Annotated in this window: 50 protein-coding genes and 1 pseudogene (2 of these 51 only partly in view); 26 read left to right on the top strand and 25 right to left on the bottom strand. The window is 58.1% G+C overall.

Features of this window, described 5'->3' with window-relative positions; all coding sequences use genetic code 11:
* On the top strand, positions 1-1,058 hold the 3' portion of the coding sequence (gene pqqE, locus CLM58_RS01860; protein WP_095594207.1) for a pyrroloquinoline quinone biosynthesis protein PqqE. The gene continues 34 nt to the left of window position 1, outside the view; only the last 1,058 of its 1,092 coding nucleotides appear in the window; the start codon falls outside the window, past its left edge; its stop codon occupies positions 1,056-1,058.
* Here pqqE and CLM58_RS01855 read toward each other — a convergent pair.
* From CLM58_RS01855 to CLM58_RS01840, 4 genes are all read right to left on the bottom strand, one after another.
* Positions 1,055-3,274: a hybrid sensor histidine kinase/response regulator gene (locus CLM58_RS01855; protein WP_095594206.1), complete on the bottom strand. Its 2,220-nt coding sequence runs from the start codon at positions 3,272-3,274 to the stop codon at positions 1,055-1,057. The genes pqqE and CLM58_RS01855 overlap by 4 nt on opposite strands.
* Positions 3,275-3,276: 2 nt before the next feature.
* The gene (locus CLM58_RS01850) at positions 3,277-4,443 is read right to left on the bottom strand and encodes an FIST N-terminal domain-containing protein (protein ID WP_095594788.1); all 1,167 of its coding nucleotides are present in this window, start codon (positions 4,441-4,443) and stop codon (positions 3,277-3,279) included.
* Between the two features lie 29 nt (positions 4,444-4,472).
* Positions 4,473-5,183: a LuxR C-terminal-related transcriptional regulator gene (locus tag CLM58_RS01845; protein WP_188720499.1), complete on the bottom strand. Its 711-nt coding sequence runs from the start codon at positions 5,181-5,183 to the stop codon at positions 4,473-4,475.
* 136 nt (positions 5,184-5,319) lie between these two features.
* Complete coding sequence (locus CLM58_RS01840; protein ID WP_095594204.1) at positions 5,320-7,083, bottom strand: PQQ-dependent methanol/ethanol family dehydrogenase; 1,764 nt, start codon at positions 7,081-7,083, stop codon at positions 5,320-5,322.
* A gap of 314 nt (positions 7,084-7,397) precedes the next feature.
* Between CLM58_RS01840 and CLM58_RS01835 the strand changes: the two genes are divergently transcribed.
* Positions 7,398-7,820: a hypothetical protein gene (locus tag CLM58_RS01835; protein ID WP_143226496.1), complete on the top strand. Its 423-nt coding sequence runs from the start codon at positions 7,398-7,400 to the stop codon at positions 7,818-7,820.
* Positions 7,821-7,827: 7 nt separating this feature from the next.
* On the opposite strand, the gene CLM58_RS01830 is transcribed toward CLM58_RS01835, so the two are convergent.
* From CLM58_RS01830 to pncA, 3 genes are all read right to left on the bottom strand, one after another.
* Complete coding sequence (locus CLM58_RS01830; RefSeq protein WP_095594202.1) at positions 7,828-9,228, bottom strand: calcium-binding protein; 1,401 nt, start codon at positions 9,226-9,228, stop codon at positions 7,828-7,830.
* A 235-nt stretch (positions 9,229-9,463) separates the two neighbouring features.
* Positions 9,464-10,756 (bottom strand): nicotinate phosphoribosyltransferase, encoded by a 1,293-nt coding sequence (pncB, locus tag CLM58_RS01825; RefSeq protein ID WP_095594201.1) that lies wholly within the window; start codon positions 10,754-10,756, stop codon positions 9,464-9,466.
* Between the two features lie 60 nt (positions 10,757-10,816).
* Entirely contained in the window at positions 10,817-11,422 is a 606-nt protein-coding gene (gene pncA, locus CLM58_RS01820) for a bifunctional nicotinamidase/pyrazinamidase (protein WP_095594200.1), read from the bottom strand.
* Between the two features lie 101 nt (positions 11,423-11,523).
* Here pncA and trhO point away from each other — a divergent pair, with 101 nt between their 5' ends.
* From trhO to CLM58_RS17315, 5 genes and pseudogenes are all read left to right on the top strand, one after another.
* Positions 11,524-12,432: an oxygen-dependent tRNA uridine(34) hydroxylase TrhO gene (gene trhO / locus CLM58_RS01815; protein WP_095594199.1), complete on the top strand. Its 909-nt coding sequence runs from the start codon at positions 11,524-11,526 to the stop codon at positions 12,430-12,432.
* Positions 12,433-12,521: 89 nt separating this feature from the next.
* Positions 12,522-14,294, top strand: a complete 1,773-nt coding sequence (locus CLM58_RS01810) for an autotransporter assembly complex protein TamA (RefSeq protein ID WP_095594198.1) — start codon at positions 12,522-12,524, stop codon at positions 14,292-14,294.
* Positions 14,294-17,476 (top strand): translocation/assembly module TamB domain-containing protein, encoded by a 3,183-nt coding sequence (locus CLM58_RS01805; protein WP_095594197.1) that lies wholly within the window; start codon positions 14,294-14,296, stop codon positions 17,474-17,476. The genes CLM58_RS01810 and CLM58_RS01805 overlap by 1 nt, the downstream gene beginning before the upstream one ends.
* 68 nt (positions 17,477-17,544) lie before the next feature.
* Positions 17,545-18,393: an NAD-dependent epimerase/dehydratase family protein gene (locus CLM58_RS01800; RefSeq protein WP_158221832.1), complete on the top strand. Its 849-nt coding sequence runs from the start codon at positions 17,545-17,547 to the stop codon at positions 18,391-18,393.
* A 2-nt stretch (positions 18,394-18,395) separates the two neighbouring features.
* Positions 18,396-18,917: pseudogene (locus CLM58_RS17315) on the top strand (sugar transferase); the annotation flags it as partial.
* Positions 18,918-18,975: 58 nt separating this feature from the next.
* On the opposite strand, the gene CLM58_RS01790 reads toward CLM58_RS17315, so the two are convergent.
* Positions 18,976-19,953: a DUF2793 domain-containing protein gene (locus CLM58_RS01790; RefSeq protein ID WP_095594194.1), complete on the bottom strand. Its 978-nt coding sequence runs from the start codon at positions 19,951-19,953 to the stop codon at positions 18,976-18,978.
* Between the two features lie 83 nt (positions 19,954-20,036).
* On the bottom strand, positions 20,037-21,155 hold the full coding sequence (locus CLM58_RS01785) for a polysaccharide biosynthesis protein (RefSeq protein ID WP_158221831.1): 1,119 nt from the start codon (positions 21,153-21,155) through the stop codon (positions 20,037-20,039).
* A gap of 197 nt (positions 21,156-21,352) precedes the next feature.
* Here CLM58_RS01785 and CLM58_RS01780 point away from each other — a divergent pair, with 197 nt between their 5' ends.
* The gene (locus CLM58_RS01780; RefSeq protein WP_229666174.1) at positions 21,353-22,378 is read left to right on the top strand and encodes an NAD-dependent epimerase/dehydratase family protein; all 1,026 of its coding nucleotides are present in this window, start codon (positions 21,353-21,355) and stop codon (positions 22,376-22,378) included.
* 3 nt (positions 22,379-22,381) lie between these two features.
* Here CLM58_RS01780 and CLM58_RS01775 read toward each other — a convergent pair whose 3' ends face one another.
* The 3 genes from CLM58_RS01775 to ubiE form a co-directional block, all read right to left on the bottom strand.
* A complete protein-coding gene (locus tag CLM58_RS01775) occupies positions 22,382-23,707 on the bottom strand; it encodes a UDP-glucose dehydrogenase family protein (protein ID WP_095594191.1) in 1,326 nt (441 codons plus the stop codon).
* 79 nt (positions 23,708-23,786) lie between these two features.
* Positions 23,787-25,316, bottom strand: coding sequence for a 2-polyprenylphenol 6-hydroxylase (ubiB, locus tag CLM58_RS01770; RefSeq protein ID WP_095594190.1), 1,530 nt, complete (start codon positions 25,314-25,316; stop codon positions 23,787-23,789).
* A 1-nt stretch (position 25,317) separates the two neighbouring features.
* A complete protein-coding gene (ubiE, locus tag CLM58_RS01765; RefSeq protein WP_095594787.1) occupies positions 25,318-26,073 on the bottom strand; it encodes a bifunctional demethylmenaquinone methyltransferase/2-methoxy-6-polyprenyl-1,4-benzoquinol methylase UbiE in 756 nt (251 codons plus the stop codon).
* Between the two features lie 120 nt (positions 26,074-26,193).
* Between ubiE and CLM58_RS01760 the strand changes: the two genes are divergently transcribed.
* The 9 genes from CLM58_RS01760 to CLM58_RS01720 all read left to right on the top strand — a co-directional run bounded on the left by CLM58_RS01760 (position 26,194) and on the right by CLM58_RS01720 (position 34,339).
* Entirely contained in the window at positions 26,194-26,844 is a 651-nt protein-coding gene (locus CLM58_RS01760) for a hypothetical protein (protein WP_095594189.1), read from the top strand.
* Positions 26,837-27,688, top strand: a complete 852-nt coding sequence (gene mutM, locus CLM58_RS01755; protein ID WP_095594188.1) for a bifunctional DNA-formamidopyrimidine glycosylase/DNA-(apurinic or apyrimidinic site) lyase — start codon at positions 26,837-26,839, stop codon at positions 27,686-27,688. The genes CLM58_RS01760 and mutM overlap by 8 nt, the downstream gene beginning before the upstream one ends.
* A gap of 62 nt (positions 27,689-27,750) precedes the next feature.
* Complete coding sequence (locus CLM58_RS01750; protein WP_095594187.1) at positions 27,751-28,527, top strand: enoyl-CoA hydratase; 777 nt, start codon at positions 27,751-27,753, stop codon at positions 28,525-28,527.
* A gap of 203 nt (positions 28,528-28,730) precedes the next feature.
* Positions 28,731-28,994, top strand: coding sequence for a 30S ribosomal protein S20 (rpsT, locus tag CLM58_RS01745; protein ID WP_095594186.1), 264 nt, complete (start codon positions 28,731-28,733; stop codon positions 28,992-28,994).
* Positions 28,995-29,573: 579 nt separating this feature from the next.
* Positions 29,574-30,947, top strand: coding sequence for a chromosomal replication initiator protein DnaA (gene dnaA, locus CLM58_RS01740; RefSeq protein WP_095594185.1), 1,374 nt, complete (start codon positions 29,574-29,576; stop codon positions 30,945-30,947).
* A 119-nt stretch (positions 30,948-31,066) separates the two neighbouring features.
* Positions 31,067-32,185 carry a DNA polymerase III subunit beta gene (dnaN, locus tag CLM58_RS01735; protein WP_095594184.1) on the top strand — a complete coding sequence of 373 codons (1,119 nt, stop codon included), beginning with the start codon at positions 31,067-31,069 and terminating at the stop codon, positions 32,183-32,185.
* A gap of 8 nt (positions 32,186-32,193) precedes the next feature.
* The gene (recF, locus tag CLM58_RS01730) at positions 32,194-33,306 is read left to right on the top strand and encodes a DNA replication/repair protein RecF (RefSeq protein WP_095594183.1); all 1,113 of its coding nucleotides are present in this window, start codon (positions 32,194-32,196) and stop codon (positions 33,304-33,306) included.
* Positions 33,303-33,722: a VOC family protein gene (locus CLM58_RS01725; RefSeq protein ID WP_095594182.1), complete on the top strand. Its 420-nt coding sequence runs from the start codon at positions 33,303-33,305 to the stop codon at positions 33,720-33,722. Before recF ends, CLM58_RS01725 begins: the two co-directional genes overlap by 4 nt.
* On the top strand, positions 33,719-34,339 hold the full coding sequence (locus CLM58_RS01720) for a LysE family translocator (RefSeq protein WP_095594181.1): 621 nt from the start codon (positions 33,719-33,721) through the stop codon (positions 34,337-34,339). Before CLM58_RS01725 ends, CLM58_RS01720 begins: the two co-directional genes overlap by 4 nt.
* Here the strand turns inward: CLM58_RS01720 and CLM58_RS01715 are convergent.
* On the bottom strand, positions 34,332-34,919 hold the full coding sequence (locus tag CLM58_RS01715) for a TetR/AcrR family transcriptional regulator (protein ID WP_095594180.1): 588 nt from the start codon (positions 34,917-34,919) through the stop codon (positions 34,332-34,334). The genes CLM58_RS01720 and CLM58_RS01715 overlap by 8 nt on opposite strands.
* Before the next feature lie 99 nt (positions 34,920-35,018).
* Between CLM58_RS01715 and CLM58_RS01710 the strand changes: the two genes are divergently transcribed.
* Together CLM58_RS01710 and gyrB are read left to right on the top strand one after the other, a co-directional pair.
* Positions 35,019-35,612 (top strand): NAD(P)H-dependent oxidoreductase, encoded by a 594-nt coding sequence (locus CLM58_RS01710; protein WP_095594179.1) that lies wholly within the window; start codon positions 35,019-35,021, stop codon positions 35,610-35,612.
* Positions 35,613-35,696: 84 nt separating this feature from the next.
* Positions 35,697-38,114 carry a DNA topoisomerase (ATP-hydrolyzing) subunit B gene (gyrB, locus tag CLM58_RS01705; RefSeq protein ID WP_095594178.1) on the top strand — a complete coding sequence of 806 codons (2,418 nt, stop codon included), beginning with the start codon at positions 35,697-35,699 and terminating at the stop codon, positions 38,112-38,114.
* Positions 38,115-38,317: 203 nt separating this feature from the next.
* Here the strand turns inward: gyrB and CLM58_RS01700 are convergent, their stop codons facing one another.
* The 3 genes from CLM58_RS01700 to CLM58_RS01690 form a co-directional block, all read right to left on the bottom strand.
* Positions 38,318-39,538 carry a dipeptidase gene (locus CLM58_RS01700; RefSeq protein WP_158221830.1) on the bottom strand — a complete coding sequence of 407 codons (1,221 nt, stop codon included), beginning with the start codon at positions 39,536-39,538 and terminating at the stop codon, positions 38,318-38,320.
* A gap of 147 nt (positions 39,539-39,685) precedes the next feature.
* On the bottom strand, positions 39,686-41,380 hold the full coding sequence (locus CLM58_RS01695) for a hypothetical protein (protein ID WP_143226494.1): 1,695 nt from the start codon (positions 41,378-41,380) through the stop codon (positions 39,686-39,688).
* Between the two features lie 140 nt (positions 41,381-41,520).
* Positions 41,521-41,931, bottom strand: coding sequence for a fatty acid desaturase family protein (locus CLM58_RS01690; protein ID WP_095594175.1), 411 nt, complete (start codon positions 41,929-41,931; stop codon positions 41,521-41,523).
* Between the two features lie 249 nt (positions 41,932-42,180).
* Between CLM58_RS01690 and CLM58_RS01685 the strand changes: the two genes are divergently transcribed.
* Positions 42,181-42,768, top strand: a complete 588-nt coding sequence (locus CLM58_RS01685; protein ID WP_095594174.1) for a TetR/AcrR family transcriptional regulator — start codon at positions 42,181-42,183, stop codon at positions 42,766-42,768.
* Positions 42,769-43,151: 383 nt separating this feature from the next.
* On the opposite strand, the gene CLM58_RS01680 is transcribed toward CLM58_RS01685, so the two are convergent.
* The 4 genes from CLM58_RS01680 to CLM58_RS01665 all read right to left on the bottom strand — a co-directional run bounded on the left by CLM58_RS01680 (position 43,152) and on the right by CLM58_RS01665 (position 46,760).
* Positions 43,152-43,781 (bottom strand): nucleoside/nucleotide kinase family protein, encoded by a 630-nt coding sequence (locus tag CLM58_RS01680; protein WP_229666173.1) that lies wholly within the window; start codon positions 43,779-43,781, stop codon positions 43,152-43,154.
* Positions 43,778-44,578, bottom strand: a complete 801-nt coding sequence (locus CLM58_RS01675) for an ATP-binding cassette domain-containing protein (protein WP_095594173.1) — start codon at positions 44,576-44,578, stop codon at positions 43,778-43,780. Before CLM58_RS01675 ends, CLM58_RS01680 begins: the two co-directional genes overlap by 4 nt.
* A complete protein-coding gene (locus CLM58_RS01670) occupies positions 44,554-45,636 on the bottom strand; it encodes an ABC transporter permease (protein ID WP_095594172.1) in 1,083 nt (360 codons plus the stop codon). Before CLM58_RS01670 ends, CLM58_RS01675 begins: the two co-directional genes overlap by 25 nt.
* A gap of 113 nt (positions 45,637-45,749) precedes the next feature.
* The gene (locus CLM58_RS01665; protein ID WP_095594785.1) at positions 45,750-46,760 is read right to left on the bottom strand and encodes a sugar ABC transporter substrate-binding protein; all 1,011 of its coding nucleotides are present in this window, start codon (positions 46,758-46,760) and stop codon (positions 45,750-45,752) included.
* Between the two features lie 194 nt (positions 46,761-46,954).
* Between CLM58_RS01665 and CLM58_RS01660 the strand changes: the two genes are divergently transcribed.
* Entirely contained in the window at positions 46,955-48,154 is a 1,200-nt protein-coding gene (locus CLM58_RS01660; RefSeq protein ID WP_095594784.1) for an ROK family transcriptional regulator, read from the top strand.
* Between the two features lie 71 nt (positions 48,155-48,225).
* Positions 48,226-49,050 carry a citryl-CoA lyase gene (locus CLM58_RS01655; RefSeq protein WP_095594171.1) on the top strand — a complete coding sequence of 275 codons (825 nt, stop codon included), beginning with the start codon at positions 48,226-48,228 and terminating at the stop codon, positions 49,048-49,050.
* Positions 49,051-49,169: 119 nt separating this feature from the next.
* Here CLM58_RS01655 and CLM58_RS01650 read toward each other — a convergent pair whose 3' ends face one another.
* The 5 genes from CLM58_RS01650 to CLM58_RS01630 all read right to left on the bottom strand — a co-directional run bounded on the left by CLM58_RS01650 (position 49,170) and on the right by CLM58_RS01630 (position 53,940).
* Positions 49,170-49,472, bottom strand: a complete 303-nt coding sequence (locus tag CLM58_RS01650) for a DUF4387 family protein (RefSeq protein WP_095594170.1) — start codon at positions 49,470-49,472, stop codon at positions 49,170-49,172.
* Complete coding sequence (locus tag CLM58_RS01645) at positions 49,469-50,833, bottom strand: acyclic terpene utilization AtuA family protein (protein ID WP_095594169.1); 1,365 nt, start codon at positions 50,831-50,833, stop codon at positions 49,469-49,471. The genes CLM58_RS01650 and CLM58_RS01645 overlap by 4 nt, the downstream gene beginning before the upstream one ends.
* 82 nt (positions 50,834-50,915) lie before the next feature.
* Complete coding sequence (locus CLM58_RS01640; RefSeq protein WP_095594168.1) at positions 50,916-51,932, bottom strand: ABC transporter substrate-binding protein; 1,017 nt, start codon at positions 51,930-51,932, stop codon at positions 50,916-50,918.
* On the bottom strand, positions 51,902-53,278 hold the full coding sequence (locus CLM58_RS01635; RefSeq protein ID WP_095594167.1) for a sensor histidine kinase: 1,377 nt from the start codon (positions 53,276-53,278) through the stop codon (positions 51,902-51,904). The genes CLM58_RS01640 and CLM58_RS01635 overlap by 31 nt, the downstream gene beginning before the upstream one ends.
* Positions 53,275-53,940, bottom strand: a complete 666-nt coding sequence (locus tag CLM58_RS01630; RefSeq protein WP_095594166.1) for a response regulator transcription factor — start codon at positions 53,938-53,940, stop codon at positions 53,275-53,277. Before CLM58_RS01630 ends, CLM58_RS01635 begins: the two co-directional genes overlap by 4 nt.
* 109 nt (positions 53,941-54,049) lie before the next feature.
* Between CLM58_RS01630 and CLM58_RS01625 the strand changes: the two genes are divergently transcribed.
* The 4 genes from CLM58_RS01625 to CLM58_RS01610 all read left to right on the top strand — a co-directional run.
* Positions 54,050-55,030, top strand: coding sequence for a Bug family tripartite tricarboxylate transporter substrate binding protein (locus tag CLM58_RS01625; protein WP_095594165.1), 981 nt, complete (start codon positions 54,050-54,052; stop codon positions 55,028-55,030).
* A 76-nt stretch (positions 55,031-55,106) separates the two neighbouring features.
* The gene (locus CLM58_RS01620; protein WP_095594164.1) at positions 55,107-55,598 is read left to right on the top strand and encodes a tripartite tricarboxylate transporter TctB family protein; all 492 of its coding nucleotides are present in this window, start codon (positions 55,107-55,109) and stop codon (positions 55,596-55,598) included.
* Position 55,599: 1 nt separating this feature from the next.
* The gene (locus tag CLM58_RS01615) at positions 55,600-57,123 is read left to right on the top strand and encodes a tripartite tricarboxylate transporter permease (RefSeq protein ID WP_095594163.1); all 1,524 of its coding nucleotides are present in this window, start codon (positions 55,600-55,602) and stop codon (positions 57,121-57,123) included.
* On the top strand, positions 57,089-57,671 hold the beginning of the coding sequence (locus CLM58_RS01610) for a CaiB/BaiF CoA transferase family protein (RefSeq protein ID WP_233132957.1). The gene runs 629 nt beyond the window's last position; only the first 583 of its 1,212 coding nucleotides appear in the window; its start codon is at positions 57,089-57,091; its stop codon lies beyond the right edge, outside the window. The genes CLM58_RS01615 and CLM58_RS01610 overlap by 35 nt, the downstream gene beginning before the upstream one ends.

Here is a 57,671-nt window from a genome sequence, read left to right as displayed (position 1 = left end):
AACTGACGCATCGCTGTCCACTGGCTTGTCCCTACTGCTCTAACCCATTAGAATTGCTGGGAAAAGACAAAGAGTTGGACACTCGGACATGGGTGCGTGTGTTCAATGAGGCGGCCGAGATGGGCGTTCTTCAACTGGCCTTGTCGGGTGGGGAACCTGCCTCTCGTCCTGATTTGGTCGACCTCACGGCGGCGGCGCATCAGGCGGGGCTTTATACCAACCTGATCACCAGCGGTATCGGGCTGACACCCAAGCGGCTGGATGCACTGGAACAGGCCGGTCTGGACCATGTCCAACTGTCCTTGCAGGGCGTGAACGCCGGCATCGCCGACTGGGTCGGAGGCTATAAGGGCGGGTTCGACCGCAAGATGATGATCGCGGAAGAGCTGAAGCGACGCGGCATTCCGCTGACACTGAACGCGGTCATGCATCGGCAGAACCTGGATGATCTGGAAGAGACGATTGAGATGGCCGTTGATCTGGGTGCCCGCCGGTTAGAGGTGGCCTGCGTCCAGTTCCACGGCTGGGCCCAGAAAAACCGTCACATGCTGCTGCCCACGCGCGAACAGACCGAAGCCGCCAAACAGATCGTGGCCGAGGCCGAAGCGCGGTTGCGCGGGGTGATGGCCTTCGATTTCGTGCCGCCGGATTACTATGCCGAATATCCCAAGGCCTGCATGGGGGGGTGGGCCTCGGCCGGGATCAATATAAGCCCGGATGGCAAGGTGCTGCCCTGTCATGCCGCTGAAACCATCCCGCATCTGGAGTTCGACAGCGTCCGCGACAAAAGCCTGAAAGAGATCTGGTTCGATGGCGCGGCCTTCAACGCATATCGCGGGACCGACTGGATGCCCGACCCCTGCCAAAGCTGCGACCGGAAAGAGATCGACTTTGGCGGGTGCCGATGTCAGGCCATGGCGATTGCCGGGGATGCGTCCGCGACCGATCCGGTTTGTTCGCGTTCTCCGATGCATGGACGGGTGACTGATTTGCTGGCCGATGCGCTGTCAGAAACGTCGAACGAATTCGTCTATCGGCGGCTTAGCAGGTCCGCTTAAGTCGGGTCGCCCGAGACTGCCTTTTCAAGGAAATGTTGCAGGACACCCTGATCAATCGGCTTGTGGAAAAGTTCCGCTCCGACGGATTTGCACCGATCTTCGATCGAGGTCTTCCGGTCGGCGGTAATCAGGCAGGCAGGGATCGGGCCAAGCGTGGACTTGAAATGCGCGATGGCGTCCGTGCCGAATTTGTCGTCGTCCAGCTGGTAATCGGCGATGATCGCATCGGGGGCGATTTCCAGCTCTGCCAAAATCTCTTCGGCCTCGGTCTGATCATGGCAAGGTAAAACGCTGACCCCCCAATTTTCCATGGTAATGGTCAGCGCTGCGCGCAAATCGGAGTTGTTTTCGATCAGCAGTACGATGCTGTTGTCGAGGTTGACGCGGGACGGTGTCGGGCGTGGCTCTTTGGACTGGTCCGAGGGGTCTTCCAATTCTGGCGCACGAGTGAACTCGACAGAGAATTTGGTGCCCCATCCAAGGTCGGACTTCAGATGTAGGGGGTGTTCAAGAAGGCGGCAGGCGCGTTCCACGATAGCCAGCCCAAGCCCCATCCCGTCGGCGGGATTGACCGAAGCGTTCACCCGGTGGAACTCGTCGAAGATCCGGTCCTGCTGGTCCTCGGGGATACCGGGGCCGGTGTCCCAGACCTCGATTCGGACAGATCCTTTGCGGCGGCGTGCACCAACCAGAACCTTGCCCCTCTCGGTATAGCGGATCGCGTTCGAGATCAGGTTCTGTAGGATGCGCCGAAGATAAGTTGTATCGCTGATCACCTGGGTTTTGGTCGGAACGATGCGGAACTCCAGCCCCTTGGCCTCGGCCATAGGCCGCAACTCATCCGAGAGTTGGCGAAGAATCAGGTCCAGCGACACGGTTCCCACATGCATCGCCGCCTGCCCGCTGTCGAGTTTCGAAATATCCAAGAGCGCACCAAGGATGTTCTCCACCGACAAAAGCGCGTTGCTGGCCTTGGACAAGCGTTCTGAATATTCGGGGTTTTCCAGATCGGTTTCCAGCGAAGAGACGAACAGCTTTGCCGCCGACAGGGGCTGCAACAGGTCGTGGCTGGCGGCGGCGACGAAGCGGGATTTCGAGGCGTTGGCGCGTTCGGCCTCGGACAGGGCATCCTCCAGTTCCAGCGTACGTTCGGTCACGCGGCGTTCCAGTGTTTCGTTTACCTCGGATATCGCGCGGACCGCCGCGCGTTCGGCCGAAACATCGGTGAAGCTTATCACGAAGCCGCCGTTTGGCATCTGCTGGGCAAAGGCCGCTAGCGTCCGGTTGGCACCGACACCGATTTCAAAGGACAAAGGCGCCCTGCGCAACGGGCTTTGGACCCATTCCTCGACCTCACGCCCCTCGATTGGTTCGATAGAACGCATCTGTTCGCCCACCAGCGTGTAAAGCGTTCGGAACGAAGTCCCAAGCTGAAGTCGGTTGATCGGAATCGATAGCAGCTCGCCTACACGGCGGTTCCAGCCGACCAGACGGTTTTCAATGTCGAAGATGCAGACACCCTGGTTAAGGTGTTCCAGCGTGGCGCGGATCAGTCGGGCTTGGTCGTCCAGCAGGCGTTCGCGCTCTTGCCGCTCCAGTCGCATGATGTCGGTGACGTCTGTTTGCAGAACGACGGTGCCGTTGTCAGGCGTGCGGTGTTCGCTGACTTGCAGCCAGCGGCGCCCGGCCATCCGGGCGTTGAAAACCACGCTGTCGTCCTTATGGCGTTCCATCCGGTAAGCGGCCCAGCTTTCAGGCGTTTCCCCGTCGGGCAGCGACAGGTAAGGGCTGGTCGAGACCATTTGGACATAGTCCCGAAACTTCAGACCCGGCTTCAGCTGTGGGTGGACGTCCTGCATGTGCTTGCCGAAGCGGCTGTTGCACATGACCAGTTCCTCATCGGCGTTGAACAGGGCAAAGCCCTCCTGCACCGTTTCGATTGCGTTCGCGAGGTTGGCGCGGGCAAGTTCGGTTTCGGCATTCGCGTCGGCCAGTTTGGCGTTGGAGTCATTCAGCAGGTCAAGCGCGCGTTCCAATTCGCCGGTACGGGCGCGGACGACCTCTTCCAGCATGGCGGCGCGTTGGAACTGTGCATAGGCGGCACCGGATTCATCGGTATCCTGCTCGACCCGCCGCATCAGGGCCTCGCTGATCTGTCGCAGCTTTTCGTTCTGGCGTTCCAGCGAATCGTTTTCGTCGATCAAAGAGGTCAGCATGATCAGCTTTCAGGAGGGTAGATCGCCACCCCGGTCAGGGTTTGGTTCACGTGCATGGAATTGATCTGTTCGCCGTAGGTTGAAAAGCCAACCACGTTGTTGTGTGCCATGATATTGGACAGCTGTCCGGTAAGTTGGCTTTGTTCGGCCTCGATCCGACGCAGGATACAATCACAGGCGATGATACCATCTGGGCGGACCTCTGCCGACAGAGCGGCCAGTTCGGTTTCAAGGTGATCAACCATGTCTTTGGTCTCGGCCAGCGTCAGCACAAGCCCTTCGTCAATGGCAGAGAAGAAAATCAAATCGCCATTTTCGGCCACCTGCTGAATCGCACGAACATGGTGATGACCACCAACGCGCACCACAAGCGGGTGCGCGGCGAATGTGAAGGGGCTAAGCTGATTGGGATCCTTGCCGACAAGGCGCGCATATTCGCGGGCGGCGGGTTCCGCGTTGATCTCGTGCACGATCCGCCGGTCAGGGGAGGCCTTGGTCACCACCATGCGTCGGTCTGACGGTTCAAAGTGGTCGGTTTTGAACACACGCACCGGACAATTGGTTCGGAACTGCGCGATCAAGGCCGCGTTGGTCAGCACCTGTCCGTCATGCAACAAAAAGGTCTCGCCGAAGCGGTCGCCATCCCCTGCTGATCCACCGAACAATGGCACCGGCCCAAGGCCAGCCGCGATTTCCGAGGTCAGGCGGTCTTCAAGGGTGGATAGGCCGTCGATCATCATGAAGTTGAATTCATGGTCCCACTCAGGGCGCTGCTTTTTCAGCGCGTGCCGGGTTTGGATCATGCGATCAATCAACTTGGTGGCATTGAAACTCTTCAGATCCTCGACGACCAGAATTCGCGTCGAAAACTGAGACGCGGGTAGGCCGACGGCGACGATCTTGCCTTCGGAATAGCCTGTATCGGCGATCTCTCCGGCGGTGGTGCAGCCCATGACGGCGGCCTCGCCAAAGGCGGTTGTGGTCTGAGCGGCCAAGGTGTGTAAATCGGCGTTGGGGGACAGGAACAGCGCAACAAATGCCATCGGATCCGGCCCCAGTTCGGCGGCCAGCTGTGCGATTGGTTGATCGGTGTCACAGTCAACGACGGCTGCGCGCAAAATCTGCGGTGCACGCGCCCGCACACTGGACAGACCGGTGGTCTGGTCCATCGTGTCTCCTCCCAAAAACAGCATTCAGCCTATGCGGGGGGGATGCTGTCGCGCAAGACGTTTGTGAAACTTGTTTCCTTGGCCAACAGCACTGCCTGGGTCCGGCTTTGGACCCCAAGCTTGCGCATGATCGCAGTGACATGGGCCTTTACCGTGGTTTCAGCAATCGACAGGTCATAGGCGATCTGTTTGTTCAGTTTGCCTTCGCAGATCAACTGCAAGATCCGTGCTTGTTGGTTCGTGAGCGAGGCCAACCGCGTGGCCGCCTCATCCGGGCTGGAGGCAGCCGCGTCTTCCAGCAGTTGAAAGCCCTCGGGGATAAAAGTTTCACCAACCGACAAGGCGTCGATTGCGCTTTTGAACACATCGCGCTGGCTGTGTTTGGGGACAAAGCCAGAAGCGCCGGAGTGAATGGCCGAGCTGATGATACGGTTGTCGGCCATTGACGACACCACGACAATTGGCGCCATCGCTACGCGGTTTAGCCGAACCAGCCCGTCCAGCCCACTGACGTCGGGCAGGTTCAGGTCTAGCACGATCAGATCGACGCGGGCCCCTGATGCGATTTCATCCATGGCATCTTGCAGGCAAGAGGCCGTTTTGATGTCTTGAATGCTGGACACGGCGCGCAAGGTCATCGACAGCGCGTCGCAAAACAACGGATGGTCGTCGATGATCAGCGCAGATTTCAGCCTCTTCACGGCGACTGCGCCAGTTCCGGTTCCCGTTTCGGGTGTCATTGCCCTGTACTCCATGACTTTAGTCTACCAGAACGGCAGTCCGATTCAGAATAAGCCTTAGGTCGTAGGAAGCACAAAGAAAACGCGCCCCGCAATGCAGGGCGCGCTCCATCTGGCTAGTCTCGGATCGGGGAGATCAGTTTGCAGATGCCAGTTGTTTCGGAAGTTTGAAGGTCCAGACCAGACCGCCCTGGTTCAGGTAGTTCACCTTCTTGGCGACCTCACCACCCCAAAGCGGGACAGCGCCACCCCAGCCGGACACGATCGAGACATACTGCTCGCCGTCGGCTTCCCAGGTGACAGGCTGGCCAACGATTCCAGAGCCGGTCTGGAACGACCAAAGCTCTTCGCCGGTCTCGTCGTCAAAGGCGATGAACTTGCCTTCGGGCGTTCCGGTGAAGACCAGGCCACCAGCCGTGGTCATCACGCCACCCCAAAGCGGAGCATCGTTCTTGTACTCCCACTTGATCTCGCCTGTGTCAGGGTCGATCGCTTTCAAAGAGCCAATATGATCTTCGTAGTTCGGCTTGATGGTAAAGCCCGCACCCAGATAGGCCGCGCCTTTTTTGTAGGTGATCGGCTCGTTCCAGATATCCATGCCCCATTCGTTCGACGGCACATAGAAGTTGCCGGTGCGCTGCGAAAACGCCATCGGCATCCAGTTCTTGCCACCCAAGAAGGATGGCGAAGCAAAGATCACTTCCCCCTTGTTGCCATCGGCAGCGGCCGAGGGGTCACCCGGGCGGTTCTCTTCATTGAAGATCGGGCGGCCGTTTTCGTCGATGCCATTGGCCCATGAGATGTCCTTGACGAACGGGGTCGCCGAAACGAAGGCACCGTCTTCACGGTTCAGAACATAGAAATAGCCATTCCGGTCGGCGGTTGCCCATCGCTTGTTGCCGTCGCGATCGCTGTAGGCAACAACTTCGTTCACACCGTCATAGTCCCAGCCCTCGCGCGGGGTGGTCTGGAAGTGCCATTTGATCTCGCCGGTCTTGGGGTCGATGCCGATGCGGCTTGCCGCGTAAAGGTTGTCGCCCGAACCGTCGTTCTTCTGGCCCGCGTCACGCAGCCAGCTGTTCCAGGGGGCAGGGTTACCTGCGCCAAAGACCAGCGTGTCGGTGTCGATGTCATAAGAGCCACCCAGCCAGGTCGCGCCACCACCGGTTTTCCACAGGTCACCCGGCCATGTCGCGTTCAGCGTGCCGGTCATGGTGGACTCTTCGCCGTTCAGCGTACCCATGTGTCCTTCGATCACCGGACGGGTCCAGACGACCTCGCCGGTTTCGGCGTTGCGGGCCTGAACTTCACCAATGATGCCGAATTCACCACCCGAGTTGCCGGTGACAACCAGTCCGTCCACGATCAGCGGGGCAGCGGTATAGGAATAGCCCGCTTTGTAGTCCGCGATCTTGTCACGCCAGACAACGTCACCGGTTTTCAGGTCTAGGGCCACGATACGTGCGTCCAGAGTGCCGAAATAGATGTTGTCGCCATAAATCGCCGCACCGCGGTTGATCACATCACAGCAGGGCAGGATGCCTTCGGGCAGGCGCGCGTCGTACTGCCAAAGCTCTTCTCCGGTCATCACGTCGATCGCATAAAGGCGCGAGTAGGACCCGGTGATGTACATAACACCATCATAAATCAGCGGCTGGGTCTCTTGTCCGCGCTGCTTTTCGCCGCCAAGGCTGAAGGCCCATGCGGGGACAAGGTTTTTGACGTTGTCCTTGTTCAACGTGTCCAGCGGGCTATAGCGCTGCAGGTGGCGCCCCATCCCGTTGGTGACCACCTGTGTGGTGATCGTTTGGTCGTTTTTCAGGTCATCTTCAGTGACGCCAGCATAGGCTGTCCCTGTCGCAATCACGCCCGCGATAACCGTTGTTAGAAACCGGTTCATTGGGGTCCTCCCTCGTGTGTGTCTCACTCCCACCACATCCCGACTCGTGCCGGAAAATTGGCTAGTGGCATTATCGGGAAGCGATTTGGGCCTCGAAACTGCACAAAGGTCGTAAGGGAGGTCTTAGCGAAGTCGCGTATCGTCTCGAGGCGCGAACGGAAATCCGCCGAGGGAGGTCGAAGATGCGAAAATATGTAATTTTATCTTTTGTTATCAGCCACTTATTTTCAGGCCCTGTTTTTTCAGATGCTTTGAGCGGAACGAAAGTTGTTTCTCTGGTTGCCGGAGATGGTACTAAAGTCGCAATCGGATCGGTGGAATTTCAGCCCTCAGGTGATGTCACCAGTTATCGTCTGACTTTCGATCAGGCGCCATTTGCCCACCACTTCTTGTCGATGCGTCCGTTCAAATGTGTGGAGGGGCCTCAGAAATACTGGTGCCTCGTGCCCTACCCCTATGAAATCCGGCGAGAGGTCACGGAAGGCGATCTGACGGACCTAGAATACGACCTACTGTTTATCTGGAAAGGGGCCGCCGAATACGGGATCAATATGTGGAATGGGGTCTATTATGATCTGGTGATCGAGGGCGACCGGATCACTGGCAGTCTGAGAGAACTGGACATGGATACGCTGTCCGCCCCTCCTGCTCCCGGCAACTTTCGGCCCCTGTCCGCAGACATACTGCACGAGGCTGACCCGGACAGCCACTGGCTGCCCGGTGTCGTGATCGAATAGCAAAGGTTTACGCGAAGAAGACGTCGTCGATGTAGAACTCACCACCTGCGTTTGCTTCGACCGTGAACTGATCGACATTGGTCGCACCGATAATGTCGACAGAGCCGTCGGGGTTCAGGTCTGCCTCCGTGACAGTCGTCTGGCCCCAGATGATGCCGCTGGCATCCGCGAAAGAAATCGTCGCCGTCTCTCCCGCATCCAGTCCGACAAAGGTCATACCGCCCAGATCGAATTGTTGCCCAGCTGAGTGGGTTATGTTCATCTCGTGGCTTGTGCCGTTTCCTTCGGTCCAGACTCGGAACTCATCATCGCCGTCGTTGTCATAGTCGTAATTGGTGTTGCCTTCGTCCCGAAATTCGATCGCGTTACCTGCGTTGGTAACCTGTGCAATCCAATAATCGCCATTTGGCCCGTCTTGGTAGATGTTGTAGCCAAATAGTAGTGCGGCGGTGAAGTCGTCGTAGATGCCGACCATATTCTCGAACGTGATATCGCCCGGCGGGGTTGGATAAGTCACCGCAATGCTCAGGTTACCAAGGGCGGTGTTGCCATTGCCATCGCTGGCCTCGTAGAGAAGGAACAGCGACGGGTCACCAGTGCCCGGATCTGTATCATAGACTCCGTTCAGGTCCCACGTAATCGTGTCGTCTGGGTTCAGATACAGGAAGGTTCCATCGTTCAACTGTACCCCGCCGGGGTCCTGAAAATCGGTCAGCGTGGCGTCGTCTGGGATCAGGTCAAGCGCATCGCTGACCCCGTCACCGTCCAGATCGACGTCGGCATCCAGAATGCCCGAGACCGACAGACCCAGACCGGGATCCTGCCCTTCGATATAGTCATTGGCCAGCACATCCACCGTCGCGTCCTGATCAAACTGCACAAAGGCAAAGTCGCTGCCGGTGATGATCGTGTCGCCTGTCGGGGTTTGAAGGAAGATGATGGTTTCGACGTTCATCACCGAATTAACGTCGCCGGTGGTCAGGTCGGTAACTTCGTAGCCAACAAGAACCTCTGTCTTGTTGCGGCCTTTGCCGACAGTTTCGAACACTTCGTCGACCTGATAGTTGCTTTCGAGCCCCTCAAAGAAAATGTAATCAAACCCGTCGCCGCCGTTGTAGGTGTCGCTTCCGGCCCCGTCGTAAAACTGGTCGTCACCGGTGCCTCCAAAGACGCTGTCATCGCCGTCACTGTCGAAAACGGTGTCGCCGCCGCCGCCCGCGTCGATCGTGTCGTTTCCGGCGCCGCCGTCTATGATGTCATCGCCGCCGAAGCCGAAGATTTCTTCGCTGTCAGCACTTGTCGTGAAGGCACCCGCACCGGTTGGATCAATTAGATCGGCGTTTTCGGTACCATTGATAATGGGCGCGGCGTTATTGTTGCCGCCGCCTTTTCCGGGGGGTGGAGGCATGACAGGCTCCTTTTCGAAAAGGGTCGCGTTTATTACTCGTATTCAAATAAATTTCAGATGTGGAGATTAGCACATTGCTGGAAAAATTAGAAATTTAAGCAAAATTACGGCGAATTCCCCGTCCAATACCCGTTAATTCCCCCGAGATGCCCGAATTGTCTCTCTTATAGAGACAGATTTGCTCAAGCGTGGGGGTTGTGGGGATTTCGGAATCAATGAAAAGGGCTAAGGCGCCTTAGACCTCCAGCGCGAATTCGGCCTGTTCCCCTACCCCAAACACGCGCTTATAGCGTTCAACCTGTTCGGCTGGACCCATCGCCTTCAACGGGTTGTCGGACAGCTTCACCGTGGGCCTGCCATTGGCGGCCACCGCTTTGCAGACCAAAGAAAACGGTGCCAGCCGGTCACCTTCGACCAACCCACGGAAATCATTGGTCAGCAGCGTGCCCCAGCCAAAGGAAACGCGTACGCGGCCCCGGAACTGTTTGGACAGTTCGGTAATCTTTGCTTCATCCAGACCATCCGAGAAGATGACCAGCTTCTTTGTCGGGTCCTCGCCCCGGTCCTGCCACCAGCGGATCGCGGATTCGGCGCCCTCGGCGGGGTCGCCGCTGTCGATGCGGATACCGGTCCAGCTGGTCAGCCAGTCAGGAGCATTCCGCAGGAAGCCTTCGGTCCCATAGGTGTCGGGCAGGATGATCCGCAGGTTGCCGTCGTGTTCCTCTTGCCAGTCCGACAGCACGTCATAGGGGGCCTTTGCCAAGGCCGCGTCGTCTTCGGCCAGAGCAGCATAGACCATCGGCAGTTCATGGGCGTTGGTGCCGATCGCCTCAAGATCGCGGCTTTTGGCGATCAGGCAGTTCGAGGTGCCGACGAATTTCTCGCCCAACCCCTCGCCCATCGCCTGCACGCACCAGTCCTGCCACAGGAAGGAATGTCGACGCCGGGTGCCGAAATCAGCAATCCGCAGATCGGGGATCTGGCGTAAGTGCTCGACCTTTTCCCACAGCTTGGTCATCGCGCGGGCGTAAAGAACCTGCAGCTCGAATTTGTCCATGGTCCGAAGCACAGCACGAGAACGCAGCTCCATCAGCACCGACAGCGCCGGGATTTCCCAAAGCATCACCTCGGGCCAGCTGCCTTCGAAAGTCAGCTCGTATTGTCCGTCGCGTTGTTCAAGGTGATAGGGCGGTAGGCGCAGCTTCTCGAACCAGTCCATAAACTCGGGCGTGAACATCTGGCGCTTGCCGTAGAAGGTGTTGCCGCGCATCCAAGTGCTTTCGCCACGGGTCAGTGACAGGCTGCGGACATGATCCAGTTGCTCGCGCAATTCGCCTTCGTCGATCAGCTCGGCCAGGCGGATGGATTTGGTGCGGTTGATCAGGCTAAAGGTGACCTGCGTGTCGGGCTTGTGACGAAACACCGACTGGCACATCAGAAGCTTGTAGAAATCCGTGTCGATCAGGGACCGGACAATCGGATCAATCTTCCATTTGTGGTTATAGACGCGGGTGGCGATATCGACCACGGGCGGGCCTCCTGATGTGTTCCCTGTCTTGATAAGCCATTGGCGGCGAAGGTGAAAGGTTCAGTCGATGACGACCCCTGCGGTTTGCATTGCTTCGGTGGCGGCTGCCAGCGACCCGTCCAGATCAATCGCGCGACAGAGGTCTTCGATCACGGTGACCTCAAACCCCAGTTTTGCCGCGTCCACCGCCGAATAGTTCACGCAGAAGTCTGTTGCGAGGCCGACCATCGTCAGCTTCGTCAGGCCGCGGGTCCGCAGGTAGCCTTCCAGCCCGGTGGGGGTGGTCTGGTCGTTCTCGAAAAAGGCGGAATAGCTGTCGATGGCAGGCCGGAAACCCTTGCGGATTACCAGATCAGCGCGGTCTGTGGTCAGGTCCGAATGAAACGCCGCACCATCGGTGCCTTGCACACAGTGGTCGGGCCACAGGACTTGGGGGCCGTAAGGCATCTGGGTCAACTCAAACGGGTTCAGCCCATCATGTTGCGAGGCGAAGGACGAATGATCGCCGGGGTGCCAGTCCTGCGTCAGGATCACGGCGCTGAACTCTGACATCAGGGCATTGATGCCGGGGACGATCAGATCCCCGCCTTCGACGGCCAGCGCTCCGCCGGGGCAGAAATCGTTCTGGACGTCGATGACAATCACGGCTTCGTTGGTGTCGCGCATTTGGGGCCTCGTCTTTGTTGATCTGACCTTACCCGCAGCTTGACCTGCGTCAATGCCGACCCCTTGCGGATAAGGGCAATAAGAGCGTAAAGGACGCGCCCATGTACACTATTGCTGCTCTCTACCACTTCTCTCGATTCGATGACCCCGCCGCCATGAAGGCGCCGCTGGAGGCTGTCTGCGCAAATGCGGGCACAACCGGGTCCCTGCTGTTGGCCCGCGAAGGCATCAACGGCACCATCGCAGGCAGCCGCGCCGGGATCGACAAGGTCATTGCCTATGTCAAATCCTTGCCGGGTTGCGCAGACCTGATCTGGAAAGAAAGTGGCAGCGATCACCCGCCCTTCGCACGGATGAAGGTGAAGCTGAAGAAAGAGATCGTGACCATGGGCCAGCCGGATGTCGATCCGCTGGCAAAGGTGGGCCATTACGTCGAACCGCAGGACTGGAACGAGCTGATCTCAGCCCCCGATGTCGCGGTGATCGACACCCGCAACGACTATGAGGTCGCAATCGGCACGTTTGAGGGCGCTGTTGATCCCGAAACCACCACCTTCCGCGAGTTCCCGGAGTGGTGGGAGAAGAACAAGGACCGCTTTCACAACAAGCGTATCGCCATGTTCTGCACTGGCGGTATCCGGTGTGAGAAATCGACCAACTTCCTGATGGGTCAGGGTTTGGATGAGGTTTACCACCTGCAAGGCGGCATCCTGAAGTACCTGGAAGAGGTGCCTCAGGACCAAAGCCTGTGGAACGGCGACTGTTTCGTGTTCGACGAGCGTGTCTCGGTCGGTCACGGCCTTGTCGAAGGTCCGCACCAGCTGTGCCGCGCCTGCCGCCGCCCGATCCTGCCCGAAGACAAGCAGCGTGCCGAGTACGAAGAGGGTGTCTCGTGCCACCAGTGCATCGACGAGCACACGGAAGCCGACCGTGAACGGTTCCGCGAGCGTCAGAAACAGATTGCCTTGGCCAAAGCGCGGGGCGAGGTGCATATGGGGGCGCATCGCTAGGCGGGGCTTCGCCTGTTCGGTAATGTCGGGTAGCCAACTGCCGGGAAGCGCCCATATAGTCCAGATACGAAGGGCTTAGTGATTTTCCCGTGAAACGATTCCTTTTTCTTCTATGCTTCTTGGCGCTGTCCGGTCCGGCCTTTGCGACCGAATTGCGACTGTCGCTGTCGCCGGACAACGGTGACCTGAGGGACCGCCTGCGCTCGGCCTCGTTGGTGGCGACGCTTGTGGGCGATGACAGCGTTCCAAGTTCCGATTTGCTGGCGGCTGCCCGTGCCGACTATGGGCGGCTGATTTCTGTGCTTTATGCGCAGGCCCATTACGGCCCGCAAATCAGCATTCGCGCAGATGGAAGGGAGGTCTCTGGCATTCCGGCCTTCGCTGGTCCAACGAAAATCGACCGAATTTCGATTTCTGTGTCTGTGGGGCCGGCGTTCACCTTTGGGCGCGCAGCTGCCGGGCCGCTGGCCCCGCAGACAACCTTGCCAACCGGCTATGCCAGCGGTCAGCCCGCCCGGGTAGACACGATCCGGGACGCTGCAAGCTCTGCCGTGAAGGGCTGGCGGGACGCTGGGTATGCGAAAGCCGCCATCGCGGATCAGCGGATCGTGGCCGACCATCGCGGCGCGGTGTTGAACAGCGACCTGACGTTAGATCCGGGCCCGAAACTGCGGTTTGGGCGGGTCGCGGTCAGTGACGACAGCGCCGTTCGACCCGACCGTATCAAAGAGATTGCAGGTGTTCCCGAAGGTAGGGTGTTCGCCCCCGAAGAGATCGCCCGTTCTGCCCAACGACTGCGCAAAACCGGGGCCTTCCGGTCGGTCTCTATCTCCGAGGATGAGGGGATTGGCCCGAACCAGACACAGGAACTGACCATCGACGTGGTGGATGAAAAACCCCGCCGCATCGGTGTGGGGGCCGAAGTGTCTTCGCTAGAGGGGCTGACCCTGTCTGGCCTTTGGATGCACCGAAACCTGCTTGGAGGCGCAGAACGTCTGCGCCTTGAGGCCGAGGTCAGCGGGATCGGCGGCGGCGGAGAACAGGACTATGGCCTGTCGGCCCGGTTCGACCGGCCCGCGACTTTTGGACCGGACACCGGTTTGTATCTGGGGGCGTCGCTCGCTGATATTAGCGAGCCGGATTACGACGAGCGAAACCTTAGACTAGAGGCCGGCCTGACGCAGCAGGTCTCGGATGACTTCTACGCAGAGGTCGGGGTCTCTGTCCTGCGGTCAGAGTTTACCGATGATCTTGGGTCTCGGTCGCGCAGCTTCCTGATGTTCCCGGTTCGGGGAACGTTGGACCAGCGCGATAATCCGATGGACGCGCGCACTGGCAAGTATCTGGACCTGCAGTTGATGCCGATGATCGGTCTGAACGACAGTAGTGCCGGTCTTCGTCTACAGGCCGATACGCGTTGGTATCACGGCTTCGGGGAAGAGGATCGTCACGTTGCGGCGGTGCGGTTGCAGGCCGGGTCGGTGATCGGGCTGGCTCAGAACGATATCCCACCCTCGCTTTTGTTCTTCTCCGGTGGTGGCGGCACTGTGCGCGGACAATCCTATCAATCGCTGGGCGTTGACCTTGGCGGTGGGGATACGGTCGGGGGCCGGTCTTTCCTAGGCGCCTCGGCAGAGCTGCGTCTGGCAGCAACGAAAAAGTTTGGCGTTGTGGGCTTCGCGGATTTCGGCCTGATCGGGGATGAGGCCTTTGGCGGCGACATTGCCACCCACGCTGGTGCTGGGTTGGGCCTGCGATACAACACCGGGGTCGGACCGATCCGCTTTGATTTGGCGGCGCCTGTTGGGGGCGATACTGGTGACGGCGTTCAGATCTATATCGGCATAGGGCAGGCCTTCTGATGCGGGTATTCATGATCATAGCTCTGGCGCTGGGCTTTGCCCAACCGGCCACGGCACAGGACGACGACCGGACCTTTCTGCAAGGGCTGATCGAAGACAACCTGTCGGGGGCGGGCCGCGAGGTTCGGATCGAAGGGTTCGAGGGCGCGCTGTCCTCCAAAGCCACTTTGAAAAAGCTGACCATTGCCGACGATCAGGGCATCTGGCTGACCCTGCAGGATGCGACGCTGGACTGGTCGCGATCAAAGCTGTTGTCGGGTCGGTTAGAGGTCAAGACGCTAAGCGCCAAGTCGATCGACCTGCCGCGCCTGCCCAAGGGCGGTGACGCCGCCGCCGATGACAGCTCTGACGGGTTCGCCCTGCCCGAGTTGCCGGTCGCTGTGCAGATCGACAAGATCGAAGCGACGCGGGTTTCGCTTGGTGCGCCGGTTCTGGGCCAGGCGGTCGTTCTGTCACTGGACGGGACGATGCAGCTGGAAGGTGGCGAAGGCTCTAGTTCGCTGGCGATCACGCGACTGGACCGTGTCGGCCAGATTGCGCTGGAGGCAGCTTACGGCAATGAAACGCGAAACCTTGCCCTGAAGCTGGAGGTTGAAGAGGAAGAAGGTGGCCTGCTTGCCACGCTCGCCCGCTTGCCGGGCGCACCCGCAATTAATTTCCGCGCCGAGGGTGAGGGCCCGATTGACGCCTACCGCGCCGAAATCTCGCTATCGTCTGACGGAGAACAGCGCCTTGGCGGCTTTGTCGGAACATCGCTTCTGCAAGACACCGGTGCGCGTCAGGTCAGTGCAAATCTTGCCGGGGATATGACCCCGCTTTTCGCCCCTGAACTGCGCCCGTTCTTCGGTGAAGATATCGGGTTCGACGCAAATGTGATCTTGAACGCAGACGGCTCTGTCGATGTAGAGGCGTTTGATCTGCGGGCGGCCCAGATGGACTTGGCCGGTCAGGCGCAACTGGGCGCAGATGGCATGCCCAAGCGTTTCCAAGTCAACGGCCAGATCGCGGGGGATGGCCCTGTCCGCCTGCCCGTGGCCGGGCCGCCGCTGTTGATCGATATGGCGACATTGAAGGCCGGATTTGATCAGGACGCAGGGGATGTATGGTCTGTTGCGATGGACATCAGCGGCCTGTCGCACGAAAGCTTTAGCGCCGAAAAGTTGCGTTTGGTCGGGGACGGAACACTGACCCAGTCCCCAAGTGCCGCAACCGCGCGCGTCACCTTTGATGCGGATGGGCTGACCCATGTGAACGAAGGGTTGGCGCAGGCATTGGGCTCTGCCGTGTCAGGGCTTGCCTTGGTCGAATGGCAAAGCGGCGCGGCCCCCAAGCTGACGCGATTGGACCTCACCTCGGGCGACACGTCTGTCGCCCTTACCGGTGCGGTAGCCTTAAGCGTCCAGCCAAGCGGAGAGGTCTCTGGCCAATTGACCGCGCCCGACCTGACACGCTTTGCCGCTTTGGCAGGTCAGCCGATCGCCGGGGCGTTGCAGGCCACCCTGACCCGCGCGACCTTGTCGGAAGCGGGGGATATTTCGGTGACCATGACGGCGTCGGGTCAGGATCTACGTTCTGGCGTCAGCGCCGTTGATACCCTGTTGCGTGGCAAGTCAGAGCTGGTTTTTGACGGCGGTTTCGTTGGGGACACGCCCCTTCTGCGGTTGCTTGACCTGAAGACCCCGCAACTGACGCTGCTGGCGGAAGAGGCCGCGGGCAATTCGCTTTCGGTTCAGGCGCGGCTTGCCAATCTTGGACTGCTTGCGCCCGGACTGCCCGGCGCATTCAGCGTTCAGGGAACAGTGACCCCTGAAAACGATACCGCTCGGATTGATCTGCAGGCTCAAGGACCCGGAGGCATGTCTGTCGCGACGCAAGGGCAGTTGGCCATGGACGCAAGCTCTGTCGATATTGGTCTGACCGGAACGGCCCCGATGGCGATTGCCAACAGCTTTATCTCTCCGCGTACTGCTGAAGGCACGGTCGCTTTTGATCTGGCGATGCAGGGGGCCCCGGGGTTGGAAGCGTTGCGCGGCACCATCCGCACCGTCGGTGCACGGATCGCCGACCCGCTGAGCTATTTGGTTTTGCAGAATGTCTCGGCGCAGGCCGACCTGTCGGGGGCTGCGATGACCCTGCGGGCCTCTGGCGACGCACAATCGGGCGGGCGGTTAGAGCTTCAGGGCAATCTTGGCCTTAACGCGCCGATGAATGGTGACCTGAAAATCGCGCTGAGCCAGCTGGAAATCAGTGACGGTGTCCTGTTCGATACCAGCGTTAACGGGGATGTCTCGATTACCGGCCCGCTTCAGGGTGGCGCGGTCATCGACGGAACCCTCGATCTTGGCCCGACCGAGGTGCGGATTTCGTCTTCGACCTCTGGCACCGCTGGCCCGATGCCTGAAATTGTGCACCTCAACGAGCCGTCCGATGTCCGCCTCACGCGGCAAAAGGCGGGTTTGCTTAAGACGGGCAGCTCTTCAGGGGGCGTCTTCGGTCTGAACCTTCTGATCCGTGCGCCCAACCAGATTTTCCTGCGCGGTAACGGCTTGGAGGCAGAACTTGGCGGGCGGTTACGAGTGACCGGTACAACCGCGGATGTGGTGCCGATTGGTCGGTTCGACCTGTTGCGCGGACGGTTGGATTTGCTGGGCCAGCGCCTGAACCTCGTCGAAGGGTTCGCGACGCTTCAGGGGTCACTAGACCCGTTCATTCGATTGGTTGCTGAGACCCGGGCAAATGACATCACGGCGCGAGCGACCATCGAAGGTCTGGCCTCTGACCCGGCGCTTCGGTTCAGTTCCGAACCTGAACTTCCAGAGGACGAAGTCTTGGCCCAACTTCTATTCGGACGAGGCATGGAGTCGCTTTCCCCGTTGCAGGTGGCGCAACTGGCTGCGGCGGTGACAGGTCTGGCCGGCGGTGGCGGATCGTCGGTTCTGGGCCGCGTGCGCGAAGGTTTTGGTTTGGATGATCTGGATGTACGCACGGATGAAGCCGGCACCGCCAGTGTCACTGCGGGCAAATACCTATCGGACAACATTTATACCGATGTCACCGTTGGCAGTACGGGCGAAAGTGAGGTCAACCTTAACCTCGACCTGACCCCCAATGTGACGGTCAAAGGCGGTGTGACCAGCAGCGGCGATTCAAACGTTGGAATCTATTACCAGCGCGATTACTGACCCCGTTCAGAGATTGCTTACCGATTGCAGGCAGGCTGGCCACAGTTTGCTGCAAATCGGAGGGATTCGTGACGCGAATTCTGATTACTGGCGCATCTGGCCGTGTTGCACGATTGATCGCCCCATTCTTGACCCGGGATCCTGACCTTCAAATACGCTGGCAAAGCCGACGGTCGCAAGCGTTGCACCGCGACTGGGTCTGTTGCGATCCTTTGCGCGACTGGGGCCGCTTTCTGGCGGCGTGTCGGGGCTGTGATGCGATTTGGCATCTGGCGGGGGTTACCCCGGCGGCGAAAGCACCAGAGTATTCCGTGAACACGCGCCTCTCGCGTGCGGTCTTGCGAGCGGCGCAACAGGCGAGTGTGCCTGTGATGCTGGCGATGTCCTCGGTGGCTGTTTATGGCCGGTCGGATCAGGCTTTTGCAGAAGACAGCCCGACCAACCCAGAAGGCGCCTATGGGCAGTCGAAGCTGGAAATGGAACAGGCGTTGCGACAAGCGGACGGGCGCCCAACTCAATTGCGATTGCTGCGCGTTGGGAATGTTCTGGGGGCCGACGCGTTGATGCAGGGGCAGCCCCGACCCACTTGGCTGGATCAGTTCCCTGATGGGCGCACACCGGTGCGCAGCTATATTGCGCCGGTATCCCTTGCACGGGTGATGAAGAAGCTTTCTGAGCCAGCTTTGGATCATGACATCTGGAATGTTGCTGCTTCGGATGCGTTGGAAATGGCTGACCTTCTGCGCGCCGCGGGGTTGCGATGGTCGCAGGCACCAGCGCCGGCAAATGCCCTGCCCAACGCAATTCTGGATACAACCCGGCTGCAAAAGTTCATGGGCAGGGTGGATCAACCCACATCCGCGGCGGATATGGTGACAGAGTGGCAGGCGCAATCTCTTCAATCGGTTGTGGCTTGAGTATGGGCAAGCGCACACAGGACCTGTCGCTGCTGATCTTGGTCGCGCCGGTTGGCGTGGTCCTGACGGCTCTGGTCGCCTTGGTTTGCCTGATTGCGCAGGGACGTCCCATTTTCTTTGCCCAGACGCGGGCCGGACGGAATGGTCGGGCGTTCCGGATGTGGAAATTCCGCTCGATGCGGTTTGATGGGGATGACGCCGGGGTGTGCGGCGGTGACAAGGCGGGTCGGATCACGCGCTTGGGGCGCTGGATGCGGGCCTTGCATCTGGATGAACTGCCCCAGATTTGGAACATCCTGCGTGGTGACATGAGCTTTGTGGGACCGCGCCCACCGCTTGAGGTCTATGTGGCTGACTATCCTGAAATCTATGGAAAGGTACTACAGGATCGGCCCGGGCTGACGGGCCTTGCCAGTTGTGTTTTTGCAGGGAATGAGGCGCGGATACTGGCCCGGTGTCCTGACCCGACAGAGACAGATCAGGTCTATCGGCGGCGCTGCATCCCCCGAAAGGCCCGGCTGGATCTGATCTATCAGAAACGCCGGACCGTTTGGCTGGATCTCTGGATCTTGCTCCGCACTCTTACGGGGCGGCGCTTTCCAAGGCTGCAACACGCGCGCGCAGTGCTTGAAGTTCCAAAACAAGCAGCGGCACAAGGCGCGAGGGATCGATTGACCACGGTTGATCCGGTAGCCCGCCCGGTTGGACGGCCTCGGGCAGGACCTGCGCAACCTCTTGGGCAATCAGACCAAAGCGAATTTCTCCACCAGTGATCCAGTCGAAGGACACCACGCGAAGACTGTCGATCAGGTCGGGCGCGGGTGTCGCATTCTGAATGTTGGTCTTCAGGCGGGCGTCTGATGGGGCCAGATAGGCGTCTGCCAGCACGTTGCCAGCGACCTGCAATGCTTCAGCCCCGGCAGATTGGCCGATCCCCACCTTGCCGGACCCATCGACCACGATCCCTTGCGCCCAGGTAGAACCGTCTGCGCTGGCCTTGATCTGAAACGTGTCATCCCCGGCCAAACCCATCTCGGCGCGCCCCGAAAACCCTGTTTGGAACAAAAGGCTGGCCGTATCAGAGGCCGCATTCTTGTTGACCTTTACCTGATGGCCCGCCCCGTCATGGCTGAAAAGCGAGGCATCAGCCGCAACGGCGATCTTGTTGACCGTATCGGAACTGGTATTGATGCCGATCCCACCGAGGTTTTGAAAGTCACCGGTTTGCAGAACCCAGGCGCTGCCTTCGAATACCGATAGGTTGCCTTCATCCTCGACCCAGGCGCGCCAGCCTTTGTTGGGGGTATGGAAGGCCCACGCAACCCCGTCCCACATGGCGACCTTGGCGTCTTGGCCAGCCCAAGCCCCGCTGCCACCGGCGGCAACGACATAGCGGTCCCCGGCTATGGGCGTAATCGGCGCGGCAGCCACGGACTGGCTTTTGACGCTTAGGTGGACCAATACATCCAAGGCACGGATGGCTTCGTTATGGGTCACGTGTTTTTGGGCCTGACTTGGTTGGATGTAAGGCAGGTTCAGGATTAAGGAATCGTCGGACATGGTTGCACCCCGTCAGTAGCTAATGGCACGCCGATGCTGTTTCTGTGGGGTTAACGGAAGTCTTCTCTATCGTGCGGTCGGCCCTAACCTTGGCGACGCCGACCGCTTACTGGTTTTGAAAAGACCCATTGGTCGATCAGCCTTTGAATGGCGGCAGGGTCGTTTTCCGACACCGCGGCAGACAAGCTGCGCAACAGCAGCCGGATGTCACCGGGAAGAAGTGGTTCCGGCTTTGCGCGCAGAATGCGCGGATGCAAGGTCTGTCCCATGCAAGAGGAAACGGGCGCCGGTTCGTGCAGCCGTTCCCCCGGCCGCAATCCGGTAAATGTGATCGGCAGGTCGGGGCGACCGGCTTGCGCCATGACATCCTTCGCTAGTGACAGGATCGACCGTGCTGGCCCCATATCAAGTGCGAACAGATCCCGACCGGCGGAAAGCACTGCGGATTGCAGAACCAGTCTGGTCGCCTCGTCCAAGGACATGAAATACCGGGTCGCTTTGGGATCGGTCAGGGTGATCGGCCCGCCTTGCGCGACTTGCTTTTGCCAAATTGGAATTGCAGACCCCGAGGAGCCATAAACATTTCCAAATCGAACTGCCGAGAACATTGTCTTAGGCGACCGATTACAAAGATCCCAGATTGCTTGTTCGGCCAACAGTTTGCTGGCCCCCAACATGCCTTTCGGGGCAATCGCCTTGTCCGTTGAGACCAACAGGAATTTTTCCACCTGCGCATCCACTGCGGCCTCTGCCAGAGAAAGCGTTCCGAACAGGTTGTTTTCTATCCCCGATATCGGGTGCATTTCGACGACTGGAACATGTTTGTAAGCAGCAGCATGCAGGACAACGCTGACCCCGTTTGAGGTCATCAGGTGTCGCATCCGATCCTTTCGCAACACACACTCCAGTGCGGGGTGAAGGGAGATTTCGGCTTTCTGCGCGTCAGGTTGGATTTCTTGCAAAAGGTTGGACAGGTTAAGTTCAGACCGTTCGACAAGGATCAACCGGGCCGGGGAATGTGTCAGAAGCTGGCGGCAAAGCTCGGTTCCGACCGTTCCGCCGGCCCCGCTGATCAGGACAGATCGGTCTTTGAAAAAGGACAGACCCTCTGGGCTAGTCCCCTGATTCTGTGGGTCATCTTTTTCCTCGGGCCTAGTGGTCCGGCGGAATTTTTGCATCGTTTCCTGACCCTTGCGTGTCATTCGGGTGCTCCGTCCAATGTCGGGGCATTGGCCCCGGAACCCCATCCCCGGGAAGTAGCTTACGGATCGGGCCGTTACCAAATCTTTACTGCCCGAGAATTTGAGCTGCGATACGGTGGAAATTTACCGCGCAGTGATTGACAATAAGGCCATCCGCACGAATGACGGGTCCAACGCGACAGAGAGAGCCCCTGACCATGCAAGATCAAACGCCAGCCAAATCCCGGACCGCCTTGGTCACCGGCTCTGCGGGCTTTATCGGGTTTCACACGGCGCTGGCTTTGTTGCAGCAGGGATGGACCGTGATCGGTCTGGACGGGATGACCGACTATTACGATGTTCGCCTCAAAGAACGTCGCAAAGCTTTGCTGGAAGAGCATTCTGGCTTTACGGCTGTTGATGGCATGTTGGAAACCTCTGGTCTGGTACGAGGGTTGTTCGAGGCCCATAAACCCGATGCAGTGATCCATCTGGCCGCACAGGCTGGGGTGCGTTATTCGATCGATGCACCGCGCAGTTATGTCGAGTCCAATCTTGTCGGGACCTTCGAAGTGTTAGAGGCCGCCCGAGCCTTTCCACCTCAGCATCTACTGATGGCGTCGACCTCTTCGGTGTATGGGGCAAATACCGAAATGCCCTATCAGGAAACTGCCAAGGCTGACACGCAGATGTCCTTCTACGCGGCGACCAAGAAGGCGAACGAGGCGATGGCGCATTCCTATGCCCATCTCTATGGGCTGCCCACCACGATGTTCCGCTTCTTCACGGTCTATGGCCCTTGGGGTCGCCCGGATATGGCGCTGTTCAAGTTTACCAAGGCGATGCTCTCGGGTGAGGCGATTGACGTCTACAACCACGGCAAGATGCAACGCGATTTCACCTATATCGATGATTTGGTGCGCGGGATCGTGCGTTTGATTGACGCCGTCCCCGGAGATCAACCCGTCGGTGACAGTGACAGCCTAAGCCCTGTTGCCCCGTTCCGGGTGGTCAATATTGGCAACGCACAGCCAGTTGAACTGATGGAGTTTATCCGGGCCATCGAAGCGGCCTTGGGCCAAGACGCCAAGATGAACATGATGCCGATCCAACCCGGGGACGTGCCCGCCACATGGGCCGACACGGATTTGATCCGTTCCTTGATCGGAGAGATCGGAACTACGGATATCAAAGACGGTGTAGCGAAATTCGTGGCGTGGTACCGCGAGTTCTATCAGGTCTAGCGATTATTCCGGCAGGCCGTATCCCTGCCGACCTACAGCGCAATAGGCGGTAAAGCCCGCGCGTTGGGCATCTTCGACAGAATAGATATTACGCAGGTCGGCCAGCTTGGCCTCGGACATGCTGCTGGCCAGACGCTGCAGGTCCAGTGCGCGGAATTCGTTCCATTCGGTCAGAAGCACCAGAAGATCGGCGCCTTCTGTCGCGGCATAGCTGTCCTCGAACCATTCGACGCCGGGCAACAGTTCTTCGCCTTCGCGACGGCCTTGCGGGTCAACAACACGGACCTTGGCGCCGCCGCCGACCAATGCCGGGACAATGGTCAGGCTTGGGGCATCGCGCATGTCGTCGGTGTTGGGTTTGAAAGTCACGCCCAGAACAGCAACGGTTTTGCCGTTGAACTTGCCATTACACATGTCCTGCAGTTTTGAAACCATGCGCTGCTTCATGGCGTTGTTCACAGTGATGACGGTCTCAGTAATCTGCATCGGGCTGGCGTGTTCCTGCCCGATCCGTGCCAGCGCGCTGGTGTCTTTCGGGAAGCATGACCCGCCATAGCCGGGGCCAGCGTGCAGGAACTTGTTCCCGACCCGCCCGTCCAGACCCATGCCCTTGGCCACCGATTTCACGTCGGCCCCGGTCTTTTCACACAGGGTTGCGATCTCGTTGATGAAGGTGATCTTGGTCGCAAGGAAAGCGTTCGCGGCGTATTTGATCATCTCGGCCGATTCCAGATCGGTGTAGACGATGGGGAAGTCACGCAGGAACAAGGGGCGATAGATCTCGCCCATGACCTCTTCCGCGCGGTCCGATTCCACGCCGACGACAACGCGGTCGGGGCGCATGAAGTCATCAATCGCCGCACCTTCACGCAGAAATTCGGGGTTTGACGCCACATCGAAATCTGCATCCGGGTTAGCGGCACGGACGGTCTCGGCCACCTTGCGGTTGGTTCCGACAGGGACAGTCGATTTGGTGACGATGACGGCATAGCCCGTCAGGCTGTTCGCGATTTCTTCGGCCGCCGCCATCACATAGGTCAGGTCTGCATGGCCATCCCCGCGACGGGTCGGGGTGCCCACAGCGATAAAGACCGCATCCGCGCCATCAACCGCAGCAGCAAGGTCGCCGGTGAAAGACAGACGACCTGCGGCCACGTTCTTTGCCATCAACTCGTCCAGGCCGGGCTCATAGATCGGAACTTCGCCTGCCTCGAGCATCTCAAGCTTGCGCGGGTCCTTGTCGACGCAGATCACCTCGTGCCCGAAGTCCGAGAAACAAACCCCCGAAACAAGCCCGACATAGCCCGTGCCAATCATTGCAATCTTCATGAAAAGACCCTTTGCGCGAATTCTTCGGCCCTTCGATGGGCCATCACCGTGCGGCTGTCAACAATGGGGTCTGGAATCGCTACCCAACTGTTCCTAAAACGTAGCCAAGAAGCCCGGTCAGCAACGCAATGACCACCCAAAGCGCCTGAACCCCACGCCCCGTATTGTTGGCTGGTGGTTTGGGGTTGGTTTGTGCGATCAGCGCGGCCTCTGCCAATTGCGGCAGTTTGGGGCCAAAGCGGCCCAAAACCTGAGCAGTCTTCACCACGTCGCGCAGCATGGCGCGCGGGCCGATGTTTTCGCGGACATAGGTTTCGACGATCGGCTTGGCGACCTGCCAGATGTTGATATGCGGGTCCAGAGAGCGTGCCACGCCTTCCACCACCACCATGGTGCGCTGAAGAAGGATCAGCTCTGTCCGGGTTTCCATGCCGAAGCGTTCGGTCACCTCGAACAGATAGCTCAGCAGCGACGCCATAGAGATATGGGCCGCATCCATTCCAAAGATCGGCTCCCCGACCGCGCGCAGGGCGCGGGCGAATTCGTCGACGTCCCGGTCGGCGGGAACATATCCCGCCTCAAAGTGCACCTCTGCCACGCGGCGATAGTCGCGACGGATGAAACCGAACAGAATTTCGGCGTAGACGCGGCGGGTGTATTCGTCGATCCGGCCCATGATGCCGAAGTCATAGACAAGGATGTCGCCATTCGCGCCGACCTTCAGGTTGCCCTGATGCATGTCGGCGTGGAAATAGCCGTCGCGCAGAGCGTGGCGCAGGAACATTTGCAGGACCCGTTCGCCCAGCAACTTGCGGTCGTGGCCTGCCGCATCAATGACGGCGTTGTCCCCAAGTGGGGCGCCCTCGACCCAGCCCATCGTCATCACGCGACGGCTGGACATATCCCAATGCACGGTCGGGACAGAAAAGCCCTCGTCGGCAGCTGTGGTCGCGTGGAATTCGCCCGCAGCAGCGCTTTCAAGCCGCAGATCAAGCTCACCTGAGACCACGCCGTCGAAATGTTCGACCACGTCCATCGGGCGCAAGCGCCGCGACGATGGTGACAGGAACTCGATAGTGCGCGCGGCGAAATAGAAGGCGTCGATATCGCGGCGGAAGGCGCGTTCGATGCCGGGGCGCAGGACTTTGACGGCGACTTGCTCGCCCGTGCTGGACAGGCGGGCCTTGTGAACCTGCGCGATCGAGGCGGCGGCGACGGGTTCCGAGAACTCTGAGAACAGCTGTTCGACAGTGCCCCCCAGTTCTTCTTCGATCATCGACTTGGCTTTGTCGGTCGAGAACGGTGGCAGCTTGTCCTGAAGCACGCGCAGCTGGTCGGCAAGATCGGGGCCGACGACATCGGGACGGGTCGACAGGATCTGCCCGAACTTGATGTAGGCCGGGCCAAGAGCGGTCAGCGCGCGGGTCACCGGCGGCATAGAGGTATCGCCCTTCAGTCCCAACCACGAAAACGGCCAGCCCAGAACACGGGCCGCAATACGCAGGTGGCGCGGGGCCTCCATTGCTTCGAGCACGGTGCGCATGGCGCCGGTGCGTTCAAACGTGGCACCGATGCGGATCAGGCGTAGAATGTTGTGCGGCCCGCGCATCTTACAGTTTCCAGCCCGAATGCAGGGCGGCAATGCCCAAGGACAGGTTGCGGTACTTCACCTGCTCGAACCCGGCGGTGCGGATCATCTGCGCAAAGGTGTCCTGATCGGGGAACTTGCGGATGGATTCGACAAGATACTGATAGCTGTCACGGTCATTCGCGATCATCTGACCCATCTTCGGGATCACGTTGAAGGAATACCGGTCATAGGCCCATTGCATCGCAGGGTTTGGCAGCTGGCTGAACTCTAGCACCATCAGACGGCCGCCCGGTCTCAGGACGCGGAAGGCCTCGTTCAACGCATCCTGTACGCGGGTGACGTTCCGGATGCCGAAAGAGATCGTGTAACGATCGAACGTGTTGTTTTCGAAGGGCAGGGCCATTGCGTCGCCGACGACCCAATCAAGACTGTCGGCCATTGCGCCGGCCTCGGCCCGTTGGCGACCCTCGACCAGCATCGACTCGGTCATGTCCAGCACGGTGGCATGGGCCCCCGGTGCGCGTTTCAGGAACCGGAAAGAGATATCCCCGGTACCGCCTGCCACATCCAGAAGCTTCTGGTGCGACTGCGGTGCCAGCCAATCCATCATCGCGTCTTTCCAAACGCGGTGGATGCCAACCGACATCACGTCATTCATGATGTCGTATTTAGAGGCCACATTGGTGAACACCCCATGCACCATCCCGGCCTTCTGGTCTTCGGCCACGGTCTGGAACCCGAAATGGGTGGTCTTTTGATCATTCTCGCTGGTCATGCGGTCCTGTCCCGTTCTGTCCCCTGCTTCGATATAGGTTGCGCGGCCCGGACACAAACGCATTGATTGCCGCAGCAATATCTGAGACCTCTTTCGGACCAGTTTGATCAAGGGCTTTTCATGGGACGCGCGCTCTTTTGGTTTGTTGTCACCCTGATCGGTGTCTCTCTGTTCTTCGGCGCAGCGATGTCGCGCGATGTGATCGAGCCTTGGTTGGCGTCCCGTGGCATTGTCTTCAACGATATTCCCTTGCTTCAGACGGTCGGAAAGCTGGTGCTGACTGTGGCCGCCATGCTGTTGGTGGGGGCACCGCTGACAATCTTTCTATATTGCCTTGCGGCCTTGGGATCAGATCAGGCGGGCCAAGACATTCATGGCTATACCGAGCTTCGTTTGAAATCCGGAACGCGATTGGTTGCATTGATCGCTGTGGGGTTCTTGTTGTTCGTCTTTGCGATGGCTTTTTCTGAATCTGCCACACTGCTTGGTCAAATCTTCAGTTTCAGCGGCGGAATGTTTTTTCTGTGGGGTGGGGTTTGGCTGTGGCGGGCGCGGTTGCGGTTTGACGGCTCTGTCCTGCTCGCGCTCGACTATCTGGGGCGCGTCCACCGCCACGAATGGCGCGACCTACAGCGGATCGAATCCAACAAAGAAGCGATGGAGTACCATCTTTGGTTCAAGACGGGCAAAAAGGCGCGTGTGTCCTATTTCTTTGCAGGTCTCAACCAGTTGATGATCCAAGCGCAGGAGGCGCTGTACAAAAATGCCTGAATTGCCCGAGGTGGAAACCGTTCGTCGTGGCCTAGCCCCCAGCATGGAAGGCGCGGTGATTGCACGCGCCCAAGTGAACCGGCCCGACCTGCGTTGGCCTTTTCCGGACCGCATGGCAGAGCGGCTGACAGGGGCGCGGGTGATACGGTTGGCGCGGCGATCAAAGTACATTTTGGCCGATCTTGATACGGACGAGACTTTGATCATCCATCTTGGCATGTCTGGTCGCATGACGGTTTCAGGTGACCCGATAGGCCAATTCCATCACACCCACCCTGCGCCCGAAAAACATGACCACGTGGTCTTTGACATGGATAACGGTGCGCGGATTACTTTCAACGACCCACGCCGGTTCGGGGCGATGGATCTTGTCAGTACCGCCAATGCGGATCAGCACAAATTGCTGTCAGTTCTGGGACCAGAGCCGTTGAGCAACAGCTTCAATGCCGCTTATCTGGCAGAGCGGTTACGGGGCCGCAAAACCCTGATCAAGGCCGCGCTTCTGGATCAGGGAATCATCGCTGGACTGGGCAATATCTACGTGTGCGAGGCGCTGTTCCGTGCTGGGATTTCACCCAAGCGACAGGCGGGGCGTATCTCTGTTGCGCGGCTGGAAACGCTGACGGCCAAGATCAACGATGTCATTGCCGAAGCGATCGCCTCGGGTGGGTCCAGTCTGAAAGACTATCGTCAGGCAGACGGAGAGCTGGGTTATTTTCAGCATAGTTTTCAAGTATATGGCCGCGAGGGGCAGGCCTGTTTGCGTGATGGCTGCGACGGGACGATCCGCCGTATCGTGCAATCGGCGCGATCCAGCTTTTACTGCCCGGTTTGCCAATCATAGCTTGAATGGCCCCACAGGGCTGGTAAGGCTTGCAAAACCAGAAACCACCAACGGGGCGCCGCATGGCCTATAAAACTCTGATCGTCGAAACGCAGGACCACATCACGCTGATCAAGCTGAACCGGCCTGAGGCGCTGAACGCTTTGAACAGTGCATTGATCGGCGAACTGGCGGATGCAATCGACGAGGCGAACCGGGATGACAAGGTGCGCTGCATCGTCATCACCGGGTCAGAGAAAGCCTTTGCCGCTGGTGCGGACATCAAGGAAATGAGCGAGAAATCCTTCGTTGATGTCTATATGGAAAACCTGTTCGCTGACGAATTCGATCGCCTTTGCCGGTCGCGCAAGCCGATCATCGCGGCGGTTGCGGGTTATGCGCTGGGTGGCGGTTGTGAACTGGCCATGGCCTGCGATTTCATTATCGCCGGTGACAACGCTAAGTTTGGCCAACCCGAGATCAACCTTGGTGTGATTGCAGGGATCGGAGGCACGCAGCGCCTGACCCGTTTCGTAGGTAAGTCCAAAGCGATGGACATGCACTTGACCGGCCGCTTCATGGATGCGGCAGAGGCCGAAAGCTGCGGGCTGGTCTCGCGCGTGGTGCCTGCCAAGAAACTGATGGAAGAGGCTATGGGCGCGGCCGCGAAGATCGCCGAGAAGTCGATGGTTGCCGTCTACGCCGCGAAAGAGGCGGTCAACCGTAGCTATGAGACGACCCTGAACGAGGGTATCCTGTTCGAGCGTCGCCTGTTCCACTCGCTGTTCGCCTCGGAAGATCAGAAAGAAGGCATGGCCGCGTTCATGGAGAAACGAGAGCCGCAATTCCGCGATAAGTAAGTCGCCAAAAACACTCTTCCAAAAACCGGTCCGCCGTCAGGGCCGGTTTTTCTGTTTACATTCCCTGTAAAACTTGGCTATACGGCCCGCCAATACATGCGCGTGCAGCCCGCCTAGGCTAGAATCACCCCGGTTGAGGAACCGCCGGACGGGTTTGGCATTGTGCTATCGAAACGAACCAAACTTGAGAGAAGGTCCAGATCATGGCAAATTCGCCCCAGGCAAAAAAACGCGCCCGTCAGAACGAGCGTCGTGCTGCCGTAAACCAAGCCCGTCGTTCGCGCATCCGCACCTACCTGCGTAAAGTTGAAGAAGCTATCGCCGCTGGCGATCAGGCAGCTGCAAAAGCTGCTCTGCAAGCTGCTCAGCCCGAGATGATGCGCGGCGTTACCAAAGGTATCCTGCACAAAAACACCGCAGCGCGTAAGATGTCGCGCCTGTCCGCACGGGTCAAAGCCCTGGGCTAAGCCCCGCGACAGAATCGGTTTTGAAAGGCGTCCGTAAGGGCGCCTTTTTCATTTTTTGGAACCAGACTGTTTCCTGAAATCTGTTGCAAGAATCGCCACAGTTTTACGCGCTACAAAGGGTTCTCTGGATTCGTTTCACAAAAGGGTGACGTCAAGCGCGAAGTTCAGTTGCGCCGCGCTGCAAGCAATTGCTAGCTTCGGCCCTGCGATTCACTTCGTCTTGGGGGGACATGGCGATGGACCGCTCGATTGGCCGCTCTTGTGCGCTGCACTGGCAAGAGCTCTGGCTTTGATCGACTGGTCCGTCTGGTAAAGGTATTCGGAAAATTGTGTCCGAGCCTTGCTGAAGAGAGGGTAGGCCTGTCGGCTTTCAGACCTCTGGCATGTCCATGATAACGCGTCTGGCAAACGCGAATTTCGGGTCCGAACGGCCCCGGGATCCTTTTGCCGATGTTACGGGGAGAGCCCCGTCACTTTGCGGTCCACCCGCAAGGCCCAAGGCAATTTGCGTCGTGACAAGCGGTTGCTGGCTTAAGGAGCAGCATCCGAAGAACACAAGAACATTTGGAATGGGCTCAAATGACGGACGACAGCTGGGGGTTAACTTGCAACGAACTTCAAAAGGCAATTGGGAACAATAACTTCGTAACTTGGATCAAGCCGATGCGTTTTGTATCGGTTGGGGATGGAACCGCACATTTCGAAGTGCCGACCAGTTTCTTCGGGGAATGGGTATCTCGGAACTTCGGTGATGCGATCAAACATCATCTTAGCCAGAATGGTGCGTCGGTTTCTCGACTGCAATTCGACGTGGCATCTGCCACGGCCGCAGCGGCGGAAACGCCTGCTGCGTCGGCCGAACCCGCGCCCTCAGAGCCCGCGCCTGCCGAGACCCGCAAATCGGACGAAGACCTGCCGGGTGCTGCAATTGATTCCCGTTTTACCTTTGACAGCTTCGTGGTTGGTAAGCCGAACGAGTTGGCCCATGCTGCCGCGCGCCGCGTGGCCGAAGGTGGCCCTGTCTCGTTCAACCCACTGTTCCTGTATGGTGGCGTTGGCCTTGGTAAAACCCACCTGATGCACGCCATCGCATGGGAGTTGCGGACCAAGTCGCCGCATCTGCGCGTGCTTTACCTGTCCGCAGAGCAGTTCATGTATCGCTTTGTCCAAGCCCTACGTGACCGCGATACGATGGGGTTCAAGGAGTTGTTCCGGTCGGTTGATGTCCTGATGGTGGATGACGTGCAGTTCATCGCCGGTAAGGACAGCACTCAGGACGAGTTCTTCCATACGTTCAACGCGCTTGTTGACCAGAACAAACAGATCATCATTTCCGCTGACCGCGCCCCGGGCGAGATCAAGGATCTGGAAGATCGCATCAAGTCGCGCCTGCAGTCCGGCCTCGTCGTTGACCTGCACCCGACCGACTATGAGCTGCGTCTCGGCATCCTGCAACACAAGGTCGATCGCTACCGCGAGCAATACCCGGGTCTAGTCATCCAGAACGGTGTGCTAGAGTTCCTTGCGCATCGGATCTCGACCAACGTTCGTGTTCTGGAAGGCGCTTTGACGCGCTTGTTCGCTTTCGCCTCGCTGGTTGGCAAAGAGATCACGATGGACCTGACGACCGACTGTCTGGCCGACATTCTGCGCGCCTCGGACCGCAAGGTCACCGTCGAGGAAATTCAGCGCAAAGTGTCCGAGCATTACAACATGCGCCTGTCGGACATGATCGGCCCGCGTCGTCACCGCACAGTCGCGCGTCCGCGTCAGATCGCGATGTACCTGTCCAAGCATCTGACCTCGCGCAGCCTACCCGAAATTGGGCGTCGCTTCGGCGGCCGCGACCACACCACGGTCATGCATGCGGTCAAACGTATCGATGAGCTACGCGCCGTGGACAATCAGGTGGCAGAAGACCTGGAAATGTTGCGCCGGATGCTGGAAGCATAAAGCTTATTGCCCGGTGGCCTTGACGCCCCGGACAAACCAACAGACAGTCTGAAAAAAGCACTTGAGCCAGTGGGGAAAAACGTTAGGTTTTTCCTCCCGGCATCATTGGGAGCGTGGTTATGAAAATCAGTATCGAACGCGGGACGCTGTTGAAGGCGGTCGGACAGGCGCAGTCTGTCGTGGAACGTCGGAACACCATTCCGATCCTTGCGAACGTGCTGATCGAGGCCGATGGCGACACCGTAACCTTCCGCGCCACCGATCTGGACATCGAGGTTGTCGACAAGGTTCCGGCGATGATCGAGCGCGCGGGGTCAACCACCGTGTCTGCGGTGACATTGCACGAAATCGTTCGCAAACTTCCCGATGGCGCGCTGGTCGCCCTTTCCGATGATGGAACCGCAGGTCGTCTGACGGTTGAGGCAGGTCGTTCGAACTTCTCGTTGGCGACCCTGCCGAAAGAGGACTTCCCGGTGATGGCCTCTTCTGAGTACAGCTCGAACTTTGCGGCCCCGGCCCCGGTGCTGCGCCGCCTGTTCGACAAGTCGAAATTCGCGATTTCGACGGAAGAGACCCGGTATTACCTGAACGGTGTCTACATGCATGTGGCCGATGCCGAAGGCGGCAAAGTTCTGCGCTGCGTGGCAACCGATGGCCACCGTCTGGCCCGTATCGACGCCGACCTGCCCGATGGCGCGGCAGAAATGCCCGGTGTGATTGTTCCCCGCAAAACAGTTGGCGAATTGCGCAAGCTGTTGGATGACGATGACACCACCATCGCCGTTTCCGTTTCGGAAACCAAAGTGCGCTTTGCGACCCCTGAGATCACGCTGACCTCGAAAGTCATCGACGGGACCTTCCCGGATTACACCCGAGTGATCCCGCAGAACAACACCCGCAAACTGGAACTGGACGCGGCCGAATTCGCAAAGGCGGTCGACCGTGTGGCGACCGTTTCGTCCGAACGTTCGCGCGCTGTAAAGCTGTCGCTGGACGAAGATCGTTTGGTCCTGTCCGTCAACGCCCCTGACGCTGGCGCCGCGGAAGAAGAGCTGGCCGTGGCCTATGGCGACGAGCGGCTAGAGATAGGGTTCAACGCGAAATACCTGCTGGAGATCGCCAGCCAGGTGGACCGCGAAAACGCTGTCTTCATGTTCAACTCTTCCGGCGACCCGACGCTGATGCGCGAAGGCAATGATCCGTCGGCGGTTTACGTCGTCATGCCGATGCGTGTCTGACCTATAGGATGAGTGCCCTTTATCTTCGGGCGCTCAGCCTGTCTCATTTTCGATCCCACAAATCCGCGCGCCTATCCTTGGATGGGCGCCCGGTTGCGTTGTTCGGGCCGAATGGGGCAGGCAAGACGAATATCCTTGAAGCAGTGTCTCTCTTTTCCCCAGGCCGGGGACTTCGCCGCGCAACGGCAGAAGAGTTGTCGCGAAAGCCCGAAGCGCTTGGTTGGAAGAACACCGCCGAACTGGTCAGCCTGCATCAAGTCCACGAGCTGGAAACCATGGCCGAGGCCGGGCAAGCCCGATCCACGCGGATTGATGGCAAGGCGGCGCCTCAGGTGGCGTTGGGGCGAATTTTACGGATGCTGTGGTTGGTGCCGTCGATGGATCGGCTTTGGCTGGAAGGAGCCGAGGGACGGCGGCGGTTTCTGGATCGGATCGCCTTGAGCTTTGAGCCGGGCCACGCCGAGGCCGCGTTGACCTATGAAAAGGCGATGCGAGAGCGGAACCGTTTGCTGAAGGATCAGGTGCACGAAGCGGCGTGGTATGCCGCGCTAGAGGCGCAAATGGCCCGGAGCGGGGCCGAGATTCACCGAAACCGCACCTTGGCGATCGCACGTCTGTCAGAGGCGCAGCAGGATGACAGCGCCTTTCCCGCCGCCGCATTGCAGTTGGTGTCGGGCGCAGAAGGTCCCGCGTTGGAAACCGAAGATGATCTGGCGGCCGCTTTCGCCGATAGCCGCAGGCAGGACCTGTTTGCGGGCCGCACCTTGGTTGGCCCCCATCGTGCAGACCTTGGAGCGACCTATGTGGCCAAAGACGTCGAGGCAAAACACTGTTCGACCGGCGAGCAAAAGGCCCTGTTGATCTCTTTGATCCTCGCCAATGCACGGGCACTGGCGCAGGACTTTGGGGCGCCGCCTATTCTCTTGTTGGACGAGGTCGCAGCGCATCTGGATGCCGGTCGCCGGGCAGCGCTTTATAACGAAATCTGCGCATTGGGCGCGCAGGCGTGGATGACAGGCACAGGGGTTGAGCTTTTCTCGGAACTGGGCAACCGTGCGCAGGCATTCGAGGTGACCGAATTGGACGGCACCAGTGCGATCCACGAAAGGGAATTGGGATGAGGGCGAATCGCGTCACGCTGATCACCTTAAGCGTTGACGATCTGGCAAGAGCGCGGTCCTTTTACGAGGCGCTCGGCTGGTTGGTCGAGCACGCGCAGGAAGAGGTCGCCTTCTACGATCTTGGCGGTCTGAAGCTGGGTCTCTATTCACGGGAAAAGCTTGCCGAAGACCTTGGAAAAGTGCCCTCTGATCTGGGCACTGGTGCGATGACCCTTGCGCAGAACTTTCCGACCGAAGATCAGGTAGACGCGGCCTATGACGCGGCTCTTGCGGCGGGTGCGGTCGCGTTGAAACGCCCAGAGAAGGTCTTCTGGGGAGGCTATTCCGGAACATTCGCAGATCCCGATGGTCACGTCTGGGAATATGCGATGAACCCGTTCTGGGCGCTGGATGAAGATGGGCGGCTTACAACATGACGCTCGGACCGTGGGATCTGACGCTTTATGCGGGCGCGCTTTTGGTTCTTTTCCTGACGCCCGGACCGGTATGGGTTGCGCTGACCGCGCGCGCCTTGTCGGGCGGGTTTCACGCGGCTTGGCCATTGGCGCTTGGCGTCGTGATTGGGGACGTCATGTGGTCGGTTCTGGCGATCCTTGGGGTCAGCTGGATCATCTCGGTCTATGGCGGGTTCCTTGTGGCGCTGAAATGGTTCGCTGCGGGGATATTCCTGTTCATGGGGGGCATGTTGATCCGCTATGCGGACAAGTCCATTGCCAGCGACAGCCGCCTGACACGGCCCGGCATGTGGGCGGGGTTCATCGCGGGGTTGGCCGTCATTCTGGGCAATCCGAAAGCGATCCTGTTCTACATGGGGATGCTGCCCGGCTTCTTTGATCTGTCGGCGCTGACATGGATGGACATCGGTGCCATCGCCTTTCTGTCGGCAATCATTCCGTTGTTCGGGAACCTGTGTCTGGGGATATTCATCGACCGGGCGCGACGATTGCTGTCATCGCCCTCTGCCCTGCGCCGGACAAATATCGTAGCTGGCATCTTGCTGGTGTTGGTGGGTTTTGTGATCCCCTTCACGTAGGGGGCAACAGCCAAGCCCTCAGATATTGCGTCAACCGTTTGGTCATATCGACGTCGTTGTGCAGGTTGCAGAAATTCAGGGCTATGGCCTGAATTACAAAGGCCTGAACACCTTCGCCCATCAGTTCAGGAGAGATATCGCGGCGGAACGGATGGTTGCCCAACGGATCGAACCAGCGGATGAACAGGTCTAACTGCTTCCCGAAATTCTCGGCAATCGGGCCAACCTCTTCGATGGCAGCCGCGCCCGAGTAGCGGACGATCACGTCGAACACCATTCGGCTACGGCTCATCAAATCCAGAAGAGGCATCAACTGGGCAACCAGCGCTTCGACAGATGCGGGCGGCGGCAATTCGGCCAACCCGTCGACGCAGCTGTTCAGTTCTTCCCCGATCAGAAGATCCAACAAGGCGTCCTTATCCGGGAAATGGGCAAAGAAAGTGCCTTTGGCCACCTTTGCGCGTTTTACGACCTCTTCGGTGCGCAGGGCTTCGTGCCCGACTTCCTTAATGATTTCCTGAGCGGCGGCCACAAGGCGCGCACGGGTTTTCAGGGTGCGTTGCTGAATTGGTTTGTTCATTGCGGCACTCAAACACAAAAACTGACCAGGGTCAAAAATAATAATTGACCGAAGTCATTTTTATGTAAATATGACCGTAGTCAATTTTGGAGATTCGCTATGACCCCGAAACGTATTCTTGTTCTGAACGGCCACCCCGGCCAAACTTCTTTGTCGAAATCGCTGGTGGCCGCCTATGCCGAAGCGGCCATCAAGGCGGGCCATGACGTGCGTCAGCACGACCTTGGTCAGATGTCCTTTGATCTGGACTATGGCGAGGGCGGATATGGCAGCGCAAAACCGCTGGAACCTGATCTGGAAACCTTCCTGTCTGATTTGGAGTGGGCCGAGCATATCGCCTTGTCGACACCCCTGTGGTGGGGCGCGATTCCTGCCAAGCTTAAGGGCCTCTTTGATCGGTCCTTCCTGCCGGGTCGGACCTTTGACACCCGCAACCCGAACTTAATTGGTATGCCTCGCCCGATGATGAAGGGTAAGACAGCCCGGGTGATCCTAACCTCGGACACGCCGGCGATCCTGTTGCGGCTGGCCTATGGCAATGCGGTGAAGAAATTCATCAGCCGTCAGATCCTTGGATTCGTCGGGATCAAGCCAACCAAGTTCACCCAGTTTTCCCCGGCCTCGCACCCAAAGGACGCCAAGGTGAAATCCTGGCTTGGGCAGGTCGAAAAACTGGGCGCACAAGCTGCGTGAGAATAGATCAAAATGTGGGGGTTGGCCGTGACAACCCCCGCAAAACTTCGTATAAAATGGCAAAAATACGAAGGAAGGACCGGCATGTCCGACACCGAGCAGACCCCGGAAGAATACGGCGCTGATTCTATTAAGGTTCTCAAAGGCTTAGAGGCCGTCCGCAAGCGTCCCGGTATGTATATCGGGGACACGGACGATGGCTCTGGCCTGCACCATATGGTGTACGAGGTCGTGGACAACGGCATTGACGAAGCTTTGGCCGGTCATGCCGACCATGTGACGGTCAAAATTCATGCCGATTCCAGTGTTTCTGTCTCGGACAATGGGCGCGGTATCCCGGTCGACATCCACCCAGAGGAAGGTGTTTCCGCGGCAGAGGTCATCATGACCCAGCTGCACGCGGGCGGTAAGTTTGACTCGAACTCCTACAAGGTGTCGGGCGGTTTGCACGGCGTGGGTGTTTCCGTTGTGAACGCCCTGTCCGATTGGCTGGAACTGCGCATCTGGCGCGATGGCAAGGAACATACCGCACGGTTCGAACGTGGAGATACGGCGGAACACCTGAAGGTCGTTGGCGACGCGAATGGCCGCAAGGGGACCGAGGTGCGCTTTATGGCCTCGACCGATACGTTCTCGAACCTTGAATACAGCTTCGCGACGCTGGAACACCGTCTGCGCGAACTGGCCTTCCTGAACTCTGGTGTTCGGATCATTTTGGAAGATGAACGCCCGGTGGAACCACTGCGAACAGAGTTGTTCTATGAAGGTGGTGTGCGCGAGTTCGTGAAGTATCTCGATCGCTCCAAAACCTCTGCCATGTCCGAGCCGATCTTCATGACCGGAGAGCGTGACGGCATCGGGGTCGAGGTCGCGATGTGGTGGAATGACAGCTATCACGAGAACGTCCTGCCCTTCACCAACAACATCCCGCAGCGCGATGGCGGAACGCATTTGGCGGGCTTCCGGGGTGCGCTGACGCGGACGATCAACGGCTATGCGCAGTCCAGCGGGATCGCGAAGAAAGAGAAGGTCAATTTTACCGGCGATGATGCCCGTGAAGGCTTGACCTGCGTGCTGTCGGTCAAGGTGCCGGACCCGAAATTCTCGTCACAGACGAAAGACAAGCTGGTCAGTTCCGAGGTCCGGCCAGCTGTTGAAGGTCTGGTGAACGAAAAGCTTGGCGAGTGGTTCGAAGAACACCCCAATGAAGCCAAACAGATCGTCGGCAAGATCATCGAGGCCGCTTTGGCCCGCGAAGCCGCCCGCAAAGCGCGTGAGCTGACCCGCCGCAAGACCGCGACCGATGTGAACTTCCTTGCTGGTAAGCTGAAGGATTGTTCCGAAAAGGATGCGTCGAAAACCGAACTCTTCTTGGTGGAGGGTGACAGCGCCGGTGGCTCTGCCCAAACCGGCCGCGACCGTCGTAATCAGGCGATCCTGCCCCTGCGCGGGAAGATCCTGAACGTTGAGCGCGCCCGGTTTGACCGGATGCTGGGCAGCCAAGAGATTGGCAACCTTGTGATGGCGCTTGGTACTGGCATTGGCCGGGATGAGTTCGATATCTCGAAGCTGCGTTACCACAAGATCGTCATCATGACCGATGCGGACGTGGATGGCGCGCACATCCGTACGCTGCTGCTGACCTTCTTCTTCCGCCAAATGCCAGAGCTGATCGAAGGTGGTTATCTGTACATCGCGCAACCGCCGCTGTTCAAAGTCGCGCGCGGAAAATCAGAGGTCTATCTGAAAGACCAATCTGCCTTGGACGATTACCTTGTCTCCCAAGGTATCGAAGGTGCCGTTCTGCGCCTGTCGACCGGTGAGGAAATCGCCGGTGCGGACCTGTCCCGCGTGGTCGATGGTGCCCGCGCCTTCCGCAAGGTACTTGATGCGTTCCCGACGCATTATCCGCGCCATATCCTGGAACAAGCCGCCCTTGCTGGCGCGTTTGAACCGGGCCGTGCCGACGCCGATCTTCAAGCGGTTGCTGATACCGTCGCTGCCCGTCTGGACATGGTGACCGAAGAATACGAACGCGGGTGGCAAGGTCGTATCACCCAAGACCACGGTATTCGCCTGTCGCGGATTCTGCGTGGTGTGGAAGAGATTCATTCGCTGGACGGTGCCGTGTTGCGCTCGGGCGAGGCACGCAAGCTGTCGCAGCTGGTCAATGAAACCGACGGCACGTATGGCAAGCCCGCGAACCTTACGCGCAAAGACCGCGAAACCGCGATCTTTGGTCCGTCCGACTTGCTGCACGCTATCCTGTCCGAAGGTGAAAAGGGCCTGTCCCTGCAGCGCTACAAAGGTCTGGGCGAGATGAACCCCGACCAGTTGTGGGAAACCACGCTGGACCCCGAAGCGCGCACTTTGTTGCAAGTTAAGGTCGAGGATCTGGCTGACGCCGACGATCTGTTCACCAAGCTTATGGGTGACGTAGTTGAACCACGCCGCGAGTTCATTCAGCAGAATGCCTTGAGCGTGGAAAACCTCGATTTCTGACGCATTTCTAGAGAGCTGCTTAGAAAGCTAGGTGACCATGAACTTGAGACCACTGGTGCAAAGAAAGCTGGGTTAACCAGTCGTGGGCACCTCCTTCGGGCAAAGTGTTTGGCCGATCTAGCCATGAATGTCACATGATAGGCGCTATTTGCTGGGGACTTGAGTGTACGCCACTGATGACAGCAAGGCTCAGTGATTGATGGTCACCGGTTCTTCATTGCACCAAGCAGCAAACGCAGTAGGTTCTTCCCTGCGACGTTCTCAATAGACGCCCGGTCGAAAACCCTTTGCCCATCAGCCTCGACCTTCGCGATGCCTTCCAGATACCAAGGGATCGCCGAGGCGTCTGCAGGAACTAGCGTCGCTCCATCGAAATCAGACCCCAATGCTATATGGGAACTCGTTTCGTAACCCGGGCCCATCTCGGCGGCGAATTCGGGCGTACTTAGGATCTGGTAGGCGACCGCGAACGAACGAGCGATGGCCAGTCGGGCTTGCTGAGCTGTCACAGCGCCCTTAATGCAGTTCACTGTGGTCCAGAAACCGAGCGAGACGACACCGTCGGAGCGAACGACGTTGCGCAAATCCTCGTCGCTCAGGTTCCTGTCGTGCTTGCAGGCTGATTTGACGCCAGTGTGTGACACGATGACCGGTCCACCCTTGCCTTCTGACGACAGTTGCGCAACGTCGGCGATGGTCGCAGAGGATGCGTGCGCGAGATCAAGAACCATGTTGCGCTTCCAAATCTCGGCGACAGCAAAGAAGCCAAGATCGGTCAGACCATGCCGATCCCAGCAATCTTCGTTTGAACCGGCAAGCTGGTTGCTTGACCGATGCGTCAGACCGATCATCCGGACGCCAGCGGCCTCCAACTTGTCAAGTTGCCGGGTCAGCTCCCCCCTGTCCTCGGACGCCCAATACGCACCTTCGATGGCCAGTAGGGCACCGACACTGATCTCGTCCCGCGAATTGCGCTCTGTCATCAGAGCATCGAGGTCAGCCTTCGTGCCTATTCGCACCAGAGTCGAACCGTCAGACGCTTGCTTTCCCACGGCTTGGTCGAACCGATTAATCAGCCGGTCAACACGACCCATGGGGGAAAGCCATGTCTCTGGATGAAACGGTTCCTTTAGTGGGAAGAATATACCTAGCCGATCCCCGTCGTCCCACGAGCCACATACTGCCGAGTCATCTGCTGTCGTTTTGTCATCATCCTCGACTATCTTTGGAGCGACGCTCGCCATCGCGAATACCTGCACATCAACTCCGCCCTGAATCAGCCGGGCGAGGTCGACATGTCCGAAATCAGTTGCCTGACTTGGGTCCCGGTGGAGAAGCGTGTCGCTGTGCGCGTCTATGATGAAGAGATCGCGGATTGAGGCGCACCACGATGCGTCATCACAAGCCGGTGTTTCGGCAAACATCTTACGGTTTCCAGTGAGGTAATCGCTGAACGACCCTACCGAAAGCCAGGCGGCCCCGAGCAATATCAAGACGACGGCAAACCCTCTCGTAGTGTTAGAATGCATGGCTCTACCCTTTCATGCTGCGGGGTGTCTGGGCGTTTCCACTCAGTCACTGGGATCAAACAACTTTGACTGCGATGGAACCTGATACATCGTAACGTCCGTCCCGGGCTCAATGTCGCTGCCCGGTGCAGCCACCATGACCTCGGGGTGATCAATGCTCACGATGGCGTTCGGCATGGCGAAAATCTGATGCAGAACCAGATGCGCAACCCTGTCGTTGAGGACCACGTTTTTGATGAAGGCATCGCAGACCACTAGGCGGTTTGACTGCAAATCGACCCAGACCTCGATCTCAGCAAAGCCTCTTCGATTGGCGCTCTTGATCGGCAGAACCTTCTCGATGACTCTGTGGAGGACTCGTGATCTTGCCCTGATCTTCAGGAACCCGCTGTCGCACCACTCATACTCATCGAACGATATGGGAGCACCGGTTTCAAGTGCTTTGATCCAGCCAGCATCGCGAAGCATCGAGTTGACCCCCGCGAGGAGTCGTTTTGTCTTCTTGTCCTTGGTTTCGAACCAGAGCCCCGCAGACTGATAGGTCTTACCATCAATGCTTCTCCACTGGTCCCAGTCATCAGGGTCCATCCATTGAAGAACATCAAAGGATCCGCTGACGTCGAACTTGTAAGTCCATTCGATGTATTTCTGCTCTTCGGCATCCTCGAAGATCTCACCCTTCCTGATACCAGCGTTCATCTGGCCATAGCCCGATTGAACGCCTCGCTCATTCGCGAGACATCGCTCAACGATCTCCGTCACGTCGACCTTCGTGAGGGTCGGCTGACATATAACGGCCTCCCCGGTAATCTTCGAAAGCGAGGCGATCTCTGCATCTGCGGCGAAGGGCGCTCGGAGGCCCTGAAGTTCGGCCCGAAATGGGTTCATCTCGATAAATCGATCAAGGTAGCCTGCAGCGGTGGGATGGTCGTCCGTTGCCAGACTTGCCCGGGCTGCAATCTCCAGCAACGTAAGCAATGCTGGCCCACTGCGTTCATTGATCTGTTCGTTGATTATAGAGCGAACCCGTTCGTTCTTGATCGCGCTCAAGCACAGGCTCCACTTGGCAGTTGCTTTGGTGAGGCAGTAGTTCACCTCCTCGGCGGATAGGCCGATCGGGAAGAACTTACCCATCTGGTCCATCTGCTTTTTGTCAATCATAGCATCGCCACGCATGAAGCAGAGCGCATCAAGGTCATCTCTCGAGCAGATAGTTCCTGCCTCACTGTCTATATGAACATCTAGGATGCAACGGAACTTCTCACACGTGCGTTTTCGCCTCTGAAACAGCCTACCGAGAAAGGGCTCCGGCGCAGCCAACCGCTCCGCCAGTTTTACGCGAATCTTGTCGGCCCGTTCGAACAGGTCGATCAGGCGGATGATCGGCTCCGGCTGGCCCGTGAGCGAGAACTCGATCCACAGAAGATCGTTGTCCTGGGGGCTTTGTATGATCGTTTCTAGGGCGTTTTCCGGCACTGGACCGTCCAACCACATAGAGAGCGATGCCGCGAAATCTGGCTTCGAACGGGCCTCTTCCTCCAATACTTTTCTGATCCGCGGTGTAATCTCAGGGTGCAGTTGCGTCAGTCGGCCAAATAAGTAGGGCATCAGCACGTCTTCCCCGCACACGAATCCCCCGGTTTGGGAGAGGTAGAACCGCAGACCTTCGATGGCGCGATCCAAATCAGGCTTCTCGTAGAAGCGGTCGACGAAATTCTCAAACTCTGTCTGTTCCATCTTGGTCTCTCCCAAGGTCATCTTAAACTTTTTTCCTACCCCCCGCCTGCAACCCACCGCGCCGACGCCCAGTTGGTCCGAACGAAGCGGATGCTCTCGATCCGGTAGAGCACACCCTGTAGAAGAATGAAGACGGCGTATTAGGCAGGGCCGTGGATCTTCTTCTCCGCGTCGAGGAGACCGACGAGGTAGGGATTTCTCGGTTTCTGCGAACCCTCGAAACCGCTCGGTCCGCGCAGCACCATGCTGTGGTGGGAACGGAGGAAATCCTCAAAGTAACTGGCGCTCATTCTCGTTGAGAAGGTCATGAGCGTGTGGCCGAGGAGGGCCGAGAGCTTGCGGGAACGCGTCACCGCGCCATCGGCGATGTCGTGGCCGACAAAGCCAGCTTGCATCGAAGCGAACGCCACAAAGACGATACCGACGGCCCAAGCCAATGGATCGGACACTAGGAACATCGCGCACCAGCCGGTGGCTAATGCGGCTAGGATACCGGTGAAGCGCAGCGTGGATGCCCACGGGTCCGGGTCGAAACACCCCGCGACCTTCATTTCTTTCGAAGATCGAAGAGGTCCTGTGCGGCCTGTTTGCGAATGCGTTCATCTCGGTCTTCCCGAATGTCACTGGAACGGTCACTCATGGCGTCAACCTCCGTTGTTCAAGGCGAAGACGATCAGCCTCATACGCATGACCGCTTGCCGCCATATATTGAACATTGTTTAATTTATGGCACAAAAATAAACGACGTTCAATAAATTCCTTTGAAGCGATGAAGTTCCGTGCAATACCATCGGGTTACGATGGCGCGTCGCTCAGATCATACCCGCGAAGAACTGGGGAAACTCATTCTCATCTCCGCCAGACGAATCGTTCGTGAACACGGAATCGACGCGCTGTCCGCCCGCAAGGTCGCATCCGATGTCGGATACACCGTCGGCACAATCTACCAGCATTTCGGAAACATGGATGACCTGGTCCACCGGATGAATGGTGAGACTCTCGAGATGCTCTTCGATCACTGTTCGAAACTTCCGACACAAGAGCCGCCCGGTGATCGGCTTTTCTCGTTGGCGAGGGCCTTTGTGAATTTCGCAGAAAAACACCCAAGCGAATGGGATGCCGTGATTTCCTATCGCTATGGCCCGGATCACGAATGGGCAGTAGGCTACGACGAGATGGTCAACCAGCTGCTCGGACTCCTGACCGACGCTACAAGCTCTCTTTACTGCGGGGGGCACCGCGAAGAGCAGGTTCTCGACATCAGGCTGCTCTGGGCCAGCATGTATGGGATATTCTCGCTCCATGCGAGTGACCGCCTAGGCAAGGGCGTAACCGTTGATGATTTGGCGCGGAGGTTGGTCGATGTTTACCTCCGTGCGATGCGATAAGTTGGGTCGATATCCTCCCAAATTGTCGGGGTTGTGGTAGATTTCGGTTCAGAGCGAAATTCCTAGCCTCAGGCGACCGTAATGGCCTCTATATTAGCTGAAACTTGGAACTAATAATTTCTCCACATATCTCAATTGGGAGGTGGGTTCGTATGTCGAAAAAGAAAAACAATTCTTGTAGATAAAGAGGTGTCAGATTTCTCTGTGCTTTGGAGTATGCGCTTCCGCAAAGCGATGAGGAAATCGCGCAATACTATCGGCAAATTTGGTGCAAAGTATTGGGTGAAAACCGGTCGATTCTTTCTTTAACATCAATGCAGGCCGCGCACGATTACACTCAATCCTACACGTTCTATTTTTGCGCGTAACGGTTCAAATATAAATCAGGTGGAAGCAGTGGTATCTGCTTCCAACCGTTGCGATGCGACCAGTTCAACATTCCGCAAATCATTTGTCTCGGCTCGGGCTGTTGCTTGACCAAGTGTCAGCCCATACGAAAGCCAGCGATCGATAAGTCGTTGGCGCAATACAGAAATTGGAACATCTAACTGGACAGCAAAGTTCCAATACTTTCTTAGATCTCGCCATTCAGGAGCGTCAAAGAGTAAGTAGTTACCTTCGACCACCACCGTATCGCAGTCATCCGATACCAATCCTGCACCGGCAATCGCGATGTCGCGTTCTCGGTCAAAGATCGGGAAGTACACAGTATCTGAGGTGGGAAGTGCGGTTACAAGGCGAAGAAAACCTCCAATATCAAATGTCTCTGGCGCCCCTTTGCGGCCCAACAGGCCCCGGGCCTGAAGAATCCGGTTGTCTAGGTGGAAACCGTCCATCGGGACGACTGTCGCGTTACATCCTTTGGTGGTTAATTGTTCCGCCAAAACCTCTGACAATGTAGATTTTCCCGAGGCTGGCGGTCCGGCAACAGCGACTACCTTGCGATGTCCAGTACGAGGCGCTGCAAGAATTTCTTCCAGAAGCGCCTCGGCAATTTCGTTAGGCGTGCTCACGCGGCGTCCTCGGCAGGTGGTTCCTTGGCACCGGTCATGAAAGCGACCGCATCGGACATGGTGTAGTCCTTGGGGTCGATCGTGCAAAGCCGTTTGCCCAGTCGGTGAATGTGGATACGGTCGGCGACCTCAAACACATGTGGCATGTTGTGGCTGATCAGGATGATCGGGATCCCTCGGGCACGCACGTCCTGAATCAACTCCAGCACCTTGCGGCTCTCTTTTACGCCAAGGGCGGCTGTCGGTTCATCCATGATGATAAACTTGGTAGCAAAGGCTGCTGCCCTGGCCACAGCGACACCTTGGCGCTGACCACCCGACAAAGTCTCAACCGGTTGCTTGATCGATTGGACCGTCATAAGCCCAAGCTCGGTCAGCTTGTCGCGCGCGAACTTCTCCATCGCGGGCTTGTCGAGCATGCGCAGGTATTTTCCCTGCCAGCCTTCCTTTCGGATTTCCCGGCCAGTGAACATGTTGTCGGCTATCGACAAGGCCGGGGAAAGAGCGAGGTTTTGATAAACAATCTCGATTCCCATTTCCCGCGCTTCGATTGGCGAGTTGAACCTTACCGGTTTCCCCTCGATCAGGATTTCTCCTTCGTCGGGGGTCGTGGCGCCGCAGATCGCTTTGACGATCGAAGATTTGCCCGCACCGTTGTCGCCGATGACGGCCAGAACTTCGCCAGCGCGGAGCTCGAAATCCGAGTGGTCGATCGCGGTCACGTGGCCATAGCGCTTCACGATTCCGCGGGCTTGAACAACAGGAGTAGTCATTATGCAGATACCCTTCTGATCCATTGGTCGATAGCGACCGCGATGATGATGAGCCAACCGATGGCAAAGACTTGCCACAGCACGTCAACCCCAGCCAAACGCAGGCCCGATTGGAACACACCGACGATCAAGGCACCGAACAGGGCCCCCATGATCGACCCGCGCCCACCGAAAAGAGAGATGCCGCCGATCACTACGGCCGTGATAGACTGCAGGTTACCCTCATAGAAAGATTGCGGAGAGATGGAGCCCACGCGGCCAACGGATGCCCAGCCTGCAATGGCGCAGACAAGCCCTGCGAGCATGTAGACGGTTACCAGCGTGCGGTCCGTGCGAATGCCGGACATTTCAGCCGCATCCTTGTCGTCACCAATGGCATAAACATGGCGGCCCCAGGCGGTCTTGTTCAGCATGTACCAAAGCACGCCGAAGATAGCGACCATCAGCACGACGCCAAAGGTGATCCGGGCCCCACCGAACGAAACGGCATTGCCGAAGAACTTCAGCAAAGGCGCCTTCTCGTCGATATCCTGACTGCGGATCGACTGGGCCCCGGAAAGCCAGAGGTTAAGGGCAAAGAAGATCGACCAGGTGCCAAGGGTGGTGATGAACGGTGGCAGCTTGATCTTTGTGATCAACAGTCCGTTCATCATCCCTGCAGCGGCTCCGCCGATAAGGCCCACAGCGATCGCAATCGGCGTGGGCAGACCCAGATTGACACCAAGGTTGCCCATAATGACGGACATCAAAACCATGATCGCAGCGACGCTCAGGTCGATGCCTGCAGTGATGATGATCAGGCTTTGTGCGGCGGCCAGCATCCCGATGATCGAGACTTGCTGCATAATTAGGCTTAGGTTGAAGGGCGAAAAGAATTTACCGCCAGCAATCAACCCAAACGCAAATAAGCTGAGAACCAGAACGATGACCGGAACCAGCGTGGGGTTGTTGTGCAAAACGTGTTGGATGCGTTGCAGCACGGTGTGATGTTTGACTTCAAACGCGGCGACCTTTGCGTCGCTTTGGTCTAAGACCTGTTCAAAGTCCTGACCCTTTTGGGTCGGTGTCGCAGATTCAGACATGACTCTCTCCCTTGCCAGCCAGCGTATCTGGGGCATCAGATTCCGTCAAAGTGGTGAGTTTATAAACGGGGTGCGCAGGGCGCGAGCGCCCTGCGTGTTCGTTCAGTGTAGGTTTAGCCCCAGCACTTTTTCAGGCCTTCGGCGGACGTCAGGGAAGGAACGCCGTCTGCAGGCTCGTCGGTGATCAATTCAACACCGGTGTTGAAGAAGTCCAGGCCGGGGGTGTTTTCGGGTTTGGAACCACTGTCGGCCCACATTTTGATTGCCTCAATACCTTTAGAGGCCATCAGCAGAGGGAACTGCATCGATGTCGCGCCGATGACACCTTCAGCGATGTTCTGGACACCCGGACAACCGCCGTCGACCGATACAATCAGTACGTCTTTTTCACGTCCGACCGACTTCAGGGCCTCGTAAGCACCCGCTGCGGCAGGTTCGTTGATGGTATAGACGAGATTGACGCCCGGGTCCTTCTGCAGAAGGTTTTCCATCGCGGTGCGGCCACCTTCTTCGTTGCCGTTGGTCACGTCGTTGCCGACAATGCGCGGATCGTCTTCGTCACCGATATCGGTCGGGTCTTTGATGTCGATACCAAAGCCCTGCAAGAAACCGTTGTTGCGAAGATAGTCGACAGAGATCTCCGATGCGTTCAGGTCAAGCAGCGCAATTTTGGCATTTGCGGCGTCAGCCCCCATTTTTGCATTGGCCCACTGGCCGATCAAAACGCCTGCTTTGAAGTTGTCTGTCGCAAAGGTCGCGTCTGCGGTATCTGCCGGCTCAAACGGAGTGTCGAGGGCGATGACCAATGCACCAGCTTCGCGAGCTTGCGTGATAACCGGCACCAGCGCGCGGCTGTCGGTCGGGGTGATCAGGATACCCTTTGCGCCCGATGCGATGCATGTTTCTACCGCAGCGACCTGCGTTTCGACGTCACCGTCGATTTTGCCTGCAAAGGTCGACAGTTCGATGCCATTGGCAGCCGCCGCCTCTGTTGCGCCTTCCTTCATTTTTACGAAGAATGGGTTGGTGTCAGTCTTGGTGATCAGGCACGCACTGGTTTCTGCGAATGCCGAACCGGCCATTACGGTTATTGCCAGAGCCGAAGTGGTCAAAAGAGTTCTCATATTCTCCTCCCAAGAGAAAACGTTTTGGTTTTCGGACAGGGCTCGTCCCCGATCCATACCTGCGGCGTAAAACCTGCAGATCTGTCTTTAAAAAGCCTGATTCGAAACGAACTGTCAATTAGTTTGTAAACTTTACTAACTAATGAGTTTGGTTTATCTTCCAATTCATACGGGAGGCAATTATGGTCCAATTTATGGACGGAGACAGCATCAGGGAACAAAGTGCAGGCGTGAACCAACGAGGTATTCGTGACCATAACGAGCGCCTGATCCTCACTGTTCTACAGCGCTACCGCGCCGCGCCCGCAGCCGATCTAGCGCGTCGGACGGGGCTGTCCAAGCCAACAGTTTCGACCATCCTGCGCAACCTTGAAGAAGATGGTCTTGTACGCCGTGGCGACCCAGTCCGGGGGAAGGTCGGCAAACCGTCTATCCCGATTGAACTGGACCCAGACGGAACCTTTTCGATTGGTCTTAAAATTGGGCGCAGAAGTGCCGATTTGTTGCTGTTGGATTTCACCGGGAAGGTGCGCGGAGAGCTTCACACGACTTATGAATATCCGATGCCCGATGCGGTTTTTGGCTTTCTGAAATCAAGCCTGGAACCTCTTCTAAACAGCATTCCTGCCAATCTTCGTAACCGCGTTTGCGGGATTGGAATTGGCACACCTTTTGAACTGTGGAAATGGCATGACCTTGTTGGACTGGCTGCCAAGAAGTTTCGTTCTTGGAAAGACATTAACTTCGCCGAAGTTGTCGCAGAGTTCAGCGATCTACCGGTTCTGGTCGTTAACGATTCCACGGGGGCGTGTCACGCCGAACAGCTTTATGGACGAGGCCGAGAGTTTCGCGATTATGCCTACTTCTTTATCGGTTCTTTTGTCGGTGGTGGGGTGGTTCTGAATGGAACAGTCTTTCAGGGGAACCAGGGAAACGCCGGGGCCTTGGGTGCGATGCGCAGCACGGGTCCGCTTGGTGAGGCGCAACAGTTGATTGATGTTGCTTCCATTCATCTCTTGGAAACGCGCCTTACCAACGCGGGCATGGACCCTTCGGTTCTTTGGCAGCAGCCGCAGGATTGGAGCGGCCTGTCGCGACACGTTGAACCTTGGATCGGCCAAACCGCTCAGGAACTTGCGAAAGCCTCTCTATCCATATGCTCAGTGATTGATTTCGAAGCGGTCTTGATCGATGGAGCGTTTCCAGCCGAGGTGCGAGACGAACTGGTCGAAAGAACTCGGCGGTATTTGGTTAACCAAGACAAACGTGGCCTAATCGAACCCAAAATCGAAGCTGGTAACGTAGGCTACAATGCAAGGGCCATTGGCGCCGCCAGCAGCCCGATATTCTCTCAGTTTCTTTTGAACACAAACGCAGGCCTCTCGGCGATCTGAAGCTTGACGAACCTTGTTCGAAGTCATTTTAAAAAGTTTTGACAGGCTAGTACCCCAAGAGGAGGACCCGTATGACGTCCCAACCTTCTGACGCCGAAACCGTTCGCCATTGGTGGCGTACATCCATCATCGATATGGAGCCTGGCCGGATCGCATTCCGCGGTCACCCGGTTGAAGATCTTATCGGGAATGTCTCGTTCCCCCAGATGATCTGGCTGATGGTTCGGGGTGATGTGCCCACGGCTGAACAGGCGGCGTTGTTCGAAACCGCTTTAGTGGCAGGTGTCGATCACGGACCGCAAGCGCCTTCGATTGCGGCAGCGCGCATGGCGGCTACTTGTGGGGTCGGGCTGAACAATGTCATGGCCACCGGGGTTAACATGTTGGGCGACGTTCATGGCGGCGCGGGCGAGCAATGTGCAGAGCTCTATTTCGACATCGCGGAACGGATCGATGATGGCGCGGCTTTGGAAGATGCCGTGCGCGATGGTTTGGACGCGTGGCGCGCCGAATACGGTAAGATCGTTTCGGGCTTCGGCCACCGTTTCCACAAGCCGGTCGACCCGCGTGCCCCGCGCCTGATGGCTTTGGTCCGCGAGGCCGCTGCAAATGGCACGGTTTCCGGTCGCTACGCAGACATCGGCGAGGCCGTTCAGGCCGAGATTGGCCGCCAGCGCGATGGCCGCGCCATTGCCATGAACATCGACGGTGCCACTGCGGTAATCTTCTGCGAACTTGGCTTCCCGGCCCCCTTGTCACGCGGCCTGTTCTGTCTGTCCCGGTCGGTGGGCGTGTTGGCCCACGGATGGGAGCAGATGCAGCAGGGTGGTCGCAACAAAGGGCCGATGCCCCCTCAGTATCTTCCGCTTTATGAAGCGAAAGATGATGAGCGTTGACCAACTGAGGACCTTCCCGCGTGTGGCTGAAGTTTTCCTGAGAGCCCGTCAGCGCGATCGGATCTATGGCCCCACCTCACCGTGATTGGTGCCATGTGCATAGCTCAATCTGTGCAGAGTTATTCCATCGAAAGCCCTGACAGCAAATTGGCGAATGACGCCCCATGCATGTCGCGGTCGTAGCGCGTTCCCTGAATTTCTGGACGTGGCAGGCTGAACTTCAGGACATTCAGGCTTGCGATCTCATACCGCTTCAAGTCGGCGGCTGTCGTACCAAGAGCGCTGGCGACGCGGTCATTATCAGCAATCTGGCAGGCTTGCTGAAAGGCCTTTTCGGTTTCGCAAAAGATGTCGATGGTCAGCCAGAATGGCCCTGCATTCTTTGACCGGATTTTCAGGGCGACGTCGGACAGGGTGGTCATGCGCTCATCTCCATGATGTCCAGACGGAAAGCCTCCATCGGGTCATCCAATTCCAGAACATGGTTCAGGCAGAACTCGTAAATCTCGCCGCGAGCCATTTCGGTGGGCGAGAAGGGAAAGGCGAAGGTTGGCATTTCTTCCTGCTCTGTCAGCGGGTGATGAAGAAGATAGGGGTTCAGGATTTTGGCCACCTCGCGCGAGGTTGCCTCTGTCTGGGCGGTGACGATCCCCATGACCCCGACCTCACTGCCAATGCGCGCGTCGGTCTCCAAGGCCCCCAAGGTGGCATCTACACCGATCAGCCGAAGCTCTAGCGTGAAAGCCTCATTGACACGTTGCCTTGCCTTGTCGGTGCATTTCTTTTCGATATCGGCAACCCATTCGCGGATATTGGCGACATAGTGCGGGTCCCGAACAAGGGCCATCGAGACGGTTTGATATCCACCGCTTCGCGACCCTTCCAGTTTGACCGTATAAGCGTCGCTTGGCACCCATTCGCTGCCCGTAACCCGGACGGTCCGGTCATCCAAGGCGGTGTAAGTTGCACTTGTCACATCCAGATGCCCACCCGGTTCGTAAAGCTGAAACGGGTTCGAATTTTCGTAAAGCATATGCGCGGAAACCGTGTAGGGCGTCGCGCGCGCCTCTTGCCCCATCGGGGTGATGGTGAACCCCGTTTCATCAAATGCGATCAGGATCGTGCCAGAGTTTGGGCTGGTGGTGGCCAGCGCGCCGCACTCGCCAATCTTGGCGCCGTGCCATGCCCCGCCGGGGTGGCAGCCGCGTGCCAGAGGCAGCGCAGCGATTGTGGCGGTATCGGTGGTACGTCCCGCGATGATGATATCGGCGCCAGTCGCCAGAGCCTTCTGGATCTGTTCGGCCCCCGCCAGCGCAACGATATTGGAACAGCTTTGAAGAAGCTCGGGCGAGATTTCGATCTCGGGCTGCAACTGCTTGATCCGGTTGTTTTGGTAGGCCGATGCCATCTTGCCCTGATCCTGTCCAGATTTCAGGACCGCGACTTTGACCGTGTCCCCCATCTCGGCGACGATTTCCTTGGTGATTTCGACCAGCCAGTCAACGGCGCTATCCGCGCCAGAGGTGCCCGCCGTGCCGATGACCAAGGGAACCCCTGCTTCAGCCCTAGCCTGCATCAGTTCGCGCCATTCCGATTTGATGGAACTCCGCGAATATTTGGAGGTGCCGGTTCCAAGGTAGTGTGGGCCGCTGTCGGTAGAACCGCCATCAATGGCGATCAGGTCGGGCTTGGCTGCGACACCGCGCGCCAAGGCCTCTCTGTCATATCCTAGTCCAAGCGCGCCAGAGGGTATCAGGATCTTGGTCAAAACGGTCTGAGCCATGCTGCCCTCGCTTGTTTTCGGAAATGATTTTGGCGACACGGGTACCAGATACACCTGACAAGCGACTGACAGGTGATTTGTCTTAGTCTTGTAGAATCGCGCTTTCCCATTCCGCGATGAAGCTGCGGTTCTTGAACTGGTCGAGATAGACCAAAAGGCCCGGCCCCAGACGGATCCGATGCAGTGCATTCTGATTGGCGTCGTCCAGCATTGTAGATTGCAGCAACGGAGAGGTTCCTCGCGGAAAGGTCTGGCTTAAGACGAAATCCAAGAAGCCTGCCGCCAGTTCCGGTTTCTCTGATGACGTCGGGATCAGCACCGTCCGCAGCATGACGATGGCAAAGTCAGAGGGCAGGATGATCGTGAAGGCATCTGACTGCGCGCTTTGCTCTGCATAGCTTGCAAGGACGTTATATGCGATCGCCAGCTCGCCGCTGACAACATCGTCAATCATGTCCGCCGTGCAGCAGTACAGTTTGGGGTCAAGCGTGCCTATGACCTCGGTCAGGCGCCAATAGGTGTCGGATGCCCGCGCGTCCTGCGTGGCGAAAAGGTAGCCCGAGCCGGACTGTCGGATGTCATAGGTGCCAACGCGTCCCCGGAAAATCTCCGGGTTCTGACGCAAGATATTGATCAACTGCTGTCGGTTTTCCGGCAGCGGCAGCCCCTCGAAGGCTTTGTTGGAAATGACGAAGGCGGCAGGTTCCTGCGTGAAGGCGAAGACCATTTCGTTCCAGACCGCCCAATCAGGAAGGTTCTGCGTTTGGCTAGAGGAATGGCGCTGCGCCAAACCGTCATTTGCCAGCTTCGTTTGCAGGTCCATCGCACTGGAGATCGCCAGATCAAATGAAAGATCTTCTTCGTACAGGGCTCGCATCAGCTCGCTTGAACTGGCCACCGTATAGTCGACAGCCACATCGGGGTGGTCTGACAGGTAAGATTGGATCATCGGTTTGAAGAACGCGATGTCAGCCGTGGAAATGATGCGAAGCACCTGTCCGGCGTCTTCGTCGCCAAAGACTGCATGGTCTTCAGCTTCGAAAGCGTTGGACAGGGTCGATAGACACATCAGCCCAAGGGAAAAGATAAGACTACGCATGCGCCGCCTCCTGTTTTGTTGCTCAGGGTCAACGTGCCCCCATGAGCGCGGACCACTTCATCAACGATGGTCAGACCCAGACCCGACCCAACGACACCTTCTGCGTTCGCGCCCCGGGCAAACCGCTCTAGAAGCTGGCCAGAGTCCAAGTCCGGAAAGCCCGGTCCTGTGTCCGAAATCTCGATCCTGATTTCCGTATCGTCTTTTTCTACCGAAACCTCGACGCTGCTGTCGCGGCTGGAGTACTTAAGCGCATTGTCCAAAAGGTTCAGCAAGGCACTTTGCAGCAAGATACTGTCGCCGCGAATGGCTGCGGGGTCCAGCCGGACGACTTTGACCTCTACTTCCCTTAGTTCCGACAGCGGTTGTAGCCGTTCGACCGTTTCCTGCGCCAACACATCAAGGTTAACAGTTTCATTGGACAGGTGATCGGTCCGGAATGAAACCATCGCGTGATCGAGCAATTGCCCGGCTGTTCGAGAGCTTTCGTCAATTGCGCGGATCATCTCGCGAACGGCTTGCCGGTTTTCAGGCTTCTCCACCCGTCGCAGGGTGATCTCTGCCTGTGTTCGGACAATGGCCAGCGGCGTGCGGACGCGGTGGGCCGCCTCGGCAATGAAATCTTCTGACCGAGACAGCGAGAGCTGCAACCGCGACATGAAGTTGTTGAGCGACGACACCAGCGGCGCCATTTCACTTGGCACCGGGGCGGCCACCGGACTTAGATCACTTGGACCGCGACGCGAAACTGACGCCGTCAACCGGTGCAGCGGACGTGTTGTGCTGCGTGCAATCAACATCGCCATCAGCGCGGACAGAACGAAAAAGCCGATGCCGACCCCGAAGGAAATACTCGAAATTCGGGTCAATGTTCTGTTCATGCCCGTCAGGGTCTGGGCCACCGAAATTTCAAGAAATGCCTGCCCCTGATCCGTCGCGAAACTGCGCCTTGTAGAGGCGATTCGGACATCCTCACCCAGATAGGCGGCAGACTGAAAGACCGTGTTGCCCCCAACATAATCGCCGGGCCGCGGCAGGTTTTCGTAGCCGGATAGGAACTCATCATTCAGTCGAATGGCATAGAAGGCACGTTCATCAGTAACGCTGTCCAGCATCGACAAGGCGGAATACGGAAGATCGATAGAAATCTCACCTCCGGTGACCCGAGCGCTGTCCAGAATGGAAATTGCCGAGGCCGCAAGGATGTTGTCCTGGCTTTCCTGCGCGATCTGTCGGGCCACCGACTGGACCACCAAATACAACAACAGGCCCACGACTGCCGCGTTGACCAGCAGCAGGATCAACAAGCGTTGACGAATAGAGCCTTTGGTCGTGGGAGCGGTCATTTCTGCTCCAACTTGTAACCCAGGCCGCGGACCGTGGTGATCGAAACGTTCGATCCTTCAAGGCATCGGCGCAGGCGACCGACGTATACCTCGATCGCATTTTCCGACGCTTCTTCGTCATAAGAGAACAGCCGATCCACCAGTTTGGGTTTCGAGAACAGTTGATTGGGTGCGTTGATGAAAACCTCGAACAGGCGCAATTCGCGCGTGCGCAGTCGCGCCTCGGTCCCGTTGATTTTCAAGGTCCCGGCCAGAGAATCATATTCCAGATCTCCGAAGGCAATCACGTTGCGCGCTTCGCCCCCACGACGTCGCAGCACAGCGCGACAGCGGGCTTCCAGTTCAGAAAAGTCGATGGGTTTGACCATGTAATCGTCCGCCCCAAGGTCCAGCAAACCGACCCGGTCCGACACCTCGGAACGCGCCGTCAGCACGATGACAGGGGTGCGGGATTTGGCCTCTCGGTGGCGCGCTAGGAAGCTGCGCCCGTCACCATCAGGCAGCATAATATCTAATAAAATCAAATCGTAATCGGTTGTGGCGCTAAAGTCCTGCGCGGTCGCAAGATCTTCGGCATGGTCCACCACGTGACCGTCAAGGCTCAGCCGGTCCACAACGGCGCGCGCCAGTGCTTCATTGTCTTCGATCAGCAGGTAGCGCATTGCCGGAAATCACTCTCTTTGTTTGTGTCAGGTACGTGTCAGATTGTTTTGGCACCTTCCCGGAACATGAGCGGCCTAAGTCGCCGTTGTCAAATGGGAGGAAATTCACATGACATTCAAATTGGGCCGTCGCGCCCTGATCGCTGCTGCCGCTTCGTTTAGCCTGGCTGGTCCGCTGATGGCGGGTGGTCATCAGGTTGTAGACAGCATCCACTTCCTGATCCCCGGCGGCGCAGGCGGCGGCTGGGACGGCACTGCCCGTGGTACCGGCGAGGCGCTGACCGGCGCAGGTCTGGTTGGCTCTGCATCCTATGAGAACATGTCGGGTGGCGGCGGTGGTAAAGCCATCGGTTACCTGATCGAGAACGCAGCCAGCAACCACGGCACCCTGATGGTCAACTCGACCCCGATCGTGATCCGCTCGCTGACCGGTGTGTTCCCGCAAAGCTTCCGCGACCTGACACTGGTTGCAGGCACCATCGGTGACTACGCCGCGCTGGTTGTTGCAGCAGACAGCGACATTCAGGACGTGAATGGTCTGATCAGTGCGTTCAACGCAGATCCGTCCAAGGTAGCAGTTGGTGGCGGCTCGGTTCCGGGTGGTATGGATCACCTTGTTGCCGCGATGGTCTTCCAGGCCGCGGGCGCTGACCCGGTTGCGATGAAATACGTCCCCTATGACGGTGGTGGCGCCACGATGGCCGGCCTGCTGTCGGGTGAGGTTCAGGCAGTCTCTACCGGCTTCTCGGAAGCAGTTGAGCTGGCCAAGGCTGGCGAAGTGCGCATCATCGGTGTGACTGCATCCGAACGTGTTGACGCCTATGCTGACGCTCCGACCATGGTCGAGCAAGGCAACGACACCACCTTCGTCAACTGGCGTGGTTTCTTCGCGGCTCCGGGTCTGCCGGACGACAAGCTGGCCATGTACCAGGACGCGATCGCCAAGATGTATGACACTGAAGAGTGGGAAGCCGTTCGTGCCCGCAACGGTTGGGTAAACATCCACAACCCCGGCGACGACTTCCGCAGCTTCCTGGAAGATCAGGAAAAGGTCATTGGCGACCTGATGCGCAAGCTTGGCTTCCTTTGATCTGACGATCACTGGCTAAAACAACGATGCGGCTGGGTTCGCCCTGCCGCATTTTTTCCAAATAAGGGAGGGGACAATGGCGATAGATCGCTGGATTGCGCTGGTCATTTTGCTGATTTGCTTGGCTTATGGCTATGCCGCCTTTTTCACCATGGATCAGCTTCTGCCACCGATCATGAAGCAACGGCCCATCTGGCCCTCGACCTTCCCGAAGGTTCTGGCGGTTGGCGGGATCCTTTTGTCGCTCAGCATCGTTCTTGGCATCGAGAAGTCCCCGACCAAGAAAGAGGCCGCTGATATCAACCTTGCGAACCTTGGCGAATACAAGGTTGGTCAAGCGCTGATGTTGCTGGGTCTGATGGTGGCCTATGCCCTGCTGCTGCGCCCCTTGGGCTTTTTGGGGTCAACCTTCCTGTTCCTGTTCGTTGGCAGTTTCATCCTGGGAGAGCGTCGATACGTCCTGATGGCGGTGGTCTCTGCCATTGCTGCTGGTTTTATCTGGTATCTGGTCGACGCCGTGCTTGGCATCTTCCTAAGCCCACTACCCGCTATGTTGAACGGAGGCTGACATGCTTGAAGGACTGATGACCGGCCTTGCAACGGCCTTTACCTTTACAAACATTCTGATGGTGATCGGCGGCTGTCTGATCGGCACATTTATCGGCATGCTGCCGGGTCTTGGCCCGATGTCGATTATCGCGATCATGATCCCCGTAGCTATCACCATCGGTGACCCTTCTGCCGCACTGATCCTGCTGGCGGGCGTGTATTACGGGGCCGTCTTCGGCGGCTCGACCTCTTCGATCCTGATCAACGCGCCGGGGGTCGCATCAACCGTGGCCACCAGCTTTGACGGCTATCCGATGACCCGACAGGGCAAGGCTGGCAAGGCGCTGACCGTCGCCGCGATCTCTAGCTTTGCAGGCGGCACCATTGGCGCCGTGCTACTAATGATCTTTGCCCCGGCGCTGGCCTCTGTCGCGCTGTTGTTCCATTCGTCTGAATACTTCGCTTTGATGGTTGTCGGCCTTTCGGCCATCGCGGCCTTTGCCGGAACCGGACAGGTGACCAAGGCGCTGCTAATGACCTTCCTTGGCCTGATCATGGCCACCGTCGGCGAAGGCGTTCTATTCAACGCTCCACGCTTCACGATGGGGATCATGGACCTGCAATCAGGCTTTGGTTTCATCACGCTTGCCATGGCGCTGTTTGCCCTGCCCGAGGCTATTTTCCTTGTGCTGGATCCCAATCGCTCGAAATCCGCGGATGGCAGCGACAATTCCGAGATCAAGGATCTGCGCATCACCAGGGACGAGGCGCGCCGGATCACCCCGGTGATTGGTCGCCAGTCGCTGCAGGGGTTCTTCATCGGCGTTCTGCCGGGTGCAGGGGCCACGATCGCGTCTTTCCTTGGCTATGCGGTTGAACGCAACATCGCCTCGAAAGAGGAACAGGAACAGTTCGGCAAGGGATCCGTCAAAGGCATCGCCGCACCCGAAAGCGCCAATAACGCGGCCTGTACCGGGTCGTTCGTGCCGCTGCTGACACTGGGGATTCCGGGCTCCGGGACCACGGCGATCCTGCTTGGTGCGCTGATCGCGCTGAACGTATCGCCGGGGCCACGCCTGATGGTGGACGAGCCGCAGATCTTCTGGGCGGTCATCATCTCGATGTATCTGGGCAACCTTGTGCTGCTGATCCTGAACCTGCCGCTGATCCCTTATATCGCCAAGGTTCTGGCTGTTCCGCGGAACTTCCTGATCCCGTTCATTTTGTTCTTCACCCTGATGGGGGCCTATATCGGGCAGAACAACGCGACAGAGCTGCTGATCCTCGTTGGCTTTGGTGTCTGCGCGACTTTGCTGCGCTTTGCCGACTATCCGCTGGCGCCGCTGCTGATCGGTTTCATCCTTGGTCCGCTTCTAGAGAACAACTTCTCCCGCGCGATGCAGCTTTACGATGGTGTTGGCTTCATCTGGGATCGTCCCATGACACTGGCCCTGCTGGTGCTTGCGGTTATCCTTGTCGTGCTACCCAGCTATCGCCAGCGCCGAGCACGTGACCGCGCCGAAGGGGTGGCCGAAGGTGATTGATCCGCTGGCTGGGGTCCGTGTCCTTGACCTGACGAATGTCTTGGCCGGACCCTACTGCTGCTATCAGCTTGCCCTTATGGGGGCAGAGGTCATCAAGGTCGAACGTCCCGGCTCTGGCGATCTTGCGCGGGTGCTGGGCGCCGACCCGGCCCGTAACAAGGCGGGTATGGGGATCAGCTTCTTGGCGCAGAACGCCGGCAAGAAATCCGTAACACTCGACATGAAGGCCGAACGGGGCAAAGAGCTGCTGAAACAGCTTGTCCGTTCTGCCGATGTGCTGGTCGAGAACTTTCGTCCGGGCGTCATGGACCGTCTGGGTCTTGGGCATCAGGTCCTGCGGCAAGAAAACCCCAATCTGATCTATTGTGCGATCAGTGGGTTTGGGCAGGATGGGCCTCGGAAGGACGACCCGGCCTACGACCAAATTGTTCAAGGCATCAGCGGTGTCATGTCGATCACTGGGGCCCCCGATACTGCGCCCTATCGCGTTGGGTATCCGCTGGCAGACACGGTGGGTGGTTTGACCGCGGCCTTCGCGATTGCCGCCG

Source organism: Actibacterium pelagium (genome assembly GCF_002285415.1).
Classification (GTDB): domain Bacteria; phylum Pseudomonadota; class Alphaproteobacteria; order Rhodobacterales; family Rhodobacteraceae; genus Actibacterium_B; species Actibacterium_B pelagium.
Note: the sequence above shows the minus strand (reverse complement) of the source record. Positions and strands in the feature narration are given on the sequence as shown.

Bases quoted from the DNA above. Each gene is read 5' to 3' on its own strand.
- dnaA (WP_095594185.1), top strand. From the start codon at position 29,574: ATGACGGACGACAGCTGGGGGTTAACTTGCAACGAACTTCAAAAGGCA.
- CLM58_RS01805 (WP_095594197.1), top strand. From the start codon at position 14,294: ATGCGGGTATTCATGATCATAGCTCTGGCGCTGGGCTTTGCCCAACCG.
- CLM58_RS01640 (WP_095594168.1), bottom strand. From the start codon at position 51,932: ATGCGTAGTCTTATCTTTTCCCTTGGGCTGATGTGTCTATCGACCCTG.
- CLM58_RS01785 (WP_158221831.1), bottom strand. From the start codon at position 21,155: ATGACACGCAAGGGTCAGGAAACGATGCAAAAATTCCGCCGGACCACT.
- dnaN (WP_095594184.1), top strand. From the start codon at position 31,067: ATGAAAATCAGTATCGAACGCGGGACGCTGTTGAAGGCGGTCGGACAG.
- CLM58_RS01665 (WP_095594785.1), bottom strand. From the start codon at position 46,760: ATGAGAACTCTTTTGACCACTTCGGCTCTGGCAATAACCGTAATGGCC.
- gyrB (WP_095594178.1), top strand. From the start codon at position 35,697: ATGTCCGACACCGAGCAGACCCCGGAAGAATACGGCGCTGATTCTATT.
- CLM58_RS01700 (WP_158221830.1), bottom strand. From the start codon at position 39,538: ATGTTTGCCGAAACACCGGCTTGTGATGACGCATCGTGGTGCGCCTCA.
- CLM58_RS01650 (WP_095594170.1), bottom strand. From the start codon at position 49,472: ATGACCACCCTGTCCGACGTCGCCCTGAAAATCCGGTCAAAGAATGCA.
- ubiE (WP_095594787.1), bottom strand. From the start codon at position 26,073: ATGACCAGCGAGAATGATCAAAAGACCACCCATTTCGGGTTCCAGACC.
- CLM58_RS01840 (WP_095594204.1), bottom strand. From the start codon at position 7,083: ATGAACCGGTTTCTAACAACGGTTATCGCGGGCGTGATTGCGACAGGG.
- CLM58_RS01760 (WP_095594189.1), top strand. From the start codon at position 26,194: ATGGGACGCGCGCTCTTTTGGTTTGTTGTCACCCTGATCGGTGTCTCT.
- recF (WP_095594183.1), top strand. From the start codon at position 32,194: ATGAGTGCCCTTTATCTTCGGGCGCTCAGCCTGTCTCATTTTCGATCC.
- CLM58_RS01715 (WP_095594180.1), bottom strand. From the start codon at position 34,919: ATGAACAAACCAATTCAGCAACGCACCCTGAAAACCCGTGCGCGCCTT.
- CLM58_RS01630 (WP_095594166.1), bottom strand. From the start codon at position 53,940: ATGCGCTACCTGCTGATCGAAGACAATGAAGCACTGGCGCGCGCCGTT.
- CLM58_RS01670 (WP_095594172.1), bottom strand. From the start codon at position 45,636: ATGTCTGAATCTGCGACACCGACCCAAAAGGGTCAGGACTTTGAACAG.
- CLM58_RS01625 (WP_095594165.1), top strand. From the start codon at position 54,050: ATGACATTCAAATTGGGCCGTCGCGCCCTGATCGCTGCTGCCGCTTCG.
- CLM58_RS01685 (WP_095594174.1), top strand. From the start codon at position 42,181: ATGGCGCGTCGCTCAGATCATACCCGCGAAGAACTGGGGAAACTCATT.
- CLM58_RS01690 (WP_095594175.1), bottom strand. From the start codon at position 41,931: ATGAAGGTCGCGGGGTGTTTCGACCCGGACCCGTGGGCATCCACGCTG.
- trhO (WP_095594199.1), top strand. From the start codon at position 11,524: ATGTACACTATTGCTGCTCTCTACCACTTCTCTCGATTCGATGACCCC.
- CLM58_RS01645 (WP_095594169.1), bottom strand. From the start codon at position 50,833: ATGGCTCAGACCGTTTTGACCAAGATCCTGATACCCTCTGGCGCGCTT.
- CLM58_RS01720 (WP_095594181.1), top strand. From the start codon at position 33,719: ATGACGCTCGGACCGTGGGATCTGACGCTTTATGCGGGCGCGCTTTTG.
- CLM58_RS01655 (WP_095594171.1), top strand. From the start codon at position 48,226: ATGACGTCCCAACCTTCTGACGCCGAAACCGTTCGCCATTGGTGGCGT.
- CLM58_RS01635 (WP_095594167.1), bottom strand. From the start codon at position 53,278: ATGACCGCTCCCACGACCAAAGGCTCTATTCGTCAACGCTTGTTGATC.
- CLM58_RS01675 (WP_095594173.1), bottom strand. From the start codon at position 44,578: ATGGATCAGAAGGGTATCTGCATAATGACTACTCCTGTTGTTCAAGCC.
- CLM58_RS01845 (WP_188720499.1), bottom strand. From the start codon at position 5,183: ATGACACCCGAAACGGGAACCGGAACTGGCGCAGTCGCCGTGAAGAGG.
- CLM58_RS01695 (WP_143226494.1), bottom strand. From the start codon at position 41,380: ATGGAACAGACAGAGTTTGAGAATTTCGTCGACCGCTTCTACGAGAAG.
- CLM58_RS01710 (WP_095594179.1), top strand. From the start codon at position 35,019: ATGACCCCGAAACGTATTCTTGTTCTGAACGGCCACCCCGGCCAAACT.
- CLM58_RS01780 (WP_229666174.1), top strand. From the start codon at position 21,353: ATGCAAGATCAAACGCCAGCCAAATCCCGGACCGCCTTGGTCACCGGC.
- CLM58_RS01855 (WP_095594206.1), bottom strand. From the start codon at position 3,274: ATGCTGACCTCTTTGATCGACGAAAACGATTCGCTGGAACGCCAGAAC.
- CLM58_RS01615 (WP_095594163.1), top strand. From the start codon at position 55,600: ATGCTTGAAGGACTGATGACCGGCCTTGCAACGGCCTTTACCTTTACA.
- pncA (WP_095594200.1), bottom strand. From the start codon at position 11,422: ATGCGCGACACCAACGAAGCCGTGATTGTCATCGACGTCCAGAACGAT.
- CLM58_RS01620 (WP_095594164.1), top strand. From the start codon at position 55,107: ATGGCGATAGATCGCTGGATTGCGCTGGTCATTTTGCTGATTTGCTTG.
- CLM58_RS01725 (WP_095594182.1), top strand. From the start codon at position 33,303: ATGAGGGCGAATCGCGTCACGCTGATCACCTTAAGCGTTGACGATCTG.
- CLM58_RS01660 (WP_095594784.1), top strand. From the start codon at position 46,955: ATGGACGGAGACAGCATCAGGGAACAAAGTGCAGGCGTGAACCAACGA.
- CLM58_RS01790 (WP_095594194.1), bottom strand. From the start codon at position 19,953: ATGTCCGACGATTCCTTAATCCTGAACCTGCCTTACATCCAACCAAGT.
- ubiB (WP_095594190.1), bottom strand. From the start codon at position 25,316: ATGCGCGGGCCGCACAACATTCTACGCCTGATCCGCATCGGTGCCACG.
- CLM58_RS01830 (WP_095594202.1), bottom strand. From the start codon at position 9,228: ATGCCTCCACCCCCCGGAAAAGGCGGCGGCAACAATAACGCCGCGCCC.
- rpsT (WP_095594186.1), top strand. From the start codon at position 28,731: ATGGCAAATTCGCCCCAGGCAAAAAAACGCGCCCGTCAGAACGAGCGT.
- CLM58_RS01775 (WP_095594191.1), bottom strand. From the start codon at position 23,707: ATGAAGATTGCAATGATTGGCACGGGCTATGTCGGGCTTGTTTCGGGG.
- CLM58_RS01850 (WP_095594788.1), bottom strand. From the start codon at position 4,443: ATGGACCAGACCACCGGTCTGTCCAGTGTGCGGGCGCGTGCACCGCAG.
- CLM58_RS01750 (WP_095594187.1), top strand. From the start codon at position 27,751: ATGGCCTATAAAACTCTGATCGTCGAAACGCAGGACCACATCACGCTG.
- mutM (WP_095594188.1), top strand. From the start codon at position 26,837: ATGCCTGAATTGCCCGAGGTGGAAACCGTTCGTCGTGGCCTAGCCCCC.